This window comes from Streptosporangium sp. NPDC020072, from assembly GCF_040631445.1.
Classification (GTDB): Bacteria; Actinomycetota; Actinomycetes; order Streptosporangiales; family Streptosporangiaceae; genus Streptosporangium.
Genome location: NZ_JBEYAB010000008.1, coordinates 166,821 through 223,054 on the forward strand (window position 1 = coordinate 166,821; position 56,234 = coordinate 223,054).

At 70.6% G+C, this 56,234-nt stretch carries 49 protein-coding genes and 4 pseudogenes (2 of these 53 cut by a window edge); 27 read left to right on the forward strand and 26 right to left on the reverse strand.

From position 1 onward, the window contains the following. The 7 genes from ABZ470_RS20875 to ABZ470_RS20905 form a co-directional block, all read right to left on the reverse strand. Positions 1–74, reverse strand: the 5' end (the start) of a protein-coding gene (locus ABZ470_RS20875; protein ID WP_362913039.1) for a beta-ketoacyl synthase N-terminal-like domain-containing protein. Its footprint begins 1,582 nt before the window's first position; only the first 74 of its 1,656 coding nucleotides appear in the window; the start codon lies at positions 72–74; its stop codon lies beyond the left edge, outside the window. After that, positions 71–3,154 (reverse strand): amino acid adenylation domain-containing protein, encoded by a 3,084-nt coding sequence (locus ABZ470_RS20880; RefSeq protein ID WP_362913041.1) that lies wholly within the window; start codon positions 3,152–3,154, stop codon positions 71–73. The genes ABZ470_RS20875 and ABZ470_RS20880 overlap by 4 nt, the downstream gene beginning before the upstream one ends. Positions 3,155–3,283: 129 nt before the next feature. Next, the gene (locus tag ABZ470_RS20885) at positions 3,284–8,851 is read right to left on the reverse strand and encodes an amino acid adenylation domain-containing protein (protein ID WP_362913043.1); all 5,568 of its coding nucleotides are present in this window, start codon (positions 8,849–8,851) and stop codon (positions 3,284–3,286) included. Then, on the reverse strand, positions 8,848–9,858 hold the full coding sequence (locus tag ABZ470_RS20890; protein WP_362913045.1) for a MupA/Atu3671 family FMN-dependent luciferase-like monooxygenase: 1,011 nt from the start codon (positions 9,856–9,858) through the stop codon (positions 8,848–8,850). Before ABZ470_RS20890 ends, ABZ470_RS20885 begins: the two co-directional genes overlap by 4 nt. 98 nt (positions 9,859–9,956) lie before the next feature. After that, on the reverse strand, positions 9,957–10,157 hold the full coding sequence (locus ABZ470_RS20895; protein ID WP_362913047.1) for an MbtH family protein: 201 nt from the start codon (positions 10,155–10,157) through the stop codon (positions 9,957–9,959). A 980-nt stretch (positions 10,158–11,137) separates the two neighbouring features. Further along, positions 11,138–11,707, reverse strand: coding sequence for a TetR family transcriptional regulator (locus ABZ470_RS20900; RefSeq protein ID WP_362913049.1), 570 nt, complete (start codon positions 11,705–11,707; stop codon positions 11,138–11,140). A 40-nt stretch (positions 11,708–11,747) separates the two neighbouring features. Continuing rightward, positions 11,748–13,274 (reverse strand): MFS transporter, encoded by a 1,527-nt coding sequence (locus ABZ470_RS20905; RefSeq protein ID WP_362913051.1) that lies wholly within the window; start codon positions 13,272–13,274, stop codon positions 11,748–11,750. Positions 13,275–13,537: 263 nt separating this feature from the next. On the opposite strand from ABZ470_RS20905, the gene ABZ470_RS20910 reads away from it, so the two are divergent. From ABZ470_RS20910 to ABZ470_RS20925, 4 genes and pseudogenes are all read left to right on the forward strand, one after another. Next, positions 13,538–13,660, forward strand: a complete 123-nt coding sequence (locus ABZ470_RS20910) for a hypothetical protein (protein WP_362913053.1) — start codon at positions 13,538–13,540, stop codon at positions 13,658–13,660. Between the two features lie 257 nt (positions 13,661–13,917). Continuing rightward, positions 13,918–14,445 (forward strand): annotated as a pseudogene (locus ABZ470_RS20915) (MFS transporter); the annotation flags it as partial. A gap of 64 nt (positions 14,446–14,509) precedes the next feature. Continuing rightward, positions 14,510–15,163: an alpha/beta hydrolase gene (locus ABZ470_RS20920; RefSeq protein ID WP_362913055.1), complete on the forward strand. Its 654-nt coding sequence runs from the start codon at positions 14,510–14,512 to the stop codon at positions 15,161–15,163. Between the two features lie 491 nt (positions 15,164–15,654). Next, positions 15,655–15,843 (forward strand): annotated as a pseudogene (locus tag ABZ470_RS20925) (IS5/IS1182 family transposase); the annotation flags it as partial. A 69-nt stretch (positions 15,844–15,912) separates the two neighbouring features. On the opposite strand, the gene ABZ470_RS20930 reads toward ABZ470_RS20925, so the two are convergent. The 3 genes from ABZ470_RS20930 to ABZ470_RS20940 form a co-directional block, all read right to left on the reverse strand. Further along, positions 15,913–16,446 (reverse strand): hypothetical protein, encoded by a 534-nt coding sequence (locus tag ABZ470_RS20930; protein ID WP_362913057.1) that lies wholly within the window; start codon positions 16,444–16,446, stop codon positions 15,913–15,915. 95 nt (positions 16,447–16,541) lie between these two features. Further along, entirely contained in the window at positions 16,542–16,841 is a 300-nt protein-coding gene (locus ABZ470_RS20935; protein WP_352012278.1) for a hypothetical protein, read from the reverse strand. 141 nt (positions 16,842–16,982) lie between these two features. Beyond that, positions 16,983–17,894: an NmrA/HSCARG family protein gene (locus tag ABZ470_RS20940; protein WP_362913059.1), complete on the reverse strand. Its 912-nt coding sequence runs from the start codon at positions 17,892–17,894 to the stop codon at positions 16,983–16,985. 96 nt (positions 17,895–17,990) lie between these two features. On the opposite strand from ABZ470_RS20940, the gene ABZ470_RS20945 reads away from it, so the two are divergent. Continuing rightward, on the forward strand, positions 17,991–18,587 hold the full coding sequence (locus ABZ470_RS20945; protein WP_352012280.1) for a TetR/AcrR family transcriptional regulator: 597 nt from the start codon (positions 17,991–17,993) through the stop codon (positions 18,585–18,587). A 57-nt stretch (positions 18,588–18,644) separates the two neighbouring features. On the opposite strand, the gene ABZ470_RS20950 is transcribed toward ABZ470_RS20945, so the two are convergent. Then, positions 18,645–19,154 (reverse strand): signal peptidase II, encoded by a 510-nt coding sequence (locus ABZ470_RS20950; protein ID WP_362913061.1) that lies wholly within the window; start codon positions 19,152–19,154, stop codon positions 18,645–18,647. A 45-nt stretch (positions 19,155–19,199) separates the two neighbouring features. After that, positions 19,200–20,150, reverse strand: coding sequence for a helix-turn-helix domain-containing protein (locus ABZ470_RS20955; RefSeq protein ID WP_362913063.1), 951 nt, complete (start codon positions 20,148–20,150; stop codon positions 19,200–19,202). A gap of 208 nt (positions 20,151–20,358) precedes the next feature. Between ABZ470_RS20955 and ABZ470_RS20960 the strand changes: the two genes are divergently transcribed. Together ABZ470_RS20960 and ABZ470_RS20965 are read left to right on the forward strand one after the other, a co-directional pair. After that, positions 20,359–22,014, forward strand: coding sequence for a serine hydrolase (locus tag ABZ470_RS20960; RefSeq protein ID WP_362913065.1), 1,656 nt, complete (start codon positions 20,359–20,361; stop codon positions 22,012–22,014). Between the two features lie 40 nt (positions 22,015–22,054). Beyond that, entirely contained in the window at positions 22,055–22,936 is an 882-nt protein-coding gene (locus tag ABZ470_RS20965) for a helix-turn-helix transcriptional regulator (RefSeq protein WP_362913067.1), read from the forward strand. A 6-nt stretch (positions 22,937–22,942) separates the two neighbouring features. Here ABZ470_RS20965 and ABZ470_RS20970 read toward each other — a convergent pair whose 3' ends face one another. Together ABZ470_RS20970 and ABZ470_RS20975 are read right to left on the reverse strand one after the other, a co-directional pair. After that, the gene (locus tag ABZ470_RS20970) at positions 22,943–23,761 is read right to left on the reverse strand and encodes a MerR family transcriptional regulator (protein WP_362913069.1); all 819 of its coding nucleotides are present in this window, start codon (positions 23,759–23,761) and stop codon (positions 22,943–22,945) included. Then, the gene (locus ABZ470_RS20975; RefSeq protein ID WP_362913071.1) at positions 23,758–24,306 is read right to left on the reverse strand and encodes a VOC family protein; all 549 of its coding nucleotides are present in this window, start codon (positions 24,304–24,306) and stop codon (positions 23,758–23,760) included. Before ABZ470_RS20975 ends, ABZ470_RS20970 begins: the two co-directional genes overlap by 4 nt. A gap of 156 nt (positions 24,307–24,462) precedes the next feature. On the opposite strand from ABZ470_RS20975, the gene ABZ470_RS20980 reads away from it, so the two are divergent. The 4 genes from ABZ470_RS20980 to ABZ470_RS20995 are packed head-to-tail and all read left to right on the forward strand — an operon-like array spanning position 24,463 to position 28,878. Next, positions 24,463–25,230, forward strand: a complete 768-nt coding sequence (locus ABZ470_RS20980; RefSeq protein WP_362913073.1) for an ABC transporter ATP-binding protein — start codon at positions 24,463–24,465, stop codon at positions 25,228–25,230. After that, positions 25,215–27,056 (forward strand): hypothetical protein, encoded by a 1,842-nt coding sequence (locus tag ABZ470_RS20985; protein ID WP_362913075.1) that lies wholly within the window; start codon positions 25,215–25,217, stop codon positions 27,054–27,056. Before ABZ470_RS20980 ends, ABZ470_RS20985 begins: the two co-directional genes overlap by 16 nt. Next, positions 27,053–28,261, forward strand: coding sequence for a sensor histidine kinase (locus ABZ470_RS20990; protein WP_362913077.1), 1,209 nt, complete (start codon positions 27,053–27,055; stop codon positions 28,259–28,261). Before ABZ470_RS20985 ends, ABZ470_RS20990 begins: the two co-directional genes overlap by 4 nt. After that, the gene (locus tag ABZ470_RS20995) at positions 28,258–28,878 is read left to right on the forward strand and encodes a response regulator transcription factor (RefSeq protein ID WP_352012290.1); all 621 of its coding nucleotides are present in this window, start codon (positions 28,258–28,260) and stop codon (positions 28,876–28,878) included. Before ABZ470_RS20990 ends, ABZ470_RS20995 begins: the two co-directional genes overlap by 4 nt. 62 nt (positions 28,879–28,940) lie before the next feature. Here ABZ470_RS20995 and ABZ470_RS21000 read toward each other — a convergent pair whose 3' ends face one another. Further along, positions 28,941–30,056, reverse strand: coding sequence for an NAD(P)/FAD-dependent oxidoreductase (locus tag ABZ470_RS21000; protein WP_362913079.1), 1,116 nt, complete (start codon positions 30,054–30,056; stop codon positions 28,941–28,943). 53 nt (positions 30,057–30,109) lie between these two features. On the opposite strand from ABZ470_RS21000, the gene ABZ470_RS21005 reads away from it, so the two are divergent. Further along, a complete protein-coding gene (locus ABZ470_RS21005; protein ID WP_362913081.1) occupies positions 30,110–30,802 on the forward strand; it encodes a TetR/AcrR family transcriptional regulator C-terminal domain-containing protein in 693 nt (230 codons plus the stop codon). A 204-nt stretch (positions 30,803–31,006) separates the two neighbouring features. Here the strand turns inward: ABZ470_RS21005 and ABZ470_RS21010 are convergent, their stop codons facing one another. Then, a complete protein-coding gene (locus tag ABZ470_RS21010; RefSeq protein WP_362913083.1) occupies positions 31,007–33,349 on the reverse strand; it encodes an excinuclease ABC subunit UvrA in 2,343 nt (780 codons plus the stop codon). A 283-nt stretch (positions 33,350–33,632) separates the two neighbouring features. Between ABZ470_RS21010 and ABZ470_RS21015 the strand changes: the two genes are divergently transcribed. The 3 genes and pseudogenes from ABZ470_RS21015 to ABZ470_RS21025 all read left to right on the forward strand — a co-directional run bounded on the left by ABZ470_RS21015 (position 33,633) and on the right by ABZ470_RS21025 (position 36,210). Continuing rightward, positions 33,633–34,790 carry an MFS transporter gene (locus ABZ470_RS21015; RefSeq protein ID WP_362782732.1) on the forward strand — a complete coding sequence of 386 codons (1,158 nt, stop codon included), beginning with the start codon at positions 33,633–33,635 and terminating at the stop codon, positions 34,788–34,790. Between the two features lie 73 nt (positions 34,791–34,863). Continuing rightward, positions 34,864–35,043: pseudogene (locus ABZ470_RS21020) on the forward strand (hypothetical protein); the annotation flags it as partial. Between the two features lie 72 nt (positions 35,044–35,115). After that, positions 35,116–36,210, forward strand: coding sequence for a PQQ-dependent sugar dehydrogenase (locus tag ABZ470_RS21025; RefSeq protein ID WP_352012299.1), 1,095 nt, complete (start codon positions 35,116–35,118; stop codon positions 36,208–36,210). 196 nt (positions 36,211–36,406) lie between these two features. Here ABZ470_RS21025 and ABZ470_RS21030 read toward each other — a convergent pair whose 3' ends face one another. The 3 genes from ABZ470_RS21030 to ABZ470_RS21040 all read right to left on the reverse strand — a co-directional run bounded on the left by ABZ470_RS21030 (position 36,407) and on the right by ABZ470_RS21040 (position 38,825). Continuing rightward, on the reverse strand, positions 36,407–37,216 hold the full coding sequence (locus ABZ470_RS21030) for an STM4013/SEN3800 family hydrolase (RefSeq protein WP_362913085.1): 810 nt from the start codon (positions 37,214–37,216) through the stop codon (positions 36,407–36,409). A 124-nt stretch (positions 37,217–37,340) separates the two neighbouring features. Further along, positions 37,341–37,991, reverse strand: coding sequence for a hypothetical protein (locus ABZ470_RS21035; protein ID WP_362913087.1), 651 nt, complete (start codon positions 37,989–37,991; stop codon positions 37,341–37,343). A 297-nt stretch (positions 37,992–38,288) separates the two neighbouring features. Continuing rightward, positions 38,289–38,825, reverse strand: coding sequence for a hypothetical protein (locus tag ABZ470_RS21040; RefSeq protein ID WP_362913089.1), 537 nt, complete (start codon positions 38,823–38,825; stop codon positions 38,289–38,291). 307 nt (positions 38,826–39,132) lie between these two features. Here ABZ470_RS21040 and ABZ470_RS21045 point away from each other — a divergent pair, with 307 nt between their 5' ends. Together ABZ470_RS21045 and ABZ470_RS21050 are read left to right on the forward strand one after the other, a co-directional pair. Further along, positions 39,133–40,935 (forward strand): hypothetical protein, encoded by a 1,803-nt coding sequence (locus ABZ470_RS21045; protein ID WP_362913091.1) that lies wholly within the window; start codon positions 39,133–39,135, stop codon positions 40,933–40,935. 159 nt (positions 40,936–41,094) lie between these two features. Beyond that, complete coding sequence (locus ABZ470_RS21050; RefSeq protein ID WP_362913093.1) at positions 41,095–41,718, forward strand: hypothetical protein; 624 nt, start codon at positions 41,095–41,097, stop codon at positions 41,716–41,718. 263 nt (positions 41,719–41,981) lie between these two features. On the opposite strand, the gene ABZ470_RS21055 is transcribed toward ABZ470_RS21050, so the two are convergent. Together ABZ470_RS21055 and ABZ470_RS21060 are read right to left on the reverse strand one after the other, a co-directional pair. Then, the gene (locus ABZ470_RS21055; RefSeq protein WP_362913095.1) at positions 41,982–42,242 is read right to left on the reverse strand and encodes a hypothetical protein; all 261 of its coding nucleotides are present in this window, start codon (positions 42,240–42,242) and stop codon (positions 41,982–41,984) included. A 210-nt stretch (positions 42,243–42,452) separates the two neighbouring features. Continuing rightward, a complete protein-coding gene (locus tag ABZ470_RS21060) occupies positions 42,453–42,692 on the reverse strand; it encodes a hypothetical protein (RefSeq protein WP_362783659.1) in 240 nt (79 codons plus the stop codon). Between the two features lie 1,147 nt (positions 42,693–43,839). On the opposite strand from ABZ470_RS21060, the gene ABZ470_RS21065 reads away from it, so the two are divergent. The 5 genes and pseudogenes from ABZ470_RS21065 to ABZ470_RS21085 all read left to right on the forward strand — a co-directional run bounded on the left by ABZ470_RS21065 (position 43,840) and on the right by ABZ470_RS21085 (position 46,953). Then, positions 43,840–44,391: an EF-hand domain-containing protein gene (locus tag ABZ470_RS21065; protein ID WP_362913097.1), complete on the forward strand. Its 552-nt coding sequence runs from the start codon at positions 43,840–43,842 to the stop codon at positions 44,389–44,391. A 165-nt stretch (positions 44,392–44,556) separates the two neighbouring features. Continuing rightward, positions 44,557–45,042: a DUF2975 domain-containing protein gene (locus ABZ470_RS21070; protein WP_362913099.1), complete on the forward strand. Its 486-nt coding sequence runs from the start codon at positions 44,557–44,559 to the stop codon at positions 45,040–45,042. Beyond that, positions 45,042–45,263, forward strand: coding sequence for a helix-turn-helix transcriptional regulator (locus ABZ470_RS21075; RefSeq protein WP_352012309.1), 222 nt, complete (start codon positions 45,042–45,044; stop codon positions 45,261–45,263). The genes ABZ470_RS21070 and ABZ470_RS21075 overlap by 1 nt, the downstream gene beginning before the upstream one ends. Before the next feature lie 113 nt (positions 45,264–45,376). Next, positions 45,377–45,598, forward strand: a pseudogene (locus ABZ470_RS21080) (zinc ribbon domain-containing protein); the annotation flags it as partial. 179 nt (positions 45,599–45,777) lie between these two features. After that, a complete protein-coding gene (locus ABZ470_RS21085; protein WP_362913101.1) occupies positions 45,778–46,953 on the forward strand; it encodes a low temperature requirement protein A in 1,176 nt (391 codons plus the stop codon). A gap of 10 nt (positions 46,954–46,963) precedes the next feature. Here the strand turns inward: ABZ470_RS21085 and ABZ470_RS21090 are convergent, their stop codons facing one another. The 3 genes from ABZ470_RS21090 to ABZ470_RS21100 form a co-directional block, all read right to left on the reverse strand. Beyond that, positions 46,964–48,055, reverse strand: a complete 1,092-nt coding sequence (locus ABZ470_RS21090) for a hypothetical protein (RefSeq protein WP_362913103.1) — start codon at positions 48,053–48,055, stop codon at positions 46,964–46,966. 234 nt (positions 48,056–48,289) lie between these two features. Continuing rightward, positions 48,290–48,730 carry a nuclear transport factor 2 family protein gene (locus ABZ470_RS21095; RefSeq protein ID WP_352012312.1) on the reverse strand — a complete coding sequence of 147 codons (441 nt, stop codon included), beginning with the start codon at positions 48,728–48,730 and terminating at the stop codon, positions 48,290–48,292. 84 nt (positions 48,731–48,814) lie between these two features. Next, positions 48,815–49,753 (reverse strand): DJ-1/PfpI family protein, encoded by a 939-nt coding sequence (locus tag ABZ470_RS21100; protein ID WP_362913105.1) that lies wholly within the window; start codon positions 49,751–49,753, stop codon positions 48,815–48,817. Between the two features lie 101 nt (positions 49,754–49,854). Here ABZ470_RS21100 and ABZ470_RS21105 point away from each other — a divergent pair, with 101 nt between their 5' ends. Continuing rightward, positions 49,855–50,496 (forward strand): HD domain-containing protein, encoded by a 642-nt coding sequence (locus tag ABZ470_RS21105; RefSeq protein WP_362913107.1) that lies wholly within the window; start codon positions 49,855–49,857, stop codon positions 50,494–50,496. On the opposite strand, the gene ABZ470_RS21110 is transcribed toward ABZ470_RS21105, so the two are convergent. After that, complete coding sequence (locus tag ABZ470_RS21110; protein ID WP_362913109.1) at positions 50,497–51,237, reverse strand: TetR/AcrR family transcriptional regulator; 741 nt, start codon at positions 51,235–51,237, stop codon at positions 50,497–50,499. A gap of 30 nt (positions 51,238–51,267) precedes the next feature. On the opposite strand from ABZ470_RS21110, the gene ABZ470_RS21115 reads away from it, so the two are divergent. Beyond that, positions 51,268–52,479, forward strand: coding sequence for an FAD-dependent monooxygenase (locus ABZ470_RS21115; RefSeq protein WP_362913111.1), 1,212 nt, complete (start codon positions 51,268–51,270; stop codon positions 52,477–52,479). A 50-nt stretch (positions 52,480–52,529) separates the two neighbouring features. Here ABZ470_RS21115 and ABZ470_RS21120 read toward each other — a convergent pair whose 3' ends face one another. Continuing rightward, on the reverse strand, positions 52,530–53,378 hold the full coding sequence (locus ABZ470_RS21120; protein WP_362913113.1) for an NAD(P)H-binding protein: 849 nt from the start codon (positions 53,376–53,378) through the stop codon (positions 52,530–52,532). Between the two features lie 110 nt (positions 53,379–53,488). On the opposite strand from ABZ470_RS21120, the gene ABZ470_RS21125 reads away from it, so the two are divergent. The 3 genes from ABZ470_RS21125 to ABZ470_RS21135 form a co-directional block, all read left to right on the forward strand. Further along, positions 53,489–54,472, forward strand: a complete 984-nt coding sequence (locus ABZ470_RS21125; RefSeq protein ID WP_362913115.1) for an AsnC family transcriptional regulator — start codon at positions 53,489–53,491, stop codon at positions 54,470–54,472. Between the two features lie 107 nt (positions 54,473–54,579). Beyond that, positions 54,580–55,236, forward strand: a complete 657-nt coding sequence (locus ABZ470_RS21130) for a HEAT repeat domain-containing protein (RefSeq protein ID WP_352012319.1) — start codon at positions 54,580–54,582, stop codon at positions 55,234–55,236. Between the two features lie 6 nt (positions 55,237–55,242). After that, positions 55,243–56,234 carry the 5' portion of a HEAT repeat domain-containing protein gene (locus tag ABZ470_RS21135; protein ID WP_362913117.1) on the forward strand. Its footprint extends 22 nt past the window's final position, so 992 of the gene's 1,014 nt are visible here — the first part of the coding sequence; its start codon is at positions 55,243–55,245; the stop codon falls past the right edge of the window.

Here is a 56,234-nt window from a genome sequence, read left to right on the forward strand (position 1 = left end):
CAGAAGGCGGCGAGGTCGCAGGCACCTGGGAAACGGCCGCTCATTCCGATGACGGCCACGGCCGCATCAGTCACGATCTCCTCCTTGTTCTGGCCGCCAGGCGCGCCCGCCTGTCCGCGCCGTGTCGCCGGGCCTGGTCGTGGTGGGGTCGCGTGACGCCGTCGAGCCGGGCCGCGAGGGTGGCGACGGTGGGATGCCGGAACAGCTCGACCAGGGCCAGCTCGTCGTGGCCTTGGTCGTGCAGGGCCGCCAGGACGGTCAGCAGCCGGATCGAGGTGCCGCCCACGTCGAAGAAGTTGTCGTGTGTTCCGATGTGTTCCACGCCCAGTACCCGCCTCCAGATTCCGGCGATCAGTTCCTCGGTCGCGCCGGACGGGGTGTGATGGGGTTCGGTGGGACCGCGGTGTACGGCGAGCGGCTCCGGCAGCCTGGTCCGGTCCACCTTGCCGGAGCGGTTGACCGGCAGCTCGTCCAGGAGTGTGACGGTGTCGGGCATCATGTAGCCGGGCAGGTGTTCGGCCAGCCAGGACCGTAGGGCGGCGGGGTCGGCTCCCGGGGCGACGGCGTAGGCGGCCAGCCGTCGCCCGTCGTCCTCGCCGACGACGCGGGCGGCGGCGGCGGAGACCAGCGGGTGTGTCGCGAGCAGGCTCTCGATCTCGCCCAGTTCGATGCGGAATCCTCGGATCTTGACCTGGGTGTCGGTCCGGCCCAGATACGACAGCACCCCGTCGGCGTCGTAACGGCCCAGATCCCCGGTCCGGTACATGCGTGAGCCGGGCGGGCCGTACGGGGCCGCGACGAACCGCTCGGCTGTCAGTCCCGGCCGTTCGGCGTAGCCTCGGGCGAGCCCGGCTCCGGCCACGTAGATCTCCCCGGTCACTCCTACCGGGACCGGGCGTAGCCGTTCGTCCAGCACGTAGACGCGAACCCCGGTGACCGGACGGCCGAGCACCACCGGTTCGCCGGGTTCCAGATCGGCGAGGGTCGAATAGACGGTGGTCTCGCTCGGTCCGTAGGCGTTCACGATCCGCCGGTGCGGTGCCCACCAGCGTCTGACCAGTTCCGGCGGGACCGTCTCGCCACCGACGGCCAGGGTTCGCAGGTCCGGCAGTTCGTGCGGGGGCATGGACATCGCGGCCGCGGGGGGCAGGAACGCGTAGGTGATGCGCGAGTCCTGGAGACGTGCGAGCAGGTCTTCACCGAGACGTTCGTATTCGTGGGGGATGTGCAGTTCGGCGCCCGCCGTCCAGGTGAAGAGGAGGTCGGAGACCGCCACGTCGAAGCCGAAGTTGACGTACTGCAGGACCCTGTCGTCACGGGTGACGGGGAACTGCCCACGTACGGCCGTCACCAGGTTGAGCAGAGCGCCGTGCTCCACGGCCACTCCTTTGGGGGCGCCGGTGGAGCCGGAGGTGAACAGGACATATGCGAGGTTGCCCGGCTTCGGCGGGCCCGGGGGCGGCTCCAGCGGGCCGAGCTCGTCGAGTACCGGCACGTCCAGTTGACGGGCGAGCGCACGGGTGCCGTCGCCGGTGACGAGCAGGTGGACACGGGTACCGGAGACCATGGCGGCCAGGCGGGCGGGCGGGTGACCGGGGTCGAGCGGGACGTAGGCGCCGCCGGCTCTCAGTACGGCCAGCGCGGAGACGGCCATCTCCAGGGATCTCGGCAGGAGCAGGCCCACGGGGACCTCCGGTCCCACCCCCGCCCCGCGCAGCCGGGCGGCCAGGTCGTCCGCCCGTCGCAGGAGCTCGCGATAGGTCAGGGTGGCCTCGCCGTACGTCACCGCGACGGAATCGGGCCGCTCCGCGGCTGTCGCGGCGATGAGATCCGGCACGAGCGGGGACGAGGGGGCCGGGGGGCCGGCCGGAAAGCGGATCGCCAGGGCGAACTGCTCGGCGTTGAGCATGCCGATCCGGCTGATCGGCAGGTCGGGGCGCTCCAGCAGTCCTTCGAGCATCACCCGCAGGCTCCGGGCCCAGTGTCCGACGGTCGCCGCGTCGAACAGGTCGCTTCGGTAGACGACATGCCCGAGGAGTTCCCCGTCCCACCGTTCGACGTAGAGCAGCAGGTCGAACTTGGCTTCGTCCAGTATCAACTCGATGCGTTCCACTCGTGTGCCGGGCAGCCGCAGGGTCAGTGAGGTGTCGCCGTAGTAGGAGAACATCACCTGGACCAGCGGGTCGTGGCTGAGCTGTCGTTCGGGCACCACCGCTTCGACGACGGCTTCCAGGGGCGCGTCGTGGTGCAGGCGGCCGTCGAGCAGGCGGTCGTGCAGCCGATCGACCAGCTCCCCGAAGGTGGGGTCGCCGGTGAGGTCGGCCCGGACGGCCAGGGTGTTGGTCAGCAGGCCCACCACGCCCTGGACCGAGGGGTGGTCGCGACCGGAGACAGGTACGCCGATCACCAGGTCCCGCTGGCCGGTGACGCGGCCGAGGAAGGCGGCGAAGGCGGCGAAGAGCACGGTGAAGGAGGTGGTCGCGCGGTCGCGGGCCAGCTTGGCGAGGCGGTGCGGTGTGTCGGGAGGCAGGGGGAGTCGTTCGACGCCACCGGCGGTGCCCTGTACCGGCGGGCGGGGCCGGTCGGTCGGCAGGGCCAGGGTGTGCGGTGCGCCGGACAGGCTGTCGGCCCAGTAGGCGACCGCCTCCTCGGCGGGGTGTTCACGGCGCCAGGCGGCATAGCCGGGGTACTGCAGCTCCAGGGGTTCCAGTTCGGCTCCGCCGTAGGCCGTGGCCAGCTCGTCCAGGAGGATCTGCAGGGACCAGCCGTCGCAGATCAGGTGGTGGGCGACGAGCAGAACGCGGTGCAGGTCCGCCGAGACGGTGTGGACCGCGCACCGCAGCAGCGGTCCTCGCTCCACGTCGAAGGGCCGGGCGGCCTCCGCTCTCAGGTCGAGCCGCGCCACGCCGGTGAAGGCGAGTTCGGCGGAGTCGCAGACCACTTGGACATACTCGCCGTCGCGGACGCGGAAGATCGTCCGCAACGACTCGTGTCTGGCGACCAGCGTCTCCAGCGCCCGGCGGAAGGCTTCGACGTCGAAGGGGCCGTGGACGGCGAAGGCGACCGGCACGTTGTACTGGGCCGTGCCCGGGTGCATGCGATCCAGCACCAGCAGCCTGGCCTGGGTGGGGGAGACGGGGAATTCGTAACGCATCGCGACTCCCGTGGGTTGGGGGCGAGGGCTGTGGTGACCGTCGCCACAGCCCGCGGCGCCCGCATGCTCTGCTCGGCGAACCGTGGGGTGACGGTGTTGTTCCGCTCCGCCGGGAGGAGGCGGGTTCACCTACTCGGCCCCGTCCGCCAGCTGTTCGAAGGCATGCACGAGGCGTCCCATGATCAGCGCGGCCTCGGTGCGGGTGCGGCAGTCGGGCCGGTAGGCCAGTCGTATGTACAGCCGGTCAGCCGGATCGATCATGACAGCCAGCGGGTAGTGCGAGGAGTCCCAGACCTCGGCCAGCCGCAGGCGCCCGGGACGGTCCAGGCCGTCGCGGGGATAGTTCTCGAAGCCCAGCGCGGTGTCGAACAGGTCGCGATGCCCGGCCAGCCGTTGCAGGTCGGCCAGGCGCACGTACTGGTGGGCGGCCAGCCGGGCGTGCTCGTCCTGCAGGCGGGCCAGGAGGTTGTCGCCGAGCCTGACCCGTACCGGCAGCGCGTTGATGAACAGGCCGATCATCGACTCGATTCCGGGGATCTCAGGCGGGCGGCCGGAGACGATGGTGCCGAAGACGACGTCGTCCTGGCCGGTCATCTGGGCGAGGACCATGGCCCAGGCGGCCTGGGCGAGGATGTAGAGCGTGACGTCGACCGCGCGGGCCCGCTCGCGCAGCCTCCTGCTCAGCTCTTCGGTGAGTTCGAGGTCGAGCGTGTGCGGGATCACGCCGTCGAGGGCGTCCGGATGCAGGCGGGTGGGACCGGGCAGCCCCGCCAGGACCGGTTCCCAGGCGGCCGTGGCCTTGTCCGGCTCCTGGGCGCGGAGCCAGGCCAGGTAGTCGCGGAACTGGGGGGCGGGCGGCAGCGTCTCGCCCTCGTACAGCGCGATGAGCTCGCGGGCCAGAAGGGGCTTCGACCAGCCGTCGATCAGGAGGTGGTGGACCGTCAGCAGCAGTTCCGAGCCGACCAGCGCGGCGCGGAGCAGCGGTGGCCTGGTGACGTCGAAGGGCCTGATCCGGTCGGCCGCCATCACCTCCTCCATCGTCTGTCCGTCCACCTCGACGAAGGGGACGGACACGTGTTCCGGCACCAGTTGCACCGGCCTGCGCAGCCCCGCCTTGTACCGGAAACAGGCGCGCAGGCCGGCGTGCCGTTCCACCAGGGTGTCGACCGCCCGCCGCAGTGCCGCCACGTCCACCGGCCCGTCGATCCGGAACCGGCCCTGCATCATGTAGACGTCCGGCCCGGACTCGACCAGGAGCGCACGGTAGAGCATGCCCTCCTGGGTGGGGGAGAGAGGCAGGATGTCCGACAGCCTGGACCCCACCACCGCCTCCAGCGCGTCGACCTGTTCCTGCGAGAGCTCGACCAGCGGGAAGTCCGAGCTGGTCGAGCCGCCCCCCTGTTCCCGGGCGAGCACGCCGAGCGCTTCGAACCACAGGTCGGCCAGGGTCTCGGCCTCCTCTGCCGACATGCCGGCGTAGGACCAGACGGCCACCAGGTGGGGTCCGTCGGCGATCACGTCGAGTTCCACGGCGTAGGCCGTCGGCACGTCGGTCGTGCCGACCGGTTCCAGGTCGCCGCCGGAGAAGCGCCCGAGGTAGTTGAAGCGCAGGTCGGGCCCGGGCGAGGCGGCCAGCCGTGGTGCGGTGTCCGGGTTGAGATAACGCAACATGCCGTAGCCGATCCCGCCGCCGGGAACCGCCCGCAGCTGCTCCTTGACCTGTTTCAGCGTGACACCGGCCGCGCCGTCCCAGAACCCTTCCGCGGCCTCCAGCCGGACCGGGTACTGCGCGGTGAACCAGCCGACGGTCGCCGAGAGGTCCACGTCGCCGGTCGGCTCCTCGCGTCCGTGGCTCTCCAGTTCGACCAGCAGGGCGTTGCCGTGGCCGCGCCACCTGGCCGCCGCGGCGGTCAGCGCGGCCAGCAGCACGTGGTCCGGCCCGCAGCGGTAGGCGGTGGGCAGCCGGGTGAGCACCGCCTCGGTGATCTCGGGCGCGAGGGTCCTGGTCAGGGTGGTACGGCTGCCGCCGCTCGTCCTGCCGGGCACCAGCCCGGCCTCCTCGCCCGTGTCCATCCCGGTCCAGAAGGACAGCTCGGCCAGGCGCGCCGGGCTTACCGCCTGCTCGTGCAGCAGTGTGGACCAGCGTTGCACGGAGGTCCCGCGCGGAGGAGGCATATCGGCGCCCGACAGCAGCACCGCCATCTCGGCGGCCAGGATGCGCAAGGACACGCCGTCCGCGGCCAGGCGGTGCACGGTGAGGAGAAGCTTGCCCGCCTCCTTCTGCCAGACGGCCTGGAGCATCCTGCCCTTCTCGGGATCCAGGGCGGCCCCGCCGAGCCCCACCGGCTCGGCGGTCGCCGGGACCTCTAGTTCCCAGTGCTCGCCGGAGTGGCGGACGAGCCGCGTCCGCAGGCTCGCGTGCCGTTCGGTCAGGATCTGGAGCGCTCGACCGATGCGCTCGGCGTCGGCGTCGTCGGGCACCGGCAGCAGGGCTGACAGCGCGAAGGCGTGCAGCGGGCCGTGGTGCTCACGCCACCGGTGCATGATCGGGGTGAGGGGGAAGCGCCCGACCGGCGAGTCGGTCGCCACCTCGCTCGTGGCTCCGGCGAGCGCGGCGAGCCTGGCCGGGGTCCGGGCGACGAAGACGTCCTTCGGGGTGAGGACGATCGCCTCCTCCCTGGCCCGGGAGACGAGCTGGAGGGCCGCGATGCTGTCGCCGCCCAGGGCGAAGAAGCTGTCCTGCGCTCCGACGTCGTCGACCTTGAGGAACTCGGCGAACAGCTCGCAGAGCCGGGTCTCCACGGCGCCGGTGGGGGCACGGGTCCCGGCCCGGCGCGGCGGCGCGGGCAGGGCGGCCCGGTGGAGCTTGCCGCTGCGGGTCAGGGGCAGGCTCGCCAGCTCGACGAAGCCGCCGGGCACCATCTGGACCGGCAGCCGGGCCGCCGCGTGGGCGATGAGCGCGTCCTGGTCGAGCTCGCCGTGCGGCACCACGTAGGCGATCAGGCGTCCGTCCCGCAGGGCCACGGCGGCGCCGCTCACCGAGGGGTGGGCGGAAAGGACCGCCTCGATCTCGCCCGGCTCGACGCGTACGCCGGACACCTTCATCTGGTCGTCGGTGCGGCTGAGGAAGTCCAGCTGCCCGTCGGGCCGCCGACGTGCGAGGTCCCCGGTCCGGTACATGCGCGCGCCGGGCTCGAACGGGCAGGCCACGAAACGCTCGGCTGTCAGCCCGGGCCGGTTGAGATAGCCGCGCGCCAGGAGGTCCCCGGTCAGGTAGAGCTCGCCGGGCACGCCCACGGGTACCGGGCGCAGCCGGGCGTCCAGCACGTAGGCCCCGACGTTGTCCATGGGCAGGCCGATCGGCGGGAGCCCCTGGGGCTGCTCCGCGCTCAGGGTCGCCAGGACCGTGCCCTCGGTCGGCCCGTAGGTGTTGTGGAAGCGGCGCCTGCTGTTCGCCCAGGCCCGCACCAGCTCGGCGGAGCAGACCTCGCCGATGGTGGCGATCACACGCAGCGCCGGATACTCGCCCGGCGGCACACTGGCCAGGATCGTCGGTGAGATGAAGGTGCCGGTGATCTCGCGCTCCACGAGCACCTCCGCCAGCTCCCGGCCCGTCAGGGGACCGGGCCTGGTGACGACGAGTGTGCCGCCGGAGCCGAAGGCCATGCACAGCTCGCCGACCAGGACGTCGAAGGTCGGGGCGCTCAGCTGCAGTATCCGGCTGGAGGCGTCGATCCGGAGCTGCTCGACCAGGGAGGCGGCCAGCGTCGCGTGCCCGGTGTGCGAGGCCACGACGCCCTTGGGGGTGCCGGTGGACCCTGAGGTGTAGTAGACGTGCGCGGCCTGCAGCGGTTGGAAGGCCCGCGGGAGCGGGGCCCGGCCGGAGTCGCCGGGCGACAACCGCGAGACACCCGTCTCCGGTAAGGGCGTCGCCGGGTCGGCCACGACGGCCACCGGCGCGGCGTCCCGCAGGATGAACGCGATCCGGTCCTGGGGGTATTCGGGGTCGACGGGCAGGAAGGCGGCTCCGGCGCGCTGGACCGCGAGGATGCCCACCACCAGCTCCACCGACCGGCCGAGGACGAGTGCGACGATCCGCTCCGGACCGGCGCCGCACTCGCGCAGCGCCCCGGCCAGGCGGTCGGCCCGCGCGATCAGCTCGGCGTAGGTCACCGCCTCCTGCTCCGACTCGACCGCCACGGCGTCCGGTGAGAGGGCCGCCTGCCGTACCGCCAGATCCGCCGGCGAGGTGGCGGGCAACTCCCGGGGGACGGCGGAGCCGGGCGTCTCTCCGGACAGCAGCGCCGCGTGGGAGATCGGCGTGTCGGGGGAGCGCACCAGGTCGGCCAGCAGGACGGTGAAACCCTCGGCCCAGGCGCGGACCGCCTCGGGGTCGTAGAGGTCGGTGCGGACCTCCAGCGCCCCCGCGAGGCCGTCCTCGGTGTCGCGCACGATTCCCATCACGTCGTGCTCGCCGCCGGTCTGCACGCGCTCCGGCTCGGCGATCTCCTGCAACATCCGCACGCTCTCCTGGCGGGTCAGGTGCATGAAGACCCATTGGAACAGCGGCGAGCGCCCGACAACCCGCTCGGGGCGGATCGCGCTGACGATCCGCCCCACGGGTACGTCGGCGTTGTCGAGCAGGCGCGGGAAGTCGGCGGTGAAGCGGCTCAGCAGGTCGGCGAAGGTCGTCTCCTGCTCGAAGTGCCAGCGGGTGGGAACCTCGTTCATGACGTAGCCGATGACGCGTTCCAGGCCCTTGGCCGCCCGGTTGGCGACGGGCGTGCCGATCGTCATGTCGTCCTGGCCGCTCAGCCGGTGGGCGAGCACCGCGAAGGCAGTCATCAGGACGCCGTAGACGGTCGCGCCCCGCTCCCTGGCCAGCGCGCGGATCGCCGCCTCTCCCTCCAGGTCGATGTGGAAGGGAAGCCGCGTGATGCCGAACGGGCCGCGCGGCGCGCCGAGCGGCCCCACGGTCAGCGGGGGCGGAGGGGCGCCCAGATAGTCGCGCCAGAAGCCCAGCTGGGCCTGGAGTACCCCGGCCTCCTCCAGTTCGCGCTGCCACGAGGCGAAGTCGGGGTACTGGATCTCCGGGCGGCCGAGTACCGGCGGGGTGCCGTCGCGCACGGTCTTGTAGGCGGCGGTGAACTCCCTGTGCAGGATGTCGAAGGAGAACCAGTCGGTCACGATGTGATGCAGTGCCAGGACCAGGGTCGAGCGCTTTTCGTCAACCCTGATGAAGCGTCCCCGGATCAGCCGGTCCCTGCTGAGGTCGAAGCGCCGTCGGCTGTAGGCGGTCAGCTCGTCGTGGAGGGAGTCACGTAGTTCGGCCCGCTCCAGGACGAAGGGCCCCGCGGCGGGGAAGTCGGCGCGCAGTTCGTCGACCGATCCGGTGATGCGCATGCGCAGGATGTCGTGCTGCTCCTGGACGATCGTCAGGGCGGCTTCGAGGTCGCCGGGGTCCACGGGGCCGTCGAAGTGGTAGGCGCAGCAGAGGTTGAGGGCGGACAACTCCGAATAGAGCGCCTCGTAGACCCACAGGTCCTCCTGGCCTGGGCTGAGCCGTACCGGCCGGGAGGGGTCGCGTTGCGGGACGATGTCGGGGATCGCCCCGATCTGCCCTGCCTCGACGAGGCGGCGCAGGAGTGTGACGCGCTGCTCACGCGGGAGCGCGGCGAAACGGGTCGTGGTACTCATGGGGCCTCCGTCATCAGCGTGGACAGTCGCTCCAGCCCGGCGAGCACCTGCTCGGCCGGGAGCCCGAAGTCGACGAAGCAGGCCACTTCGTCGACGCCCAGGTCGCTCAGGTCGGTGAGGAACTCGCGGCAGCGCTCGGCCGGGCCGAGCAGTCCGCCCCAGTTCAGGTAGCGGCGGAGGGCGAACTCGGCCAGTGCGTCGCTCTCCCGTTCGGTGAGCCGGGCGGCCCGGCCGTCGTCCAGCCGGTTGGTGGCGGTCTGCGCCACGTAGGACTTCAGGTAGGCCTTGAGCGGCTCGCCTACCGTCCGGGCCGCGTCGTCGGCGACGTGGGTGTGGGCCATCAGGGTCACCGTGCCCTTTGGGTGCAGCTCCCGGTAGAGGGCGATCCTGCCGGCCAGTTCCTCGCGGGTCTGGCCGATCGTCGCGGCCAGTACGTTGGTGCGCAGCCGCCCGGCGGTCCTCCAGGTCTGCGGGCTGCCCGAGGTCGTCAGCCACAGGGGGAGCTCGGGCGAGTAGGGCGTGGGCTGGGGCCGTACCGCGACCGGCCTGCCGCTGCCGTCGGTGAACTCCACCTCCTCGCCCGACCACAGGCGGCGCAGCAGTTCGATGCCGTCCAGGGCGTGCTCGCGCCGCCCGGCGAACCGCTCGGGGGCGAGCACGAAGTCCTTGGAGTGCCAGCCGGTGGCCACCGACAGGCCGATCCGGCCGCGCGACAGGTTGTCGACGACGGCCCAGTCCTCCACGACCCGCAGCGGGTGGTGCAGTGGCAGCACCAGGCTGCCCGCCCGGATCGCGATGCGCTCGGTGGCCACCGCCAGGGCCGCGCTCAGCACCGACGGGTTGGGGAAGACCTGGCCCACCTGCTGGAAGTGCCGTTCGGGGGTCCAGACTGCGGTGAAGCCCAGTCGGTCGGCCGCTCTGGCGATGTCCAGGATCTCGGTGTACTTCGTGGCATGGCCGACGCCGCCGACGTTGTCGGCCCCGAAGAACATGACGCTGATATCCATCGGGACGTCAGTCCTTTCACGAGATCTGGGCGGCCGGGTGGCGGGGACACCGTGGAGGTGAACCTCGGTGCCGGCGCGGCGAGAGGCCGTGGACCGTGTCAGGCACGGGTGACGCTCGCGGGCCGGATGCCGCGCCCGTTGGCCTCGACGTGGTCAAGGCACTCGGCTCTCGGGGAGGTTCCCAGCACGACCCGCCGGCCTGCGGGGACCTTCGGGCCGAAGGGCCACAGCGAGTGCCGGTTCCCGTCGTTGACCAGGACCAGGTAGGTGCCTTCGGCTTCCTCGAACGGGTTGGTCATGTCGCGGTCTCCGTTCCGGTCGGGCGGGTGGACGTCGATCTCACGTACGGCGGTGCCGGCCAGGCCCGCGGCGAGGAGCCGGGAAGCGTCTTTTCCACGTTGGCTATTTCGGGATGGCGCGGTTTTGCTCCGGAGGTGAACGCGGGATATATCCCGGGCCCTCACGATCCAATGCGTGCGCGAAGAACCTCTGCCGCAGCTCCGCCTCCCGAAAGACTCGCGCCTGGTTCAGGCGGATGCGTGAATCCATGTTTCGGTCGTCCGTGAGGAGATGAGCCTTCGAATGTGCTCTCACGTTCACGGCGTGCTGCTAAAGAACTCTTGCGGAAAGTATGTTGCCCACCAGGTCCTGTCAAGGGGAGGTACCGGCGAGGCGGGGGTTTTCGGTTGATCGAGCTGAGTCCTGATGGCGGACCGGGGTAACGCCGTCCGGCATCCCGAAGCGCGCGGCGAGCCTTCCCGCCGCGTGTGCAGGGGATTTCACAAAGGTGATTGTTCATATCTTTTGAAGCCGTGTCGCAGAACAGCGTTCGGTTCCGCCGACGAGCGACGGGGGCCGGTCACGGACGGTGGCAGGGGAGGCGGGAAAGGCCCGTACCTCGACGCACCTGCGCCGGCCTCCGCTCGGATCTGTGTCACCGGCCGCAGAGCGGATCGGCTCGGTGCATTTTCGGAATCACCTCCCGGAATCCGTGCTCGCAGGAGAAGTTTCGCGAACAGTAATTGAGCGAACGGTCCGCGGAACGTCCGTGGCTTCGGCTTCGCGCAATCGGCCATTTCTGAGAGCGCAAAAAGCCGCGAACGCTGCGGAAATTCACATCGCGTCCGGCCGTGGCGAGCCCGCGTGAGGAGTCCTTACAGGCCGAATCCGATCGTTCCACCTGTCGGCCCGGCGGAAGCACGGAGCCCAAAACCTCGCGTCGCCGATAAATGCGTGGCCCCGCGGCCGCCGCTCACCGGGGACGCGCCGGCCGGCCGGTTCAGTCGCGGACGGCTCGTTGCAGGACGGCCTGGATGTGATCAGGGTCGGCGGGGGCGTTGTCGAGGAGGATCGCGGTGCACAGCCCGTCAGAGGCCGCGACGAGGGCGGCGATGGCCGCGGGGTCGTCGGTCAGCGTGGCGGCGAGTTCGGCGATGTTCTCCCGCCAGCGGCGTGCCACGGGCCGCAGTGGGGGGCGGCGGGCGGCCAGGGTCGCCAGCTCGCGTTCGGCCAGGGCGCGTTCACGTCCGGAACCGGCGGACTCGGCGATGAGGCGGGCCAGGCCGGCGAGCTTGTCGCCGGGGGTGTCGATGATGTCGCGAATGCGGGCGGTGTAGGCGTCGGCGACGCTCGTGAGAGCGGCGACGAGCAGGTCGTCGAGGGTCGCGAAGTAGTAGGTGCTCAGGGACGTCGTGGTGCCGGCCTGCTTGGCGACCGTGCGATGGGTGACGCCTGCCGCGCCGTCGCGAGTGACCACGGCAAGGGTGGCCTCGATGATCTCCGCGCGTCGTCTCTCACCACGCGCGCGGCGTCCGTCGATGTGCTCGCCGTCGTCGGTGGTGTCGTCCATGCTGCTCCTCGGCACGACCCCAGGGTAGTGGGACCGTCGTTCAACCGTCCGTGTCGCGGCTCCGCGCCTCCCCGAGCGCGGGCACGTGACGCAGCATCTTGAGGCACAGCACCGTGGCGGCGGCGATGACGACCCCCGCGACCAGGGAAGCGATGTTGAGTCCGCTGGTGAAGGCCTGCCGGGCCGCCTCGACGGTCCCGGGCGGAAGGTTCTCGGTGATCGCCACGGTCGCGTTCAGACTGTCGGTGAGGGGACCGGAGGTCTCCGACGCCAGACCTTCGGGCACCGTCACCTGAGTACGGTAGACGGCGGTGGTGAGGCTGCCGAGCAGTGCGACGCCGACGGCGATGCCGAGTTCCTGGACCGTCTCGGACATCGACGCCGCCGACCCGGATCGCGTCGCCGGCACCGCGCCCACCACGATGTCGGTGCCCAGGGCGGCGAGGGCGCCCAGCCCGAGATAGACGAACGCGAAGCCGGCCGTCACAGGGATCTCGTCGTCGAGCCCCGCGGTGGCGAGCAGCGCGTACCCGGCGAGGGACACCCCGAGGGCGGCGCCCATGACCGAGCCGGGACGCAAGCGCCGGGCGACCAGGGGAGCACCGATGGCGGCGGCGAACATCGCCAGCGCCGGTGGACCCATCCAGAGCCCCGCGTCGAAGGGCGTGAGCCCCACGACGAGCTGGAGGTACTGCGTGACCAGGTACATCGAGCCCCCGACTCCGGCCAGGCCGATGAGCAGCACGCTCAAGGCCGCGGTGAAGGCCCGGTTGCCGAACAGTGTCACGTCCAGCAGGGGGTCGGTGAGGCGGCGTTGGCGACGTACGAACACGACTCCGGCCAGAACGCCCGCCACGGCACAGACGAGGGCCGGGCCGCCGGGGCCGTCGGAGGCGATGCGCTTGACGGAGTAGACGACCGGAAGGATCGCCGCCAGGGACAGGCCCACGCTGATCAGGTCCGGCCGGCCGGTGGCCGGGGCCGCGTACTCGGGGAGCAGTGCGCGTGCTCCGGCCAGGACGACGAGGGCGACGGGCACCGCCGTCAGGAACGGCGCTCCCCACCAGAAGGAGTCCACCAGCGCTCCGCCCACGATCGGCCCGGCGGCCATCCCGAGCGCGAACATCGTGGCCCAGACCCCGATCGCGACCGCGCGCTGACGCGGGTCGGGGAACATGTTCGAGATCAGCGACAGCGTGGAGGGCATGAGCGTCGCCCCGGCCACCCCCAGCAGGGCGCGCGCGAGGATCAGCAGTTCGGCCGTGGGGGCGAACGCGGCGAACACCGAGGCCGCCGCGAAGGCGATCATCCCGATCTTCAGCAACCGGCGTCGCCCGATCCGGTCGCCCAGCGTGCCCATGGTGACGAGGAACCCTGCGACGAGGAACCCGTAGGCGTCCATGATCCATAGCAGCTGGGTGGCCGACGGGGACAGATCGGCCGCCATGCTCGACGCCACCAGGTACAGCACGGTCACGTCCAGCCCCAGCAGCACCGTCGGCATGGCCAGCAGGCCCAGGCCCGCCCACTGGCGCGCCCCTGCCCGCGTGAACCGTTGCCCCGCCATCACGCCCCCTTCGCTCTCATAAAATTGAACAGTAGTACAACTAGTACAAACGTTCAATTTAATGAGAGCGGGCGTCACCGGCCGGGGCCGGGACGTACGTCTCGTTCTTGATCGGGTAGACCATCAGCCGGTCGAGGCCACCCGGGCCGGACGGCGACACGCGCTCACGTTCCGGTGCCGGTCCGCGGTTCGTCGCTCACGGAGGCGGTGCGGCCTCGCCTCCCAGGAGGCGTCGTGCGAGGTGAAGGGCGTCGGTCACCGGAGTGGGGCCGGCCGCGGGCACGATCGAGGCGACGCCGGCCAAGTCGGATCTGGAGCTGGGCGTGGAGACCTCCGCCCACATCACTGCCGAGCACGACCCCGCGGCCCGGCGACGCAGACGCTGAGAACTGGTTCTGCGTCGTCCGGCGCGTTGCCGCCTGTACCGGATGTGCTCGTCGTGCGTAGCGCCAAAATCCGGTCGTCCGATCCTCCCGGAGGCCGGTGTGCGCCTACGACCTGCCGCACATGTTCGCCCGGTCGGGGGTGACGGTGTGGGTGTGGTCAGTCCGGCAGCAGGTGTGACACCAGGGTGCGTGCCCATTCGGGAGTAGGGGCCTGGTCGGTGAAGACGGCGCGGTAGTAGAGGGGGGCCTTCCCCTCCGTGGCCGCCGTCCTCGTCCTCTTTCTGGCCGCGTCCAGCGCCCCGTCCCCGATCTATGTCATTTACCAGCAGCAGTGGCAGTTCACGGCGTGGGTGCTGACGGTCGTCTTCGCCCTGTACGTGTTCGGCCTGCTCGGCTCGTTGCTCGTCGTCGGAGCGCTGTCGGACCATCTCGGCCGCCGGCCGGTGCTCGCCGCGGCGATCGCACTGGAGGTGATCGCACTCGTCCTGTTCCTGGTCGCAGGGAACGTACTCGTCCTGCCAGCCGCTCGGGTGTTGCAGGGCATCGCGACCGGGGCGGCGACGACAACGCTGAGCGCCACGCTGGTCGATCTAGAGCCGTCTCGGGGGCGGGCGGGCGTCGTCACCTCGGTGGCTCCCCTGACCGGGCTCGCCGCCGGTGCTCTCGGCAGTGGCGCGCTGGTGGAGTTCGGCCCCTCCCCGACCCGGCTGATCTATGTGCTGCTGCTCGGCGGGATGCTGCTGGCGGCGGTGGGCGTCGCCTTCGTCCCGGAGACGTCGCCGCGCCGGCCGGGAGCCGTCGCCTCCCTGCGACCCCGGGTCGCGATGCCCGCGCACCTGCACGCCGAAGGTGACCAACCATCTGCCCAAGAACCACCGTGTCCTCGCGATCGACCTTGCCGAGCACGGCGAGTCGCGCTCGATGCGGGCGCTGTGGACGATGGAGGAGTTCGCCCGCGACGTGGCGGCCGTACTGGAGGCCGAATCGGTGAACAAGGCGGTCGTGGCCGGGCACTCCCTCGGTGGGGCCGTCGCTGTCGAGGTTGGCAAGCTGCTTCCCGATACGGTCTCGCGAGTGGTGGCACTCGACGCGCTGCACTACCTGTCCCTGTTCCCGGCGATGAGCGACGAGCAGGTCGAAGCGATGCTGCGCCTGTTCCAGGAGGACTTCGCCGCCGGGGTGCGGGGCCTCGTCGAGGGAGGCTCGCCGGCGGGGACCGATCCGGCTCTCAAGGAAACGTATTTCGAGAAGATGGTCGCCGTACGGCAGCCCGCGGGGCTGCGTTCCATCGAAGGGCTCATGCGCTGGGACATGGACGCGGCACTGCGCGAGACGAAGCAGCCGATCACCGTGTTCGCGATTCGTGACCTGGTGACGCAGGAAGCGATCGACCGCTACGGGGACCGGCTCGACATCGTTCTCATCGAACTGGGCAGCCACCACTTCCCAGTGGAGGCGCCCGAGGGCACGGCGAAGCTTCTGGCCGAGGTGGGAACCGACTAGGAACTGCTTGGGAAGCCGGGGACTCTACTCGTCAGTATTAGCGCTAAGTGCCGAACCGGCAGGTCAGCGTACCGACATGTGGTCATAAGTCCTGTTCGTTGATCTCGATTCGGGAGTACTGAGCGGTAGTAGCCGCAAGCACTCGTTGGTTTTGTCGGTGAGAGGCTGCGACGTTTGTCGATGAGAATCGACAACGCCCGCCCCGGCGACATGTTCTTGTCGATGAGTTCTGACAACAGCCGGTGCGGGGGCAGCGGCCTGGACACACGTCAGCTCGCAGCGTCAGGCGTTCTCGGTTCTCATCGACATTCGGCCGTCGCGAAGATCGCAGAGCGTTGCTGAAACTCGTGAACATCCGTTGCCGCTTCTCACCGACACAGTCAACTCGTAACGTCACCGACTCCTCCGCCCGGCCGGCGGCCGCCCCCTCACCCGGCCGGACACGATGATCGGCGACAAGGGCTCACTCCACCCGCAAGATCCGGCTCGACCTACGCCGGCGCGGCATCAAAGCGGTCATCCCCGAACGCCGCGATCAGATCGCCAACCGCAAGCGCCGGGGCAACCTGGGAGGCCGCCCGCACGCCTTCGACGCCCTGGCCCACAAGCAGCGCAACCTGGTCGAACGCTGCATCGGCAAGCTCAAGCAATGGCGCGCGATCGCCACCCGCTTCGACAAGCCGGTCAGCCGCTATCCGGCAGGCGTGACCATCGCCTCGCTCATGCTCTGGCTCCGAAACGCCGAATTATCAGACACCCCCTGGTCCGGGCCGCCCGCCTCCGGAGCCGGTACCCCGAGTTGCGACGAAGTCCTCGATCGCGTCCATGTGGTCGGGCCGCAGACCCTCGCGGGGCGACGGTGCGATCAACAGGGCCCGGCCGTCTTTGGTCAACTCGTCATGCACCGGACCGCCGGTGGGCACCTCGACGTCGTCGGTCCAGACGAGCCGCCACCCTCGCGCCAGGACCTGGCGTGCCGCGGCGAGTTTGGCCTCCGCCGCGGCGGTGCTGGAAAGGTGCTCCGACCAGGCACGGGGCAACCGGGGCAGGGCGAACAACCGTTCCACCTCATCGGCGTCGGCGCACCAGGTGCTGCACCAGCGGATCTCGACCGTGCCCGTCCGGTGCAACGCGCGGACACGGTCGATCAGAGCGGGCGCCCAGCGCATGCGATAGGCGTAGCCACCGGAGTGGGCGACCCCTCTGCGCGGGATACCTCCCCAACCGGGCCGGGCGACGTTGATCACACCGTCGACGTCGAGCAACCACACCGGCCGGCTCATCAGCCGGCGCGTCCTTCGGGAGCGCCCGTGCTCATACCCAGCCTCCTGGGGGTTCCGGGGGAAAGGCATCCCGCTCCGCCGCGCCGGGAGGGCCTTCAGTCGTCGAGATAGGCGCGCAGTTCGCGGCGTGCCCGGCGGCGGTCACGCCGGCGCTCCTGGCGCAGGAAGTAGTGCCACTCCCGGTATCCGCCTCTGCCGGTGTGGCCGAACCAGAGACCGGCGGGGGCACCCCAGTAACAGCCGGTCGTGCGGACGCTCTGGGAGACGCCGTCGGCGGTGATCTCATCCGGCAGCGTGCACGGCCCGAACCGGTGGTCGTGCACGGGCAGGCAGGTCACCATCGGTGTCTCGGCCATCCGCACCCACCAGGGCCGGGTCTTGTCAGTCTTGCTCATACGGTCACCTTTCGGCTCCGCGACGCCCCGGGATGGGGCCGTCACAAGAACGGATGCACCGCGATCACCTCCAGACGTGTAACCCGATCACGACGATACAGCGGGCCCTCAGGTGCCGACGAGACCCTCATCACCCCCGGGTCAGGACGAATGTGCCCCACCGAAGGCGTCGCGGGCCCAGGCGGCGAAGCCGGTCATGGTCAGCCCGAACGCGTGCGCGTGCTCCGGGTGGGCCGCCTGGCCGAGGACGTTCATCTGTTGCTGCATGTTGACCATCATGGGCGGAAGCCCCCGCGCGACGGCCTGTTCGGCGGACAGGACGGGAGCCTCGACCGTACGGCCCAGCACCCCGGACAGGACCTCGGCGATCTCGGTCATCGTCAGGAGGTCGCCGGCGAGCTCGACGTCGGCGCCGGTGAACCTCGCCGGGTCGGCGAAGGCGGCGGCGGCCGCCGCGCCGATGTCCGGAACCGCCACCAGTGACAGTCTCGTGTCCTTCGCGAACGCCGTCACGAATCCCTGTTCCGCCCAGTCGCCGAACATGTAGGACCGGCCGAGCAGGTTCTCCATGAAGGTCGCGGGCTTCAGGATCGTCCAGCGGGGGAATCCCGCGGTGCGTACGAGGTCGTCCACGTGGGCCTTGCTCGCCCAGTAGTGGCGGCTCCACTCGTCGGGCGTCCAGCCGGGCACGGCCCGGACCTCGTCTCCGGCTCCGGAGACCGAGGTGTGCACGAACTGCGCCACACCGGCCGCTCTGGCGGCCTCGACCAGGTTGCGGCCGCGGACGGCCTCGCCGTCGGACATGAGGTTGGTGAGGTCCGGGAGCTGCACCGAGAACACTCCGCGGACACCGGTCACCGCGGCCGTCAGGGACGCGGGATCGTCGAGGTCTCCGAGCACCGGTTCGGCGCCGAGCGCCAGGACGGCCCTGGCCGGCTCGGACTCCGGATCTCTGAGAAGGACCCGCACGGGTGTTCCCGCGGCGAGGAGGGCTCGCGCGACCGCGCCGCCCTGCTTGCCGGTCGCACCGGTGACGAGCACTGGATCAGGCATGACAGGCCTCCACCAATAAGTGGGGTGACACCCCGTTTTCACTTCTCAGGGTAAGATATGGGGGACCACCCCACTTGGCAAGCGGCAGGAGACACGGTGCGGGAGACCAGGGAAGAACGGCCGAAGCGCGCGGACGCGCGGCGCAACCGCGACCGGATCCTGGCCGCGGCCCAGATCGCCATAGCCAGGGACGGCGTCGACGCCTCGCTGGAGGAGATCGCCAGGCAGGCCGGGGTCGGTTCAGCGACGCTGCACCGGCACTTCCCCTCCCGCCTGGCGCTGCTGGAGACGGTGTTCCTCGACCGCGTCGAGACGCTGTGCTCCCAGGCTCGCGAGCTGGCCGCGGAGCCGGACCCCGGGGCCGCGCTCGTCACCTGGCTCAGGGCCATCGGCACCTACGCCGCCAACGTGCGCGGGCTCGCCCCGTCACTGCTGCTGAGCGCCCACGAGCTCGAACACCGGGAACGGAACGTGACCTGCCACAGGAAGATCAGCGGCGCCGGTGAGGAGTTGCTGACCCGGGCCCGGCTGGCGGGGGCCGTACGCCCTGAGGTGTCCATCGACGACCTGCTCACCCTCGTCAACGCCATCTCGGCGGCGACCGAGCGGCACGCCGACGCGGCCGCCGCGACCGACCGCCTGCTCCTGCTCGCCCTCGACGGAATCCGCTCCACGACGCCGCCGGGGCCGTAGCCCGGTCCCGTGAACCGGCGCGCCGCCCACGGTGGGACGCGGCGGCACGGGTGCGGGTCAGGCGGGCTCTTCGCCCGTCTCCTTGGCGAAGGGAACGCCGCGAAGGCTGAGCAGTACCAGCGCGGCGCCTCCGCAGGTGAGCGCGATGTCGGCGACGTTGCCCACGAACGGGCCGTAGTCGATGAAGTCCACGACGTGCCCGCGGGCGAAGCCGGGCTCACGGAGGAGCCGGTCGCCCAGGTGGGACACCGCGCCACCGAGCAGCGCGCCCAGCACGAGCGCCCAGCCTGGGGAGGCCACGCGGCGGGCGGTGTAGAGGATGCCGCCCACCGCGGCCGCCGCGACCAGGGCGAACACCCACGTGGCGTTCTCTCCCAGGGAGAAGGCGGCGCCGGGGTTGTACAGCAGCCGGAAGTGGATCAGCGGGGGGAACACGGGGACACGCTCGGTCTCGGACAGTGTGGAGACCGCCCAGAACTTGGTGAGCTGGTCCAGGAGCGCGACCACCGCGGCCAGCGCGAGCATGATGCCGTACAGCCGCCTCGGACCCCGCTCCGATCGCATCATTCAAGGCCTCCGTACCACCGTGTCCGAACCAGGATTCCCCCGAGCCTACCGAGGCGTTTTCCGAGGTGCCGCCACGCCTTCGAGCAGGGCGTCGCGTTGCGCCGGGCTCAGGCGGTCCGGCCTGGGGGCGGCGGCGAACGCGCCGCTTCCGGCCCGTTCCACGACGAACGGGTCGGCGAGGACCGGACGGCGGCCGATCGCGTCCAGGGCGCCGGCCGCCCGCCGTACGGGCCAGCCCAGTGCTGCGGCGAGTTCGTCCACGGTGAGCGGCCGGGCGGCGTACACCAGCGCGGAGACCACCGTCAGCACGTCACGGACGACGGCGTCGGTGAGATCGCTGCCGTTCATCTGCTCGCTGATCCAGGTGAAGAACTGAGCCATCCGGCCCAGCCGGGCGCCGGTGGGCGTGTCGGCGCCGAAGATCTCGATCCCGCGCCGAGCCTCCGTCGCGACCTCGGCGTGCGCCCCGGTGTCGGCCCTGAACGCCCGGAGCCAGACGTCGTCGTCGACGACGTACCGTTCACGGCGCCCCGAGTCCCGGGTGCGCCCGACCAGCTCGATCGCCTCAAGGTAACCGACGGCCTTGGACACCGAGGCGGGGCTGACCCGCAGCCCGCGCACGAGTTCGGCGGACGTCAGGTCTCCTGAGCCGGAGGTGAGCAGGCAGGCGAACACGCGGGCGGCCATCCGGGGAAGGCCGACCCCGACCAGAGGGGCCGCGAGCCGCTCCACGAAACCGTGCACGGACTCGGCCGACCGCTCGCCGGCCGGTGGACACGCGGCCTGGACCGGTCTGCGACGGCGGGCCCGCTGTCCGGTGGCCTGCTGCGCACGGTCGGCCAGATAGCCACCGGGCGCGCTGTTGCGTGCCACCTCGCGGCTGATCGTGGAGGTGGGCCTGCCCAGCCGTCTGGCGATCTCGGCGTATCCCAGCCCCTCGGCCAGCCAGGTCGCGATCCGCCGGCGGTCCTCGTGGGTCAGCCTGTCTCCGGGCATCGGCTCGCCCCTGTCGGTTCGGGTTCACGGGTGCGTTCACCAACAATACATTGCAACGAACGATCGGCATGGATTGCATTTATCAACAATGTCATTGCAACGATTTTCACGAAATCCCAGCGAAGGCGCGCATCGTTAGGGTTTATTCGTTGACGAGTTTTGAAACGCAACGTAGCCTTTCCGCATCTGGAAAAGATTGGAGCCCCTTGTGACGAGAGCGTTGGACGTGCCCCGGATACGGGCTCACGTCGCCGGACTGCTCGCGGAGTACCGGATCCCGAGCGCCGTGATCGGCGTCCTCAGCGACGGGGAGATCACCGACTTCGCGGTCGGCGTCAGGGACGTCTCCACGGGAGAGCCCGCGACGACCGACACCGTCTACCGGTGCGGCTCGGTGTCCAAGACATGGACCGCCCTCGCCTTCATGCGGTTCGTCGACGAGGGAAGGGTCTCCCTGGACGAGCCGGTGCGGACCTACCTCCCGGATTTCCGGGTCGCCGACCCCGAGGTCGGTGCCAGGGTCACCCCCCGTCACCTCCTCAACCACACCAACGGCATCGAGGAGAGCTACGGAGATCCGGGGGAGGGGGACGACGTGTACGAGCGCATGGTGGAGAACATCGCCGGCGCGTCACAGGTCCACCCCCTGGGTCACACCCACGGCTACAGCGCGGCCCTCGGCTACGCGATCCTCGCCCGCATCATGGAGGTGGTCGACGGCAGGCGGTGGGACGACATCATGAGGGACCGCCTGTTCGGTCCCCTGGGGCTGACCTCGACGAGCAGCAGGCATGAGCACGTCGACCGGAACCGGGCCGCGACCGGATATCTGATCCGGTCCCTCGACGAGGGCCCCGTCCTCTCACCGCTGGGCCACCTGCCGCGCTCCTTCGGCCCCGGAGGCAACATCAGCACGACGGCCAGGGAAACGCTCATGATGGCCTCCGTCTTCCTCAACGAGGGAAAGGCACCGGACGGGACCAGGATCGTCTCGCCCGAGATCATCCGCGAGATGACGGAATCCCGGGTCGCCGTACCCGACCCGTACATGTTCGGGCCGGAATGGGCGCTCGGTCTCATCGTGTGCGACTGGCACGGCCAGACCGTCTACGCCCACGACGGCAGCGCGGTCAGCCAGAGCGCCCGCCTGCGGATCCTGCCGGAGTCGAACATCGCCATCACGATGCTGACGAACGCCGGGCCGCGCGACAGCTTCTACCGGAGGGTGTTCAACGAGATCCTCGCCGACCTCGGCACGGTCACGATCCCCGACCTGCCGAAGCCCGCCCCGGTCCCGGCCCTCGACCTGTCCAGGTACGAAGGCTCCTACGGGCGGCCCGGCACCCGCTACGAGGTGGTGGCCGAAGACGGGAGACTCCACCTCGGGCTCACCCTGAACCCCATGGAGGCGAAACTCCTCAACAGGCCGGAACGGCTGGAATACGAGCTTCTCCCGATCAGCGAGACACATTTCCTGATGCCTTCCGGCGATCCGCTGGAGGACCCGCAGACCGTCGCGATCTACGACTTCGAAGACGGGGCCGCGCGGTACCTCCACATCAACTGCCGGGTGCATCCGAGAACGAACAAGGAGAGTGCCACAGTGCACGTCATGACCGTTTCCACGATCTCCGACAGCGAGGGCTTCTGGAACTCCCTGAAGAAGGCGTACGGCCTGCTGCCCAGGGGGGCGGGATGGACGCTGGCGGTGGCGAGCGCCGACGGCGACAGGGCGGTGAACGTCATCGTCCACGACTCGGTCGACGGTGTCAGGAGCTTCCTCGAAGAGCACGTCGGCCCCTTCGCCACCACCGAGTACTTCGAGGCCGACGCCTCAAACGCGGTCGGGCTCCCGGCGGTGTGACCGCCCTCGGCGGAACGGTGGTATCACTACCGGCATGGGGATGCATCGCGACGATCTCGCCGATTTCCTGCGCCGGTCCCGGGGACGGCTGACCCCGGGGGAGGTCGGGCTGGTCGAGGGGCCGAGGCGGCGCACGCCGGGGTTGCGCCGTGAGGAGGTCGCGGCGCTCGCCGGGATGTCGGCCGACTACTACATGCGGCTTGAGCAGGCCAGGAGCACGCAGCCCTCGGTCCAGATGCTGGCCGCGCTGACGCGCGCGCTGCGGCTGACCATCGACGAGCGGGACCATCTGTACCTGCTCGCCGGGCACCGGCCGCCGGAGGGGGCACGGGCGGGGGAGTACCTGCGGCCAAGCCTGCTGTACCTGCTCGACCGGCTGGACAGCGTTCCGGTCCAGGTCCTGAGCGACCTGGGTGACCTGCTGGCGCAGAACGACATGGCGCAGGCGTTGTTCGGATGCGTGTGCACGGTGGCCCCGGAGAACCGCAACATCGTGCTGCGCTGGTTCACCGAGCCGGACGTGCGCGGTTACTTCGCACCCGAGGAGCACGAGGAGCAGGCCAGGCAACTGGTCGCCGACCTGCGCGCCACGGTGACCCGCCGCGGGGACGACGTGGCGTCCCGCGAACTCGTCACACGGCTCCGTACGGCCAGCACCGAGTTCACGGCCCTCTGGGACCGGCACGAGGTCGCGGTGCGCAGGTCGCACCCGTACCGGATCATGCATCCCGAACTCGGCGTGATCGAGCTCGACTGCGAGGTGCTGGCGACGCCCGCGGCGGACCAGCGGCTGCGGGTGTTCACCCCGACGCCCGGCGGCTCCGAGGCGCTGGACATGCTGCGTCTTCTCGGCCCGCGGCACCGGCACGGCGCCGCCGCGACGGCGCCCGCCGAACGCCCGGCGGGCACGCCGCAGGCATGACGTCCGTCAGGTCCAGGTCGCCGAATCCGGGTCGATGCCTCGATCGCGGGCGTTGGCGTCGATGATGTCACGGAGCCAGAAGGTCAGGCCCGGCTCGATCGCGTCGTAGTAGGCCCTGAAGCCAGGGTCGGCGGCGTGGCTCCTGCCCAGGCAGACGTGCATCGGAAGGGTGCAGTCGAAGTACGCGCCGATGGACGCCCTGTGCCGTTCGGCCAGGGCGTTGGCTTCGGCGCTGCCGGGTCTGACTCCGGTGCGCTTGGCCGCCGCCAGGTCGTTTTCGAGCGTCGCGACGCTGTCGGCGATCCGCCGCCAGTCCTCGGGGGTCATGCCCGCGGCGCGCTCGGCGTACTGCGCCCATTGAGGTGTTTCGCCCCACCGGTCACGCGCGCCCTCGGCCCACGCCGGATCCCAGCGCTGCCCGAAGATCGCGACCTGTTCCTCCGCGGAGAGCAGGATGCCGGCGTTCGCGGCTTCGATCATGCGATCGACCGCGTCGACCATCGACTGCAGACGGGAGATGCGATCGAGGAGCTGGGCGCGCTGTTGTCTCAGCGGCACGGTCATGTCGACCGCCGGAGCGTCGAGAAGCTCACCGATGTCGTCGAGGGGCAGGCCGAGCTCACGGTAGATGAGCACCCGGTGCACACGTGCGACGTCGGCCGCCGAGTAGAGCCGGTAACCGCCTGTGGTCCGTCCGGACGGGCGGACCAGCCCGATCGCGTCCCAGTGATGGAGGGTGCGGACGGTGACTCCCGCGTGCGATGCCGCGGCCCCGACGGTCAGCCCGCCGGACTCCGCGGCATCGCCCATCGCTCTGTCGGTCACACCGACGAGTCTGTCATGCGCGTCTGACTTGCGCGATTTCCCTCCTTCGGGAGGGGGATGCCCATCGCCTCAAGGTTGCGCGCCTCGTCGCTGTCGAGTTCGAGGAGACGGGCCGCGGTCAGGATCACCCGGGTGTTCTCCGGCGTGACGACCTCCAGATCCACGGTGTTCCACGGTGTCTGTCGTGGTCCGGTCGTGCATCCGGGCACCAGCGTGGTGCACGCCTGCGCGATCCCGTCGAGCTGGCTCAGCACACAGGAGAAGCTGACGCTCACCGTCGAAGGGGTCTGCGGGGCGCCGGTCGGGACAAGCAGGACATCCTGGAACGCCCACCGCCGAAGGTGCGTGACCTGGCCGGGAATCGTGAACAGGTCGATGAAGCCGAGCCCGCGGGTCCAGAAGTCCACGGACGCGGCCAGATCCGACGTCGGCACGGTGACGAACATCGGCATGCCGTAGATGCCCCGGTAGATCTCAGGTGGCGTCGCGTCGGGCCCGGGCGGAGGGACAGGGCTGATCTCGAATGCGTCGTAGTAGTCGGCCATGCGTTCATCGTGGAGCCTGACGCAGCGTCAGGGTCAAATCCGAATCGTTCGACGGCCCCGGCCGCCCGTATCAACCGATCGGTTGATGCCGTGATCCACCACCCCGCTCCCCGTACGGACGATCCGCCGCTCCCGCCCCCGCGCGATTCTCAAGGCATGCCAACGAACCGGGACGCCGCCCTCCGCACCACCGGACTCCGCAAAGCCTTCGGTGGCCACCTGGCCGTCGACGACATCCACCTCACCGTCCCCGCCGGATCCTTCTACGGCCTGGTCGGCCCCAACGGAGCGGGCAAGACCACCACCCTGGCCATGGCCGTCGGCCTGCTCCGCCCCGACTCCGGCAGCGCCGAGATCTTCGGCGTCGACGTCTGGCGTGACACCGTCCGGGCCAAGGGACTGATCGGCGTGCTGCCCGACGGCAACGCCATGCCGGAACGGCTCACCGGCCGCGAAGTCCTCACCTACCTCGGCCTGCTGCGCGGCCTGCCGCCCGCCGTCGTCACCGAGCGCACCGACGAACTCCTCCAGGTCCTCGAACTCGACTCCGCCGAGCGGACCCTGGTCATCGAGTACTCCACCGGCATGCGCAAGAAGATCGGCCTGGCCGTCGCCCTCCTGCACGCGCCCCGCCTGCTCGTCCTGGACGAGCCCTTCGAGGCCGTCGACCCCGTCTCCGCGGCCACGATCAGGGCCATCCTGCGCAGGTTCGCGGACAGCGGCGGCTCGGTGATCATCTCCAGCCACGTCATGGCCCTCGTCGAGCAGCTCTGCGACCACGTGGGAGTCATCTCCGGCGGCCGCGTCGTGGCCGCCGGGCCGCTGGCCGACGTCCGCGGCGCCGGAACCCTGGAGGACGCCTTCGTCGACCTCGTAGGCGCCCGCACCGGAGGGACGGAGGGGCTGACGTGGCTCACCTCCTGACCCCCGGCCCGGCCGCGTCGGCACGGCACATGATCCGCATGCGGCTGGCGATCATGCGCAACTCCCTCCGCGGCGACAACGCCTCCAACCTCTACACCGGCGTCTCGCTCGGGCTGATCCTGGCCTTCGGGACGATCGCCGTCGCCGTCCTGTGGCCCGTCCATCTGCCGGTCGTGCTGGCGGTCTGGCTGTCCGGCTGGATCTTCGGCCCCATCTTCATCGGGGGTGGCAGTGAGGCCCTGCGCCCCGAGTACTTCTCCATGCTCCCGGCCCCGCCGGACCGGATCGCGACGGCGCTGCTCGCCGGAGCCTTCGCCGGCCCCGCACCGGCGGTCAACCTCGTCGCCCTGATGTCGCTGCCGGTGTACGGCTGGCGCTTCGGCCCGGCAGGTGTGCTCATCGGCCTCGCGGCGGCGGTCGTCACGCTCGTCACGATGGTGATGATCTCCCGTGTGATCGTGGCCCTGATCGGCCTGTTCGTCAGATCCCGCGTCACCGCGGCAGCCGTCGGTGTGGTGACCGGAACCGCCGTCGCCCTGTGCAGCAACGGCTGGGCCCTGGTGGCGGCGCTGGGCGGCGCCGACACCGCCGCGTGGTCGCGGCTCTTCGTCCGCGCCCTGCCGTCGGGATGGGGCGTGGCCGCCGTCGAGGCCCCCTGGCCTCTCGCCCTGGCCATCCTCGCGACCGACGCCGCCGTGATCGCCCTCCTCCTGACCGCCTGGTCCGGCCTGCTCGCGCGCCGCGTCGTCTCGGCCGCGCGGGGCGGAGTGCCACCCCGCCGGGGCACCCCGCGTCCGCTTCCCATGGCAACCGGCGCCCGGATCGCGGCCGCGAAGGAGCTGCGCGCCTGGTGGCGTGACCTGGTCCGCATCCAGCTCCTGGCCACCGCCCTGTCCTACTCCGTCGTCACGCCCCTGCTGCTCGTGACCATCGGCGCCTGGGTCATGGTCCCGTTCACGGGTCTCGTCGCGATCGTGATGGGGGCCGCCACCTCGGCCAACCTGTACGGCTCCGACGGCACCGCCCTGTGGCTCACCCTCATGACCCCCGGAGCCGAACGCGCCGACGTCCGCGGCCGCCAGCTGGCCTGGTTGGTCATCGTCGGCCCGGCCGCGCTCGTTCTCTCCCTGGCAGGCACCCTCGTCAGCGGCCTGACCTGGGCCTGGCCGTGGATCCTGGGACTGCTGCCCGCCCTGCTCGGCGGCGGCGCCGGGGTCATCGTCCTGCTCGCCGTCACCTCGCTCGTCCCCGGCACCGACCCGCACAAGCGCGGCGGCAACCCGCTCAGCACCGGCGCCGACGAGACCGCCGAGACCAGCCTCGCCTGGCTCGTGCTCCTCGCGGTCCCCGCCACCGCCCTGCCCACGGCCGGTGTCATCCTCCTCAACCCCTGGGCCGGCGTCGCCACCGGCGTGCTGACAGGAGTCCTCAGCGCCTGGGGTCTGGGCAGGATCGCCTACCGCAGACTGGAGAGCCACGGGATCGAACTGCTCAACCTCATGAAGTACGGCCCGCCCCCCGAACCCGCCAAGCCCACCACCGCCGACCTTCCCATCCACCACCGCATCGGCGTCACGATCAGCTACCTCATCGCCTGGCTTCCCCTGTTCCCCCAGGGCCTGGCCCCCCTGGTCATGAAGATCCTGGGTGTCGAGGAGCGCGTCTGGTTCCTGGCCCTGTACCTCCCGCCGATCTGGCAGTGGCCGACCATCATCTTCATGATCGCGATTGGGCTGCTGATGTACGGTTACGCCATCCTCATCCCGATGCGTCTAAGCTCGTCCACGTCGACTACCAGGCGGAAGGGGAGGGTAGGCCCCGGATGAACGATCCCTTCCCTCCTTCCGTCTGGGAACGGCGCTTCGAGCGCATCGTCGAGATCGTCCCTTACCTCACCCTCGCCACCTCCCTGGTCATCAGCCTGGCCTCCCCCGCGCAGCCCCCGGGCGGCGTCCTGCGCACCCTCGCGCTCACCGCCCTGGCCCTGGCCTGGATCCTCGGCTCCCGCACCCTCCTGCCCGCCGCCGTGCGCGGGCGACGGGTGGCGGTCACCGCGCACTTCCTCGGTGTCCTGGCCACCGCGGCACTGCTGGCCTTCCACGACCCCATCTTCATCATCTACTGCACATCCGGCTTCTTCCTGGCCGCCCACCTCGCCCCCTCCAAGTGGACCTTCGCCGCCGTCGCGGCCACCTCCTTCGTCCTGTACGGCTCGACGCTCGACTGGTCGCAGGCCACCATCCAGCTCGTCGCCTTCTACCTGGCGATCATCGTCGTGCAGACCGTCGCCATCGGCGGCGGCTCCATCGCCGGAATCAAGATCGAGGACCGCCAGCGCGCATACCGGAAGGCGGTCAGCGACCTGCAGACCGCCCTGGAGGAGAACGCCGACCTGCACGCCCAACTCCTCGCCCAGGCCCATGAGGCGGGCATCCTCGACGAACGCCAGCGCATGGCCCGCGAGATCCACGACACCCTCGCCCAGGGCCTGACCGGCATCATCACCCAGCTGCGCGCCGCCCAGCGCGTCGAGGACGCGGAAACCCACGTGGCGCTCGCCCTCGACCTGGCCCGCGAAAGCCTCACCGAGGCCCGCCGTTCCGTCGCCGCCCTCCAGCCCCACCAACTCGACGACGCCCACCTGCCCGAGGCGATGGCCACCCTGGCGCGTAACTGGGCGCGGTCCACCGGCGTCGACCTGCACGTCGAGGTCACAGGCGACCGTATCCCGCTCAGCCCCGCCATCGAGGTCACCCTCTTCCGCGTCGCCCAGGAGGCCCTCGCCAACGTCGCCAAGCACGCGGGCGCCACCCGCGCCGGCCTGACCCTCTCCTACGCCGGCGCCGTCGTCCTGCTCGACATCCGCGATGACGGCACCGGCATCCGCGACTCCGGCGGCAGAGGATTCGGCCTCAGCAGCATGCGGCAACGTCTGCGCGGCGTCGGCGGCTCCCTCGAAATCGAGAGCACGCCCGGCGAGGGCACCGCCGTCAGCGCCACCGTCCCCGCACTCCAAGGAACCCCCCGGTGATCCGCCTCCTCATCGTCGACGACCACCCCATCGTCCGTGACGGCCTGCGGGCCGCCTTCGAAGCCGAGCCCGACATCCACGTCGCCGGTGAAGCCGCAAATGGCCGCGAAGGTGTGGAGCGTGCCGCCGCACTTGAGGTCGACATCGTCCTCATGGACCTGCGCATGCCCGAAATGGACGGCGTCACCGCCATCGCCGCCCTGCGCCGCTCCCATCCCCACATCAAGACCCTCGTCCTGACCACCTTCGACGCCGACTCCGACGTCCTGCCCGCCATCGCAGCCGGCGCCACCGGCTACCTCCTCAAGGACGCCCCCACCGACGAACTCCTGCGCGCCGTCCGCGCCGCGGCCGCCGGTGAGCCGGTCCTGTCTCCCTCCGTCACCGGACGCCTGATGGGCCAGGTGCGCAAACCGGTCAAGGCCGCTCTCACCGACCGCGAACTCCAGGTCCTCGCCCTTGTCGCCGACGGCGCCTCCAACCGCCAGGCGGCCGCCAGGCTTTTCATCAGCGAAGCCAGCATCAAGACGCATCTGCTGCACATCTACGACAAACTCGGCGTCCGCGACCGCGCCGCCGCCGTCGGTGAGGGCTACCGGCGGGGTCTGCTCAGCTAGCCGGCCGGCGGCTGGCGGAGCAGACCTTGCCAACGGGCCTGTTCCGGCCCGCGGCGGAGGCTTCAAGACGGCTGGACCTCGTCGAAGAGGGCAAGTGCCTGGGTGGGGTCCTGGCTCACGAGACGTTCCAGGCCGGCCGTCGTGATCTTCGCCCACCTGCCGGCCCGCTCCCACATCTGCTCCTCGAAGGCACGGACGACCTCGTCCAGATCTCCGGAGGCGGCCACGGACTCGGCGAGCTCGGCGCCTTCCAGCATCGCGAGGTTCGCACCCGCCCCCAAGGGGGGCATCAGGTGGGCGGCATCGCCCAGAAGCGTCACCCCGGGGACGTGGTCCCAGGTGTGGGACACGGGCAGGACGTGGAGGGGGCGGGGGATGAAGGCGGTGCCGTGGCGGAGGAGGTCGAGAACGGGGGCGGTCCAGCCGTCGAACAGGGCCAGCAGGGTTGATCGCACCGCTTCGACGTCGGCCGGATCCAGGTTCGTGTGCCAGTCCAGCGGTGCGCGGGTCTGGACGTAGACCTTGACGTGGCCGCCGCTGTTGCGCTGGGCGACGAGGGAGCGGTTCACGCCGTACACGGCCACGGAACCGTCTCCGACCAGCCGGGCGAGGTCGGGGTGGCGGGTGTCGACGTCGTCCAGGGAGGTCTCGATCGCGGTGACGCCGGTGTAGTGCGGCGTGGCGGGGGAGACCGCGGGGCGGACCCGGGACCAGGCGCCGTCCGCGCCGACCACGAGGTCGAACGTCTCCTTCCGCCCGTCCGCGAAACGGACCAGCGTCCCGCCCGGGGTCCCCGGCACCACCTCTGTCACGCCTCGCCCCCACCGAACGTCGAGGGGGCCGAGCAGCAGGTCACGGAGCTGCCCGCGGTCGATCTCGGGATTGGCCCGGTCGTCCGGGCCGGGCCGCCAGTCGCGCAGGACGGTCCCGTCCGTGTCCAGGATGCGCATGGCCTGCCCCTCGGGACGGGACAGCGCCTGGAACTCCGCCAGCAGCCCCGCCTTGCTCAGGGCGAGCTGGCCCAGCCCCTTGTGCAGGTCCAGTGTGCCGCCCGGAGGACGGGCGCCGGGGGAGGGATCGCGTTCGAGGACGGTGACGGGGTGACCGTGGCGGTACAGGACGCGGGCGAAGGTGAGCCCGGCGGGCCCGGCCCCGACAACGGCGATACGACGTCTCATGTCGATACACTGTATTTCATTCTTACGTCGTATCGCGACAGTACGATGTAGCCATGACTGTGTGGGATCGTCCGGAGCCGTCGGCTCGTCCTGTGCCGCTCGACCGGGCGCGGATCGTCGCCGCCGCCATCGCGCTGGCCGACGAGGGCGGGCTGGAGGCGATGTCGCTGCGCAAGGTCGCCGCCCGGCTGGACGTCGGCCCGATGCGGCTGTACGGCTACATCTCCACCAAGGAGGAGTTGTTCGACCTCATGGTGGACGAGGTCTACGCCGAGATCCTCCCCGACGGGCGGCCCGGTGACTGGCGGGAGGCGCTGCGCGGCCACGCCCACCGCACCAGGCGGGCCGCCCTCCGTCACGAGTGGCTGGCCGACCTGCTCGGCGGCCGTCCGACCCTGGGCCCGAACGGCTTCGCCGTGGGTGAGGCCGCCCTGTCCGCTCTCGACGGCCTCGCCGACCTCGGCACCGTCATGCGCGCCGCGGAGACCGTCAACGCCTACGTCACCGGTGCGATCAGACGCGAGATCGCGAACCTGCGGGCCGAACGCGCCACGGGCCTGTCCGACCAGGACTGGCAGCGCGCCTACGGCCCGCATGTGCGCAGGATGCTGGACACGGGCCGCTTCCCGATGCTGACCAAGATCGTGTACGACGGCACGGAGGTGGACGCCGAGACGTCCTTCTCCACCGGCCTTGACTGGGTTCTCGACGCCGTGGCCGCCAAACTCGCCCAGCCGCCGATGTGACCCCCGGGGCCTCTCCCGGGCAGGAGCCGGCGGTCCTGGGGAAAGCGGTCCGCTCCTCGTTCCCGCCGGTCACCGGCAGGGCCTGCGGCATGACGATCCGTCGACCAGAGGGAGGCGGCCCCGGTCCCGTCCACGGAACCGGGGCCGCCTCCCTCTGTCTCCTGGAACCGTACGGCGAAGCGCTTCACCGGTACGTCCGGCGGATCACCGCGTGGCGGCCACCCGCCGCCCGAGGGAAGCCGGAGGGCGGAACGCCTGCGCGAGGGCCTGGCCGGTGAACGAGTCGGGATCGGCCGCCAGATCGGCCGGAGTCCCCTGGAAGACCACACGACCACCCGCGTCACCGGCACCAGGACCGATGTCGATGACGTGGTCCGCGTGGGCGACGACCCGCAGGTCGTGCTCGACGACGACGAGTGTGGCGCCGTCGTCGACCAGTTCGTCGAAGAGGACGAGCAGCCGGTCCACATCGGTGCCGTGCAGCCCGGTCGTCGGCTCGTCCAGGACGATGCGCTGGCCGCGTCCCCGGCCGACGTCTCCAAGGTGCTTGGCGAGCAGCAGCCGCTGTTTCTCCCCGCCGGACATGGTGTCCATGGGCTGCCCGACGGTGAGGTAGCCCAGGCCGACACGGTCCATCCACCCGAGCCTGGCGACGATGTCGGCGTGTCCGGCGAACAGCTCGATGAGCGTGGCGGGAGGCGAGGCGAGGACGTCGGCGATGGTCGCCCCGTTGACACGTGTGGCCAGGGCACGGGGATTGAACCGCGACCCCTCACAGACGTCGCAGGGGGTGAAGACGTCGTCGAGGAAGGCCAGCTCGGTGGTGATGAACCCACGGCCCCGGCACACCGGGCAGGCGCCCTTGGAGTTGAAGCTGTACCACGCGGGAGCGAGCCCGGACTCGGCGGCGAAGATCCTGCGGACCCGTTCGGCCAGGCCGAGCTGGCTCAGCGGCGTTGACCGCCCGCCACCCTGCAGAGGCTCCTGCCCGACCACGACGAAGTCCTGGTGCTGTCTGGGCAGTTCACCCGTGACCAGGGAACTCTTTCCCGATCCGGCCACGCCGGTGACGGTGGTGAGCAGCCGTAGCGGAATACCGACGTCGAAGCCCTGGAGGTTGTGGGCGCGCGCGTCCCGGATCATGACGTGACCGTGGGCGGGACGGGTCGTGGCGCGCGGCGTCAGCGGTTCGCGCAGGGCCCGCGCGGTCGGCGTGTCGGCGCGCAGCAGATCGGTGGCCGTCCCCTCGAACAGGATCCGGCCGCCCTGGCGCCCTGCTCCCGGCCCGAGGTCGACGACGTGGTCGGCGAGCGCGATGACCTGCGGATGGTGTTCGACCACCAGTACCGTGTTCGCGGCGTCACGAAGCCGGAGAAGAAGCTCGGTCAGCCGCCGGACGTCGTGCGGGTGCAGACCACTGCTCGGCTCGTCGAAGACGTAGGTCACCGAGCTCAGCGGACTGCCGAGATAACGGATGATCTTGACCCGCTGCGCCTCCCCGCCCGACAGCGTCGAGGAGACCCTGTCCAGGGTGAGGTAACCGAGCCCGACCGACCGCAGCGCCTCCAACCGCCTGCGGGCCTCCGACAGGGCGGGGGCGACCCGATGGTCGCTCAGGTCGGCGAGGAGGTCGTGGAGCCGGTCCACCGGCAGTGCCGTCCAGTCCGCGATGGAACGCCCGTCGACCAGGCTCGCCAGGGCGGCCTGGTTCAGGCGCGCGCCCCCGCACAGGGGACACGTCCGGGTGGTGATCACCTGGTGCATCGCCTCCTCGGTCTCCTTCGACTTCGACCGGGGCGGGTTGCGGATGTAGACGTCGCGCATCCGCGTCACGACGCCGTCGAACCTCGCCGTCTTGGGGAAACGCGGATCAGGGGCGGGCAGCTTCATCTGGTCGGCGAACAGGAAGTCCCGCATCTCCTGTTCCGTGTAGTCCCGCAGCGGCTTGGACCTGTCGAAGAGGCCGCTGTAGGCGAAACGCTTCCACCGGTAGGTGCCCGGCCGGAAGGCGGGGAACCGTACCGGCCCCTGGTCGATGGAGCTGTCCAGGTCGAGCAGCGCGTCGAGGTCGACGTCCTGGACCACGCCGAGCCCCTCGCAGTCCGGGCACATCCCGCTCGGGTCGTTGAAGGAGTAGGCGGGCGAGTATCCCGCAGACGGCTCGCCGACCCGCGAGAAGATCAACCGCAGCAGCGGGGCGATGTCGGTCGCAGTCGCCACCGTGGAACGCGCGTTCCCGGTGAAGCGGCGCTGGTCGATCAGGACGGTGAAGGTCAGGCCATCGATCCGCTGCACGTCCGGCTGGGCGGTGTGCGGCAGCCGGTTGCGCACGAAAGACGGGTAGGAGTCGTTGACCAGCCGCTGCGCCTCGGCCGCGACCGTGTCCAGGGCCAGCGACGACTTTCCGGAGCCCGACACGCCCGTGAAGACCGTCAGCGCCTCCTTGGGGATCTCCACGCACACCTCACGCAGGTTGTGCGTCGCGGCCTTCTCGACGACGATCCACCGGCCGCGACCGCCGTTTCCCCTGCCAGAGCCGTTTCGCATGTGTCCTTCCGTCCTCCCGGTACCGAACCCTTCGAATGGGCATGCCCAGCAGGAGGCCCGTCATCCTCCTTCCCGAAGATCCCGGCCGGTTACTCGCCGGGCACGCGCTGGTGTTGCGTCCGACGGCGCGGCAGCGCTTTCCGCGGATGAATCCCGGTTGCGGCGGGACCGATGGGCTTGGTGGGGTAGCCGCATGGACGGTGTCACTGAGCAGGCACGATGGGCGAGAGCGGGAAAAGGCGGGACCGCCACGCGACAACCGGCTTCATGGCACAGGCTTGCGGTGCTCGGGGCTCTGATGCTGGCCGCCCTCACTTTCAACACCGCGGAGAACCTGCCGGTCGGTCTCCTGGAGCTCATCTCCGACGATCTACGGGTGTCCCTGTCCGCGGTCGGCCTCCTGGTCACCGGTTACGGCGCGATGGTGGCCATCGCGTCGGTGCCGATCGCCCACGTCGTGCGGGCAGTGCCCCGACGCCACGTGCTCACGGGGTTGCTGGCCGCGCTCGTGGTGTCCAGCCTCGTCGCGGCGCTGGCCACCTCCTATTGGCAGCTCCTCGTGGCACGGCTGCTGACCGCGCTCGCCCAGGCGCTGTTCTGGGCCGTGATGGGGCCGGTCGCGGTTGGCCTGTTCGCGCCCGAGGTCCGGGGGCGTGTGATCGGGGCACTGTCCGTCGCCGGTTCGCTCGCCCTCGTGCTCGGTGTTCCCGCTGGGACCCGTCTGGGCCAGCAGAGCGGTTGGCAGGTGCCCATCGCCCTGCTGGCGGCCCTGGGGCTTGTCTCCCTGGTCACGATCGCCGTGCTGCTACCGACCTCGCGCCCGGAAGAGGAACCCGCCGCCTACGGCACCGGTCCCGACGCACGGCGGTTCGGGACGGTGCTGACGGCCGGGGCCCTGTCCGCCACCGGCGCGTTCACGGGATACACCTACATCGTGACCTTCCTGGGAGACGTGAGCGGGTTCTCCCCGAGCACGGTCAGCGTCCTGTTCGTGGGTTTCGGTGTCGCGTGTCTGGCCGGGGTGAGCATCACCGGGACGTTTCTGGACCGTTTTCCGCAGTCCGCGCTGGCCGCCGCCGTGGCCACGCAGGCGGTGGGCATGCTCGGCCTGTACGTCTTCGGTGCCCATCAGGTGGCGGCGGTGGTGTTCCTGGTGCTGATGGGCGGTGCGCTCGGGCCGGTTTTCATGACCACGCAGAACGCGATGCTGTACTGCGCGCCGGGCCGTACGGACATCGCTCTCGCGGCGAACTCCGGTGCCTACAACGCCGGCATCGCGGCGGGAGCCGCGATAGGGGCACTGGTCCTGCCGCTCGCCGAGGTACGGGGCACCTTCCTCGCCGGCGGGCTGCTGACCGTCGGGTCCTGCGCGGTCCTGCTCGGTGACCGACTGCTACGCGGGCGTCGCCGTACAGGAAGTCCTTCATCGGGTCACCGCTGAGGCCCGGACGTACTCGTGGCCCGTCGGGACCGGCCCGTCGAGCTTCTCGACCCCGCGGTAGGGCCAAGAGAAGACCGGCTACCTGCGGCGTAAGCTCGAAACCACCGGCTCTCTCGGATCGGATCCCGAATATGGTGACCTCATCTACTTCGTGCCCCGGGGCGGCGTCGGCCGCTCCGGCACCTACCGGGCCACACTCGGCCGACTGACCAAGCCCGAAGGCGGCGACGTCACCGTGGCCCTGGCCGGCTGACCATCCGGCCACGTGAGTCCCGCCTCCCCGTCGTCCCACCCGGCTCCCGACGCAGATTCGACGGACATGCTCATGACCACGAGAACGTTGCTCCTACGGCTGGCCGCTCCCGCACTCGCTTTGATCGCGTCGGCCACGCTGACCGCGTGCGCGCCGGACCAGGGTGCCGCACGCGCCGCCCTCTCCTCCGCGCGGGCCGCGTCCGCCACCCCGCTCGCCCCGGTCACCACGATCGCCGACGGCCTGGACGCCCCCTGGTCCATCGCCTTCCACGGCCGGACGGCCCTGGTCAGCGAGCGGGACACCGCCCGCGTCGTCGAGATCGGCGAGCGGGGAGCCGTCCGTCAGGTCGGCGTCATCGAGGCGGTCACCCCGATGGGCGAAGGCGGTCTCCTCGGCATCGCTGTCCGCAACGGTTTCCTGTACGCCTACTACACCGCGAACGACGGGAACCGGATCGAGCGGTTCGAGCTCACCGGCACCCCCGGCAGGCTCGGCCTCGGACGCTCCTCCACCGTGCTCGACGGGTTGCCGTCGGCGAGCTATCACAACGGCGGCCGGATCGCGTTCGGACCCGACGGGATGCTGTACGCCACCGTCGGGGACGCCGGCGACCGCCCCGCAGCCCAGGACAAGAACACGCTCGCGGGCAAGATCCTGCGGATGACGCCGGAGGGGAAGGTTCCCCCGGACAACCCGTTCGCGGGCTCCCTGGTCTACAGCTTCGGCCACCGCAACCCCCAGGGCATCGCCTGGGACAGCGGCGGCACCCTGTACGCCAGCGAGTTCGGACAGGACACCTGGGACGAGCTCAACGTCATCCGGCCAGGCGGCAACTACGGCTGGCCCGAAGTCGAAGGCATCGCCGGCCGGGACGGCTTCACCGACCCGGTCCAGCAGTGGCCACCGGCCGAGGCGAGCCCCAGCGGCATGGCCATCACGAACGGGACGATCTACCTGGCCAACCTGCGCGGCAGGCTCCTCCGGCAGATCCCGCTCGACCGGCTCTCCACCTCCACCCAGCACCTCGCCGGCCGGTACGGACGCCTCCGTGACGCCGTCGTCGCCCCCGACGGGTCGCTGTGGGTGCTGACCAACAACACCGACGGCCGCGGCACCCCCGGCCCGGGAGACGACCGCATCCTCCGCGTCGCGATCGGCGGCTGACACACCCGCCGCTGGTTCGCCACCCGCCCTCCGCCCGCCGTCCAGCGGATGGGGCAGGAGCCGGGCGCCCACCCATGTGGCGTGCCGTCCGTTTCGCCCGTCGTGGTGCTCATCGGCGGGCGACCCCACGACGGCTCACGTCCGGCCGGACGGTTCGGCAAGGATCTCCCGGCCGCGGCGTCGTGCGACGGCTCCGTCAGCGTGTCGTGGCGGGGATGACGGTCTCGGCGTACGGCACGGCCCACACGGTCGGGTGGGAGATCGAGTGGCCGGTCCAGCCGTCCTCGCCGTAGGCCTCCCCATGATCGGCGCAGATGAGACCGAGCCAGGGGCCGAGGGACGGCAGCGCGTCGAACAGGCGCCCGAGTTCGGTGTCGGCGTAGGCCAGCGCGGCGCACTGGCTTTCCCACGAGTCCTGTGACTGCCCCGGCAGGTAGAAGTGCGTGGGCATGTGCGTGGCGGAGACGTTGAGGAACAGCAACAGGCGCCGGTCCTTGGGGTGGCCGTCCAGGATCCGCAGGGCGACATCCACCTGGTGGCGGGTGGAGTCCGGCTCATCGGCGCTCATCCGGCGATGCCAGTGACTCTCCTGGAAGAGCGCGGGAAGCACACTTCCCAGTGGTGTGAGATGGGAGAAGAACTCCACGCCTCCGATGCACACGGTGCGATAACCGAGGCCGGCCAGGCCGGAGACGATGTCGGGTGCGTCGAAGACGTAGGTGCGTTCACCGATGGTGGCGCCGTTCGGGGAGCGGCAGGCCAGAAGCCGCGGAGGCCGGCCGGGGCGTGCGGGAGTGGGGAGCCAGCCCGCGAAGAACGACATGTGCGCCGGGAAGGTGTAGGTCCCGAGGGTCCGGCGCTCTTCCCAGTTACCGCCCGGCAGGATCCGCGCCAGGTTCGGGCTCCGACCGGCATGAAGAACGGAACGCGCCGTGTCGAAGCGAAGCGAATCGAGCGTGATGAACAAGATGTTGTGGCTGGGGATCACGTCATGGCCACTGATCACGATGTCTCCTTACCCGTCCACCTCCCGGTCCTCCAGCGTGGACGCGCGACCCCAATCGGGTGATTCCGTCTCGAACGTCGGTGCCACCACGTTCACCGCGTGTCATACCCCGGCGGTTCGCGACTCATCGAGTGCTTCGGAAGCTCTGGGCCCAGCGGTGCAGCTCGGCGGTGGCCTCGTCGCGGGTGAGGGAACCACGTTCCAGGTGGACCTCCTGGAGATGCCGGATCGCGGCCCCCACCATCGGGGAAGGCGGGATGCCGAGCGCCCGCATCACCGTTCTGCCGTCGAGGACGACGGGGGCGTCGTCACGCCTGGTGTACCTGTCCCGTTCGGCGGCGGTGTGGGCGTCGGCCTCTTCCTTGGCACGGCACGCGGCCTCCCACACGTCGTAGTCGGCGGCCTCCAGGGCGTCCAGGCCCGCCCGGCACCACCCTTCCATGTCGCGTTCCCACCCAAAGCCGACCGTGTCGAACAGGTCCAGCGCACCTGCTCCGATCGCTCCGAGGCGGGCGAGCACGGCGTTGATCGGCCAGTCCTCATGTGGCGGTCCGACCCGGACCGACGCGTACCCGGGGCCCCAGCTCTGCCGGCCGTTCTCCCACAGGGCAGCGGCCTGGCTGCCGTTACCGCCCCAGAAATCCGCTTCCACATAAGCGATACGGCCGCCGTGTGACCAGCCCCTGAGCCTTTCGGTGAACCCCGGGGACATGAGCATGAACGGCCCGCTCTCCCGTCGCGCGTCGGTCAGCTCGTTGAAAATCTCGTCAGTCACCGGTAGCAGCCCCAGGCGTTGCCGGAGAGGCGCCACCACCGCCCGCGGCACATCGCCCGACAAAGAGCGGAGATGGTCGAAATCACCGACAACACCGTGGAGCACATAGGACATGCCCGCACCCTAGGCCGGGCAGCGGCACACAACCACCGCATTTCATGGCCGGGCGTCGCGGTGTCGACCACCGGGTGGGCAACCCGCGCTGAGACACCGCGTTTCAAGCTGCGAGGGTGTGCTTCCCCTGGTGAAGGCGGTGTTGGCCGCGGTCGAGGTGACAGGTCACCGTTCGCCGTAGCCTCAGGAGCCCTGAGCCGTGTCAGCTCGGCTCTCGAACTTCGGCGATTTCCACGACAGCAGATTCCTCAATCCAGGGTCTTCGGTCCGCCACGCGCGATACGCCCTGTGCACGAGGTCCAGTCCGGCGAAGCCGTACAGGCCGGTAATCCTGGCACGGTAATGCTCATCCGGACCGCCCTCCCGGAATTCGACGTCATAGTCGACGTCAACCTCCTCGTCGGCATCCGGGTTCTGGCCACCCGCGTAATCAAGGTGAACCTGGAAGTAGAACTGGCCCGCCGGCTCGCGATCCAGCCTTTCCACGATCGCGAACATCCAGCGTGCGTTCAGGTCCGCGAAAAGGTCGTGCACCTCGGTGTCGGTTGGATCGTCCAGCACACGCCCGCTCACATCGGATGCTCGAAGTCTCGGTGCGGCCATGCGGGGATCATAGACCGCGATCACCGGCTCGGTGCCTTGCGCTCGGTCACCGCCGACCGGGCCATGGAACCGTCCCTGCGGCTCCGTCGCATCCTCCTTGTCGGGGTGCCGGTCCATGGCTTCGGCCGTGAGACCAACGAGGCCGGGTCTGACCCGCGCTGTCCCGGCGGCGCGTCTCCAACCGGGACGCCACCACGGTGCAGGAGTCGCGGGACGCCGCGGTGGCCGGTGGTTGTCCGACCGCATTTGTGCCGCTCAAAGGCGTGCGTGGCCCTCAGGGTGGGGTTTCATCCGTGCTGTAACGGTGGCGTGGGGGTAACCGCAATCTAACTTAACGTTCGGTAATGGGTCGATTACAAATGGCAACCGTAGGGTGCGGTCGGCCCTTCGGCCGTACCGCGACAACCGGCAGGAAAGGATCCCTATGGCCTTGCCACAGAACCCCCCTCCCGGCGGATGCCCCAAACGCGTCGTGCTGACCAACGGCGGTTTCGAGCAGCCTCAGGTACCGAACCGGGACAACGTCACCTTCCTCGACGCCGGCCAGGTACCCGGCTGGCAGACCAACGACAGCAGGAACCAGATCGAGTTCTGGCCCTCCAACTCCTCCACCTACGGTGTCCCGTCGGCGGAGGGAACCCAGTTCGTCGAGCTGAACGCCAACTCGGCGTCCATGCTGTACCAGGACCTGCCCACCACACCCGGCCAGAAGCTGTACTGGAGGCTGCGCCACCGCGGCCGCAGCGGCAACGACGTCATGCAGGTCCACATCGGCCCGGTCCCGGCGCAGGGCGCCCGGCTCGTCCCCAACAACAACCCCCAGAACCTGGAGGACGGCACCGGCGCGTGGGGCACGCACAGCGGCGTCTACACCGTCCCCGCGGGTCAGGACCACACCCGGTTCGGGTTCGTCGCCATCCGCTCCGCCGGAGGCAGCCCCAGCGTCGGCAACTTCCTGGACGACATCGTCTTCGGCACCGCACCGTGTGTGGTGCTGACCAAGAAGGCCGCACCCGACGGCGAGCTGAAGATCGGCGACACCGTCACCTACGAGGTCACCGCCGTCAACGAGGGCGGCTCGCCCGCCGACAACCTCGTCCTGACCGACGCCGTCCCGCCGGGCACCAGCCTGGTGCCCGGCTCACCGCGCATCGTGAACGGCCCCGGGGCCGGCAGCGACGAGCGCGCCTCCTACGATCCGGTCTCGCGCACGGTGACCTTCCGCCTCGGCGAGGGCGCCACCGCCGACGCGGGCGGCCGGCTGGACCCCTCCACCGACGGCAGGCCGGTCTCCACCACGGTCCGGTTCCAGGTGAGGATCGAGCGGACGGCCGGCGGCCACCTGATCGAGAACCAGGCCAAGGCGACCTACGACAACACCCTGGAGAACCCCGTCGAGCACAGGGACGCCGTCTCCAACGCGGTCACCACCCCCGTGCGGCGGCCTGTCGACCTCGGCCTGACCAAGGCGGCCGACCGCACCCAGGTCGGTGTGGGGGAGGTCGTGACCTTCCACCTGCTCGTCACCAACCACGGCCCCGGCCAGGCCACCGGCGTGAAGGTCACCGACAGACTGCCCAGACACCTGACCTACCTGTCCGCGCACGCCACCGGAGGCACCGGCACCGGCGGCTACGACCCGGCGAGCGGTGTCTGGAACGTCGGCACGCTGGATGAGAACGCCAGCGCGCGCCTGGAGCTCAAGGCCGTGGTGACCAGGCCCGGCGCGATCCGCAACACCGCCGCGGCCACCGCCAACGAGACCCCGCCCGACCACCCGGTCACCACCAGCACGCTCGTCGTCTGCGCGCTGCCGCCGCAGCCCTGCCCGCCCCGTCACAGCGGTGGTCACGGCGGCGGTTGCGGAGGAGGCTGCGCCCCGTTCCCGCCTTCCTGCCCCGAGACGTGCGGTCACACCGTCTCCGGCCGCACCGAGCCCGGCCAGGGCTGGCAGGTCTACACCGACACGACCATCACCCTGCAGGTGGACACCGGCGACGCCGAGTTCGCCGCCACCCCGGTCTACGTGGCCTCGATCAGCAGCACCGGCGGATCGCAGTGGCTGCTCAGCGGCGCAACCGGCATCTACGACGCCACTCCCACCGGCTTTCGCGTCTACGTGCGCTGGACCGACGGCGGGCCGCTGAGCCCGGCCGACGCCGAACGCTACGGCTGGTACGTCACCTGGATCGGCAACGAGGGCCCCACCTCCCCGCAGGCGTCCTGACTCCCCGCCTCCCGAAGGGCGCTCCCGCTCCGGACGGATGAGGACACGACCGCCACCTGGTTCGGCGCTGCCCGCGACCCACCCGGCCCACAGCGGTCCTCGCGGCGCCGCCCCCTGTTCCTTTTCTCCTTTGCCGGCCCAACCGTGAAAGGACACCCCATGAAGTCGCCGTACTCGACCGCCAAGCTGGTTCTGCCGGCGGTGTTGTCGATGCTCGCGCTCGCCGGCGCGTTGCTCGTCACCACGCCGGCCGACGCCGCATTCACCGCCCGGCCCGCCCAGGCACCCGTCGCCGAGGCCACACCCTCGCCTGTCGTCTCCCCGCCGTTCGTCGACGACGAGCGCCGTCACGTCGTCCAGAACGTCAGGACCAACGGCTATCTCATCCACGAGGGATACTCCGCCCCGGGCTGCGTCAACTGCTACGTGCTCGCCTGGACCGCGGGCGTGACCCCGCCGGCCAACGAGTGGTTCTTCGAGGAGGGCCAGGTGCGGGGCGGCCATCTCTGGTTCCGCATGCGCAACGCCAAGTCCAACCTGTGCGCCGCGCCCGGCCGCATCGTCGACGGCCTGCCCAGCGTGGTCAGCAAGGACTGCAGCAGCACGAACGAGTTCCTGTGGCGGGCCGAGCCCGACCGCGAGGGCGATTGGCGCACCGTCAAGTTCGTCTCCTCCATCACCAGAAACGCCATCAGACCCGTCTACGGCACCGGGCCGAACGAGTTCGTCGTCCTGGCCGACGACGGCTACAGCCCCAACTACTACTGGTCGGTCTCCCGCTAAACCGGCATGACGGGCGGCCTTCCCCGCCCCCATAGGTCGCAGACGGGCGTGGAACGGCGAGAAGCCCGCGCGATGATCTCGTCGTCAGCATGGGGCAGACGGTCCGGGTGATGGCAGTGGACGTCGGCATCGGCGATGACGCGCGGCTCTCACTCCCGGAAAGGTACGGTGCCGCCCACAGTGGGTCGTGGGCGGCACCGTACGGGTTCGTGGTGAAACATTCCTTCGCGGTCGGGAGATGGCGGATGGCGTGTTCTCGATGGTTACCCGCCGGGCGGGGTGATGCGGACGACCTCGGAACCCGGCGCGTGAGGTCGAAGGTGACGACCGCCCGCCCCGGGAATGCGCTTCTCCACACCTTTGAAGGAGCCCAGGGCGTAGATCAGCGCGGTGGACACCTTCGGGTCGGTGAGCTCGGGTGTGTCCCTGGGTTGCGCGGCGCCGTCCGAGCCGGTGATGACCGTGATGAGCTTGTCCGGGCAGGCACGGTTCTGCAGTTCGTGGAGGAACTTCGGCAGGAACATCTCCTGTGCGCACGTCCTGGAGAACCGGGTTGCCCCGCGTGTAGAGGGCGCTGGTTCTTGTCGCCGAGAAGGTCGGCGAACTGCTTGAGGAAGGCCGCAGACCGTCGACCTCCTTGAGCCTTTTCAGCTGCTACCCGAACTGCTCGGGTGTGGTGACGCCCTTCACCTCCTCCACCAGCGACCGCACCGGGGCCTTGTCCTGTCCGGGCATCACAGCCACCTGCTTCCGGCCGTTCCGCCGGCCAGCCACGAGCTGATCTGGGCGGCCGCGCCGCCCGTCGCGAGCACCAGCAGGAGGCTCTCGGGCAGCGGCTGGCCGCTCACCCGCAGTACCGCCGTGACGAGGACGACCACGATCAGGACGACGATCCGGTGGCCGGAGGGCATGGTCACCGGGGTGGGGCGCGTAGCGGGCGCCGGCGACTTGCGGCGCGGGGTACGGACGGACATGTGGGCCTCTTTCCTGGGCGCGGCGTGGAATCCGCTGCGGTGTTCGTCGGGCGGTTACCGGCCGCCCTCGATCTGTGGTCGTAAGAGTTACGCATTTCCCGGTCACCGGTCTAGATTTCCTGACCTTTCCGTCCTTCGGAATTCTCCGGAAGCGTTCGGTCGTATGCGACTTATAGCCGCGGCCCATTCCGTACGACCGTTCCGAAACCGCGATTCGCGGCCGAAACCTTCCCGCATCGGAGAACCGGACAAAAGATGGGAAATAAATAAAGGGGCCCCTGCCGGTACAGGGGCCCCACATGTCCCTCGAACGGTCCACGCCGCGCTCGGGAAGGCAAGGCGGGCGTCCGAGGCGGCGGGTGCCTGAACGCCACGCCGACCCCGGTCTCACTTCCCGCACCCCACCGGACAAGATCCAGCAGCTTTCCGAAATATTCGGAAAGCCCCCTGAACTGCCAGAACACCACCCGAGCACCCACCAGAACCCGCGCCATCCCCACCCCGCCACCCTCGGCGACCGGACCCCGGCCACCCCTTCCCGAACCCGCCCATGTCGGCCGTCAAGCACGTCCAACGCCGCCAGAGCCGGTCCCGGCGACCTCGGCCAAGACCCACACCCGGCAGCGAGAGGCATCGCGGGAGAGGCCGTTTTTCGAACCCTTCGGCCCCTTCGTCAAGCAGAACTTCCACCATCCCGTCTTATCCGCCGAGTTCCGGCTCGCTTTCCCCTGGCGGACAAAGGCGTTATCCGGCGAGAACACCACAACACCCAACGAAGAATGCGAGTTGTCCGCCGGGATGAGACGGGTGCCGACGTTGAGATCGTGCCACCCCCACCGTCGTCCGAGGCAGGCGGACCCCGCCGCCGCCCCGGCGGTGGATCGCCGACTCGACCGTCGCCACTTTCGAAGGGTCGGTCCGGGGGAGTGGGGCGAAAGGTCAATGTCACCGTGCTTGGTAGTGCACCCCTGATCACAAACAACTACTCTTCGCATCTGATATGTCGCTTTATGTAGCTCTCGATCCTGGTTGGAGTTCCATGCCTTCACGGCACACGTCGCCGCCCATCGCCACAGCGTCGGCCTTCGCCCCGGCCGGTGTCCCCGCCCCAGCCCTTACCCGACCGCTCCCGCCCAAGGAGGCCACCATGGTCCACGACAGCACCGAGCAGAAGTTCACCTTCCTGTTCACCTGGTTCGACCGCACCGGCGACGGCCATCTCACCCGCGATGACTTCCAGCGGATCGGCGAGGTGTTCGCCGCGGTGACCCCGGACGAGGGCGCCAAGAGCGCGCTACGCGCGGCGTTCATGATCTGGTGGGACGTCCTGGGCGAGGCCGGCGTCCCGGACGCTCAGGGCCGCATCGGTCCCCAGCGGTTCGTCTCCGCCATGCGCTCCCACGTCGCCTCCGACGCCGCGACCCTCGAACGCCTGGTGATGCCCATCGTCGACGCCCTCATGCGCGCCCTGGACACCGACGGAAGCGGCGCGCTCACCGCCGATGAGTACGTCCGCCTGTACGACGCCCTCGGTATCACCCCGGCCGTCTCCGGCGCGGCCTTCCAGCGCCTCGACCGCAACGGCAGCGGCACCCTCACCCATGAGGAGTTCCGCGCCGCCATCGAGGAGTTCTACCTCGGCACCGACACCGAGGCGCCCGGCAACTGGATGCTCGGCTCACCTCTCCCGTTCGGCTGACCGGCCACAGGAGGGCATGCTCAAGCCGTCCCGCCTTCGCGGCCTGGAAATCCTGCGCCGTCGCCAACGGGACTCCCGCGACGGCGCGAAGTCACCACCTCCAGCCCTTGCCCAAGGTATCGAAAATCGATAGATTTCCATCGCAATTCGATGGAAGGACGGGGCATGGGAAAACTGACAGTGCGTGCGCTTCGCGTCGTGCTTGCGACGGTGTTCGTCGGCACCGTGTTCGTACAGGTATCGATGGTGTGGACATTGGCCACCGATCCGGAGGACGGGTCGCTCCCGCTGACCCCGCTGCGCTTGATCACGATCCTGGGCATGGTGTCGGGCCAGGTCACCCTGGTCAGCGTATGGCGGCTGGTGACGATGGTGCGACGCGGAACCGTGTTCTCCCACGCCGCCTTCCGGTACGTGGACGCCGTGATCGGCGCGATCGTTGTGGCCGCCCTCCTGTGGTTCGCGGTCACGGCCCTCAACGCGCCGGGGCAGCGGGACGACCCGGGCGTCACCGTCATCATGGGCGGGATCGGCCTGGGCATCCTGGGGGTCGCGCTCATCGTGCTCGTACTGCGGATGCTGCTCGCCCAGGCCGTCGCGCGCGACGTCGAAGCGACGCGGATGCGGGCCGAGCTGGACGAGGTGATCTGATGCCGATCATCGTCGACATCGACGTGATGCTGGCCAGGCGGAAGATGTCCGTGGGCGATCTCGCGGACCGCGTCGGGATCACGCCCGCCAACCTGGCGGTGCTCAAGAACGGCCGCGCCAAGGCGGTGCGCTTCTCGACGCTCGCCGCTCTCTGCGAGGTCCTCAAGTGCCAGCCGGGTGACCTGCTGCGCTGGGAGGCCGAGGACGCCGCGGGCGGATGACGTCCACGCTCACGGCCGTCCTCGCGTCCAGTTCCCAGCCCTTCGCGTACACCGCGGCGAACCCCTCCCCGCCGAGCGCGGCCTGGCCGCCAAGGCCCGAACGCGCATCGACCCGCCTCACCCAGGCCGAGTTCGCGTGTACGGCGTGCGGGCACACCGCGCACGCCGACGTGAACGCGGCGGTCAACATTCTCAGGGCAGGGCTTGCCCTTCGCCGGGCCACGCAAGCGGTTTGGCGAGAAGCCGCTCCCTTCAGGGAGCGGAGGAGTCACAGATCTGTCGCTGTTCGGCTGAGCGGGGGGCCGACCGCCGTGCCCCGCCGTTTGGGCCGTTGACCGGCTCGGACGCGCTCCTTCGCGGCCGGTGACGCCGACCCGGGCGCCGGGCCTGGAAAGCCGTCGTTCGTGAGAGAGCCACGTCGACGCCCGCCCGGTGTCGTGACCCGTTGTGACGATCATCTGGCTTATTGTGAAGGCATGCCGAGTCGGGCCGTGACCCTGTCAGGCGTCCCGGCGTGAGCGCGACGTCGGACGCCGGGCTGCGCCGTGCCGTGTCCCCGCTGGAGCTGTTCTTCGACCTGGCCTTCGTCTTCGCCCTCAGGCAACTCGCGGAGCACCTGCACGCCGAGCTGTCCTGGCGTGGCGCCGCCGAGACGGCGGTGATGCTGGTCGCGGTCCTCAGCACCTGGGTCCTCACCAGCTTCGACGCCACCTTCCTGGACATCACGCGGCCCCGGACCCAGGGGCTGGTGCTGGCGGTGATGGGCCTGGGCCTGTTCATGAACGCCCAGATCCCGCACGCGTTCGCGGCCCGCCCGTGGGCGTTCACGGTGCCTCTGGTGGCGATCCTGCTCCTGACCGGCGCGACGGCCGCCCTGACCACCTCGGTGGCCGTCCTGCGCAGCCACTACCACCGGGTGCTGGTGTGGGCCGCGGTCTCGATTCCGCTGTGGCTGGCCGGGGCCGCGGCCGATCCCGGATCCCGGCTGGTCTGGTGGGCCGGTGCCGCCGCGGTCGACCTGGCCGGGACGTGGCTGAGGCACCCGCTGCCCGGCAGGGTCTTCCCGTCCCGGCACTTCGTGTTCGACGCCGAGCACATGGTGGAACGGATCCGGCTGTTCCTCATCCTGCAGCTCGGTGAGACGGTGCTGACCATCGGGTCGGCGATCTCCGACGCCCCGGTCGACGTGCCGACGACGGCCGCCGCCTTCGGGGTGTTCGTCGCGCTGGTGTGCCTGTGGGCCACGTACTTCCTCGGCGGCGAGAAGATCGTGACACGGCAGATCGCGATCACAGCCGACCCGATGCGGTCGATCCACCGCGCGGTGAACGGCCTGTACGGCACGCTGACAGGCCTGGTGATCGGCGCGGTCGGCTCCGAGCTGGTGATCGGCCACGCCACCGGCCCCGGCAACGCCCAGGTGGGCCTGCTCCTGTGTGGTGGCCCGATCCTGTACCTGGTCGCGCAGGCGTGGTGGTACTACGTCACCACGGGACGGGCGTGGGTCGCACGGCTTCTCGCGTGTGGCGCCTGCGCCGCGGTCGGGGTCGCGGCGCGGTGGCTGCCGCCGCTGGTCTCGGTGCTGATCCTGGACGTCGTCCTCGTGGTGCTGGTCGTCGTGCTGACCCGGGTGCACCGCCAGGTGGTCGAGGCGCTGGACGCCGGAGGCGGAGACCGGCGGCGCGGTTGACGTGCGCTCGTCAGGCCTTTCCCGTGATGGTTTCGAGCCCGTCGTCCCAGCGCCAGCGTACGTGGCGGCCGCTCAGGTGGACGCCGCCGATCCAACGGTCGAGGCCGTTGAGCGCGACGTGGTCGGCCTCGCCCGCGAGTACCCGTGCTCCGGTTTCGGTCAGGCGCAGGCGGGTGGCGTGGCCGACCCGGCGGTCCCCTCGCTCGGCGTCGAGCAGCGGAACCGGAGCACGGATCATCCGGTCGATCATCGCGAAGTACCAGATGTCTCCGAGGTACGGGCGTGTTTCCCGCGCCGCCGCGCGGATGAACACGGTTCCTGCGTCGGGCGCGCCGTCGGCGACCGCGGCGAGTACCCGTCGTTCGGCCAGTGACAGCCCGTCGCGGGTGGCCGGGTACTCCCTGCTGAGCCGGTCGAACGCCTCGCCGAGGAAGCGCAGCTCAGCCGAGTGGCTCGCGGCGACGGCGCCGAGGCCGTCGGGGGTGGGCGCCCGGAAGGCGCCCCAGGCGTGGGTGGCGAGCCGCAGCGCGTCCGGGGTCAGCCGGGCGCACGCCCTCGTCGCGGGCAGTTCGCGCAGCTGTTCCACGGTCAGCTGGCCGAGGCCGCCGAAGCGGGCGATGCCGGGATGCTCGCCGATGCAGATCAAGGTGATGCGCCGTGCGGGAACACCCAGGTCGGCGAGGCGGGCGAGGATCTGGATGATCTGCAGCTGGTCGTACAGGTCCGCCTCGAACCACAGCACGTACTCGCCGTCCCGGTTGTCCTCCAGGACGCGGTCGCGTTCGGCGAACATCGCCGCGGCCTCACCCCGTTCGTCCGCGCCCGCCTCGGCGAGGAAACCAGCCCTGACACGGCGGAGCTCCCCGGCCCCCACCGCGGGCACCGGGCCGTCGTGCAGGACGTCACGCCAGAACAGCACACGCCGGGCGAGCCCGGTTTCCGGCAGGGCCGTGCCGTCGCCGTTGCTGACATGCAACGCCGTGGCCATCCGGTCGTCGGCCGGCCGTTCGGCGAGGAGCCTGCCACGGGCGGCGGCGTACGACTCGCCGGTCTTGGTCATCCGGGCGCGCACGCGTCGTTTGAAGTCGGGCTGCTTCGTCATGGTCGTCTCCCACGCGGCCAACCGTGGATCCCCCAGCGACCGGTACGGCGGGCACGCGATCGGCAACGAAGCTCCGGCCGAGAGGTGGGCCTCCCTTTGCCTCCGTGGGTGACCCGGCTGGGGCGGGTCGCCGGAGGTTCGGCGCGGACGGTCGCCGTCCCGCCAAGGTATCCCATCTCCCCGTGAGAGTCGCGAACCGGCCGGGCCACCTCAGACCGAGTCTCCCGTCTGCCGTCAGGGTTCCAGGTCGATCACCCCTCTACCGGTCGCGATGTCGAACGGCACGGAGGCCTGGTCGTGCACGATCAGCCAGTCGCCGTCGATCTTCTGGAAGCAGAAGGTGCCCCTGACCCATATGCCGCTCGTCGCGGTCCCGTTCCTCGACGTGCCGCTGAGCCGGCCGAAGCCGTACCCGAACGCCACGTCGTCACCCACGACGAGTCTCAGGTCGCGCACCTCGTAGGTCACGTCCGCGAAGAACGCGAACACGTTCGCCCAGTTCCTGAGTTTCGCCTCCGCTCCGACGTGCCGCAGCGGAGGTTCCACGTCGAAGGACACGACGTCCGCCGCGTAGAGACGTTCCAGGCCCTCAAGGTCCTTGGCCTGGATCGCCTCGACCAGCCTGCCGAGGTGCCTCCGGAGAACGGTCTCGTCTGTTTCGTGTCGCGTGGTCATCGCCACCCGCCCCTTTTCTTCCGGTGTGGATTTCCTGTCCCTCACCGTTACGACGGCGCGGCCGCTTCGAATGTCAGGTCGATGTCAGGTCGTGGTGCCGAAACGTCTGCGGTATTCGGTGGGCGTGGTGCCCAGGTGGCGGGCGAAGGTGCGGCGCAGGGTCTCGTCGCTGCCGAGACCGCTGTGCCGTGCCGCCGAGGTGATGCTGTGCCCGTCGAGGAGGAGCTGCTGGGCGCGGTCGAGACGGACACGTTCGACCCAGCGGGCCGGAGTCGTGTCCAGCTCCGCCTGGAACAGCCGGGTCAGGTGCCGGGTGCTGACCGACGCGGAGGCGGCCATGGCGGGCAGGCTGTGGTCTGCCGCCGGGTCGGCGAGTACGGAGGCGGTCAGTGAGCGCAGCAGGTCGCCGCGTGCCGGTGGGGTCGCCAGCGCCGTGGAGAACTGTGACTGGCCGCCCGGGCGCTGCATGAACACGACCAGTTCACGGGCGATGTCCCGGGCCGCGCCCGCTCCGTGGTCGTGTTCCACCAGCGCGAGGGCCAGGTCGATGCCCGCGCTGATCCCCGCGGAGGTGACGTAACGGCCGTCCCGGATGTGCAGGGCGTCCGGTTCGACGCGCACGAGGGGGTGGCGGCGGGCGAGAGCCCGCGCGTGCCGCCAGTGGGTGGTCGCCCTCCGGCCGTCGAGCAGGCCGAGCGCCGCCAGGACGAAGGCGCCGCTGCAGACCGAGGCGACCCGTGCCGCCCGGTCGGCGAGGTCGGTGACCGTTGTCAGCAGTTCGTCCTCGGGGCCCCGCTCCGCGAGGTGGTCGGCTCCGGCGACCACGACCGTGTCGACAGGCCCGGCGTCGGCCGCCGTCGTCGTCGCGGCCAGCGTCGGTCCGGAGGCCGTCCGGACGTCGCCGCCGTGGGGGGAGACCAGGACCGAGGTGTACCGGCCCGCCTGGTGCAGCACCTCCAGGGGGCCGCTGACGTCGAGCAGGGTCACGCCGTCGAACACCACGAAGGCCACTCGATGCGTCATGTCGGAATCTGTGGTTCACATGGCCGTATGGACATGGTGTCAGGGTATGGCACCGGGTGAATCTGGAGGAGTCAACCGATCGAGGGTGAGGAGAGGCAGTCATGACGGGTGAATCGATCGCGGGTGTACGGATCCCGGACAGCGCCCTGGCGCGTGAGGCGACCGAACTGGTGCGTGAGGCCGCCTCCCCGCTGCTGTTCGACCACTCCCGGCGGGTGTTCCTGTTCGGGGCGCTACGCGGCCGGGAGCAGGGGCTGGACTTCGATCCGGAGCTGCTGTACGTGGGGGCCATGTTCCACGACCTGGGGCTGACCGAGCGCTTCCGCCGTACCGACCAGCGTTTCGAGATCGACGGCGCCGACGAGGCCCGCCGCTTCCTGAACGCCCACGGTGTCACCGGAGAGCCTGCCGACCGGGTCTGGACGGGGATCGCCCTGCACACCACCCCGGAGATCCCGCTGCACATGGCGCCCGAGGTGGCCCTGATCACCCGTGGCGTGGAGCTGGACGTTCTGGGCATCGGCTATCACGCGGTCTCCGGCGAGCAGCGCGAGGCCGTGGTCGCGGCCCACCCCCGGCCCGACTTCAAGAACCGGATTCTCGCCGCCTTCACCGAGGGCGTCAAGGACCGCCCGGAGACGACCTTCGGCAACGTCAAGGCCGACGTACTGGCCCACTACGTTCCCGGCTTCCGGCGCGGTGACTTCGTCGAGGTCGTCAAGGACTCCGACTGGCCCGAGTAGTCATCCGCCCGTGGCGCGGATCAGCGCGGCCACGCCGTCCAGGATCCGGGCGAGCCCGAACCGGTAGTCCAGCCGCCGTTCGTCCGCCGGGGTCTCCGCGGGGTAGTCGTAGGCGCCCGCGTCGACGGCGGCGCGCAGCGCGGGGAAGCGCCGCCCGTCGACCAGGCCGCCGAGCAGGTCGCTGTAGGCGGCGATCGGCTCGCCCGAGGCGGCCTGCCCCAGGTCGGCGCTCAGCCGCGCCACGGTGTGCATGTGGCTGGCGACCAGCAGGGCGACCCCCACCTTGTCGGCCTCGCTCAGTCCGGTGTCCTTCAACGCCCCCAGGGCACGGTCGGCCCACGCAAGCTGGTTGGGGGTGATCGGTGGCCCGGTGATCGGCAGGCGCACGATCCAGGGGTGGGTGTGCAGCATCTCCCACTGCGCGCGGCACCAGCGCTCCAGGCCGGGGCGCCAGCCGCCACAGGGCTCGTCCAGTTCGGCGGGCAGCGCCGCGACCTGGTCGAGCATCAGCAGCAGCAGCTCGTTCTTGCTCCTGACGTACCGGTAGATCGACATCGTGGTGAAGCCGAGCCGTTCGGCGACCCGCGCCATCGACACGGCGTCGAGGCCGTCGGCGTCGGCCAGCTCCACCGCCGCCTGGACGACGCGGGACAGGGTCAGCCGGCTTCTCCGCTCCGGTTCGGGCTCGTCGAACCGGGCCCACAGCGCGCTGAGACCCGCGGGCAGCTCTTCTTCCGTCACCCACGAAGTGTATGACATAGATTTATGTGTATGACATACACTTCACTGATCGTGGGCGGCGGCATCGCGGGCACACTGAGCGCGATCGCTCTCCGCAAGGCGGGCATCGAGCCGGTCGTCTACGAGGCCTACGAGCACGGCGCCGACAACGTGGGCGCATTCCTGACACTCGCGGTGAACGCGCTCGCCGCGTTACGCACCCTCGGCGTGGACGTCGGCGAGATCGGCTTCGAGACGCCGAGGATGACCCTCACCAGCGGCTCCGGCAGGAAACTCGGTGAGCTCCGGTACGGCGAGCCCCTGCCGGACGGCACCGTCAGCAGGACCGTCAAGCGAGCCGACCTCTACCGCCTGCTCCGCGAGCACGCCGTACGGCAGGGCGTGCGGATCGAGTACGGCAGGCGGCTCGTGGACGCCCACGGCGGGGGAGGCGGGGTGCTGGCGAGGTTCGCCGACGGCGGCACGGCCGAAGGAGACCTGCTGATCGGCGCGGACGGCCTGTGGTCGCGTACCCGCAAGATCATCGACCCGGCCGCCCCCGGCGTCCGCTACTCCGGGCTGCTCAACACCGGTGGCTACGCGCGCGGTGTCCGGACCGGCGCCGAGCCGGGGGTGATGAGCGCGATCTTCGGCAGGCACTGCTTCTTCGTGCACCTCACCCATCCGAGCGGGGAGGTCTGGTGGGCGGCGAACCCGGCCAGGAAGGCCGAGCCGACCCGCGCCGAGCTGGACGCGATCGACCCACAGGAGTGGCGGGCCCACCTGGTCGAGTTGTTCCGGCGCGACGCCGGTCCCGCCGCCGACCTCGTCGCGGCCTCCGACGAGATCTTCCCCGCCTGGAAGACCTACGACGTCCCCTCCGTGCCCCGGTGGCACCGCGACCGGATGATCGTCATCGGGGACGCCGCCCACGCCACCGCCCCCTCGATCGGGCAGGGGGCTGCCATGGCCATCGAGGACACCGTCGTCCTGGCCAAGTGCCTGCGCGACAGCCCCGGCGTCACCACCGCCTTCACCGCCTACGAACGGCTCCGGCGCGAGCGCGTGGAACGGGTCGTCGACCAGGGCAACCGCACCGGAGGCTGGAAGGGGCTCGGGCCCCTGGCGCGCATACCGCGTGACCTCGTCATGGCCGCGGGGATGAGATTCATGGCCCGCAGGGGCGCGGATCCGAGTCGCTGGATCTACGACTACCGCATCGACTGGGACGAACCGGTGACCGGCCTGTTTCGTAGTGCGTGACGGCACCGGGGGCGGTCACCGGTTCGGCGTGTTCGATCCGAGGTGGTCGTTCATCGGAAGGACTCACGGTGGTCGTGTGCCCACTGCCGGAAGTCGTACGGCGGGCGCCCGGTGATGTCCTCGACGGTCGAGGTGACCAGAGACGAGGCCGAGCGCTTCTCGGCCGCCGCCAGCAGCGCGTCCACCAGGGCGGGCGGACGGCCGTCGGCGAGCATCCGCGCCCGCGCGTCCGGTACGGGGACCTCCTCGAAGCGGAGTGCACGGCCGATCGCCGTGCCGATCGCCCGGACCTGCTCGGGACGGCTGATCACCCGGGGCCCGGTCAGCAGGTGGGTCGCGCCCCGGTGGGCGTCGTCGGTGAGCGCGCGGGCGGCGACGGCCGCGATGTCACGCGGGTCGACGACCGCCGTGGCCGCGGTGAGCGGGCCGCGCACCACCCCGGTGGCGCGGATCTGGTCGGCCCAGCCCAGGGTGTTGCTGGCGATCGTGTCCGCCCGCAGGACGGTCCGGGGCAGGCCGGACCTCTCGATCAGGCCCTCCATGTCGGTGTGCAGCCTGAAGATGGGGTCGTCCTGCTCCTCGGGCCGGCCGTCCACGCCGATCGACGACAGGTAGACCACCCGCCGGGCGTGCCCGCCGATCGCCTCCAGCACCGCGGGCGCGCCCTGGGTCGTGAGGAAGGGCCAGATCAGGAAGACCGTCCCGACCCCGGTCAGCGCCTCGTCCAGCCCGCCGGGCGCGTCGAGGCTCCCGGGCACGACGCCGACGCCGTCGGGCACCCGGACCGACGCGGCCTCCTGCGGGAGCACCAGGGCGCGGACGCCGGGGGCGCCCGTCGCGCTCAACCGGGTGAGCACGTGCCGTCCGACGTTTCCCGTGGCCCCTGTCACCAGAATCATCGCCTCGTCCCTTCGTCTCGGTACCCGACGAACTCTGCGGCGCGAACGAACCCCCGGACCACTCAGAAGCCGATTGACGGCCCGAATCCGACATCAACTAGCTTTCAGTGGTGGAAATCGACGTTGCGGACGAGCTGGACCGGCGGCTGATCCACGCGCTCCAGCTCGACCCGCGAGCCCCGTTCAGCCGGATCGCCGAGGTGCTGGGGGTCTCCGACCAGACGGTGGCGCGTCGTTACCGGCGGTTGCGGTCGGCCGATCTGCTCAGGGTCGTGGCGGTTCCGCCCGCCAACTTCCACGCGCACGGACGTTTGCTGCTGCGGTTGCGCTGTGTCCCGGGAGCGGCGGACGGGGTCGCCTCCGCGCTGGCCCGGCGCCCGGACACGGCCTGGGTGCAGGTCGTCTCCGGCGGCACCGAGGTGCAGTGCATCACCCGTGCGCGGATGCCCGGTGACGGCGAGCGACTCCTGGAACGCCTGCCCCGCGGCGGACGGGTGGTGGACCTCACCGCCTACTCGCTGCTGCACACCTTCTACGGCTCGCCCGGAGGCGTCCGGCTGCTGAACGCCCTCACCCCGCAGGAGGCCGGCCGGCTCGGTCGCGGGCCCGACGCGGTGACCGGCTCCGGCCTTCCCCACTGCGACGCCGACGACCTTCGCCTGCTGAACGTCCTGGCCTACGACGGCCGTACCGGACTGGCCGAGCTCGCGGCGGCCACCGGCTGGTCACCGTCGACCGTCCGGCGGCGGATGGACGACCTCCAGGCCCAGGGGGCGCTCCACTTCTACACCGAGTTCGACGTCGCCTACCTCGGCTATCGCGCGGGGACGCGACTGTGGGCCTCGGTCCCGCCCGCCGAGCTGACCGCCGCCGGAGAGGCTCTGGCCTCCCATCCCGAGGTGGTCTTCGCCGCCGCCACCACCGGGCCGACCAATCTGGCCGCCACGGTGATCTGCACCGACGCCCACGACACCTTCCGGTACCTCACCCAGCGCCTGGCGGCCCTGCCCGCCATCACCCATGTGGAGACGACCCCGATCATCCAGACCCGCAAACGCCTCGGCCGTCTCCTGCGGCCCACCCTCGACGGCTGAGGCCTGCGTCGGCGACCGGTTCCTACGGCCGGGCGAACGGGATTCCGGATCCCGCTTGACCTTCACACGGTGACAAGGTCTTCACTGCTGCCGAGGAGGTGGTCCCGATGACCATTCAGGAACAGGACGCGGTTCTTCGAGGACTGGAGGACGGCCGCGAGTCCGTACGGCTGCGGGCCGCGATGGCGATCGGCACGACCCCCGACCCGTTGTTCGTCGGCAGGCTCGTCGAGCGATGCGCGATCGAGCCCGAATTCTACGTGCGCGATATGCTGACCTGGGCACTTACCCGCCACCCGGCATCGGTGACGATCCCGGCGCTGCTGAAGGAACTCCGCTCCGAGCGCGCGCAGGCACGGAGCCAGGCGCTGCACACGCTGTCCAAGATCGGCGATCGACGGACATGGCCGGCGATCACCCAGGCGCTGCTGACCGACTCCGACGACGAGGTGGCGCGAAGCGCCTGGCGGGCGGCGGTCATACTCGTGCCCGAAGGGGAGGAGGCCGGGTTGGCCGCGGTGCTGGCGACACAGCTCGGGCGCGGCGGACGCCAGACGCAGCTGAGCCTCAGCCGGGCGCTGGTCGCGCTCGGTGAGGCGATCGTGCCGGCCCTGCGCGCCGCGGCGACGGACCCCAGGCCGCGCGTGCGCGCGCACGCGATCGCCACGGAACGGCTGTTGAACGACCCGGAAACCGGATTCGAGTTCGCGATCGAGGAGGCCAAGCGCGTCGTAGCCCTCGGCCCGACCGGCAGGGAGGAGTGACAGGCGGTGTTGATCGGTGATGTGGCACGACGGTCGGGGGTCAGCGCCCGCATGCTCAGGCACTACGACTCGCTCGGCCTGGTACGGCCGACGGGCCGTAGCGGCGCCGGCTACCGGGAGTACTCAAGCGAGGACGTCCGCCGGATCTTCCACATCGAGAGCCTTCGCTCTCTGGGCTTGTCGTTGCGTGACGTCGGGCGCGCGCTCGACGATCCCGACTTCACGCCCTCGGACCTTGTCGACGACCTCATCCGCCAGACGCGGGAACGCATCGCGGCCGAGACCGAGCTGCTCACGCGACTGCGTCAGATCGACGCCGTGGAGCCCGCGGACTGGGAGGAGGTCCTCCAGGTCGTCGCGCTCCTGCAGGCGCTGGGCTCGAAGAGCGCGGGCAGGCGACAGCGCGCGGCCCTGTCCTCGGTGTCCTCGGTCGAGGAGGTCACGGTGCCGGTCGAGGCGCTGGTCGAGGCGGCGCTGAGCGAAAGGGACCCCCACGTCGCCGGAGCCCTCCGCTGGGCTCTGGCGCAGTCGGGCGACGACGGTCTGGCGCTGCTGGCGGAGGGCCTCGGCTCGCCGGTGGCGGAGGTGCGCGAACGTGCCGTCCAGTCCGTCGCCGAGATCCAGAACGACAAGGCGACCACGCTGTTGAGAGAGGCTCTCACCAGCCCCGACGGCGTGGTCCGCAGGCACGCGGCGCTGGCGCTCGGGGCGCGTGGGGTGGCCGCCGCGATCCCCGCGCTCATCGACGTCGTCGTCGAGGGGACGAACGACGTCGACGCGGCCGACGCCCTGGGGGCGCTGGCGAGCCGTCCCGCGTTGGCGGACCGGATCGCCACCGGGCTCGTCGATCGCCTCACCCACGGCGCCGCCGGACCGTCCGTACGCCTGCGGCTGGCCCAGGCGCTCGCGGACGTCCCGGGAACCACGGCGTCAAGAGCCCTCACGGATCTGTCGCACGACGAGGACCGCGCCGTCGCGCTCACCGCGACATACATCCT

Excerpts from the sequence above, each read along its gene's own strand:
- ABZ470_RS20975 (WP_362913071.1), bottom strand. The coding sequence starts at position 24,306 with ATGGCCGACTACTACGACGCATTCGAGATCAGCCCTGTCCCTCCGCCC.
- ABZ470_RS21070 (WP_362913099.1), top strand. The coding sequence starts at position 44,557 with ATGGGAAAACTGACAGTGCGTGCGCTTCGCGTCGTGCTTGCGACGGTG.
- ABZ470_RS21120 (WP_362913113.1), bottom strand. The coding sequence starts at position 53,378 with ATGATTCTGGTGACAGGGGCCACGGGAAACGTCGGACGGCACGTGCTC.
- ABZ470_RS20940 (WP_362913059.1), bottom strand. The coding sequence starts at position 17,894 with ATGCCTGATCCAGTGCTCGTCACCGGTGCGACCGGCAAGCAGGGCGGC.
- ABZ470_RS20890 (WP_362913045.1), bottom strand. The coding sequence starts at position 9,858 with ATGGATATCAGCGTCATGTTCTTCGGGGCCGACAACGTCGGCGGCGTC.
- ABZ470_RS20950 (WP_362913061.1), bottom strand. The coding sequence starts at position 19,154 with ATGATGCGATCGGAGCGGGGTCCGAGGCGGCTGTACGGCATCATGCTC.
- ABZ470_RS20880 (WP_362913041.1), bottom strand. The coding sequence starts at position 3,154 with ATGCGTTACGAATTCCCCGTCTCCCCCACCCAGGCCAGGCTGCTGGTG.
- ABZ470_RS21060 (WP_362783659.1), bottom strand. The coding sequence starts at position 42,692 with ATGTCCGTCCGTACCCCGCGCCGCAAGTCGCCGGCGCCCGCTACGCGC.
- ABZ470_RS21045 (WP_362913091.1), top strand. The coding sequence starts at position 39,133 with ATGGCCTTGCCACAGAACCCCCCTCCCGGCGGATGCCCCAAACGCGTC.
- ABZ470_RS21090 (WP_362913103.1), bottom strand. The coding sequence starts at position 48,055 with ATGACGAAGCAGCCCGACTTCAAACGACGCGTGCGCGCCCGGATGACC.
- ABZ470_RS21095 (WP_352012312.1), bottom strand. The coding sequence starts at position 48,730 with ATGACCACGCGACACGAAACAGACGAGACCGTTCTCCGGAGGCACCTC.
- ABZ470_RS20930 (WP_362913057.1), bottom strand. The coding sequence starts at position 16,446 with ATGAGCCGGCCGGTGTGGTTGCTCGACGTCGACGGTGTGATCAACGTC.
- ABZ470_RS21025 (WP_352012299.1), top strand. The coding sequence starts at position 35,116 with ATGACCACGAGAACGTTGCTCCTACGGCTGGCCGCTCCCGCACTCGCT.
- ABZ470_RS21105 (WP_362913107.1), top strand. The coding sequence starts at position 49,855 with ATGACGGGTGAATCGATCGCGGGTGTACGGATCCCGGACAGCGCCCTG.
- ABZ470_RS21000 (WP_362913079.1), bottom strand. The coding sequence starts at position 30,056 with ATGAGACGTCGTATCGCCGTTGTCGGGGCCGGGCCCGCCGGGCTCACC.
- ABZ470_RS20990 (WP_362913077.1), top strand. The coding sequence starts at position 27,053 with ATGAACGATCCCTTCCCTCCTTCCGTCTGGGAACGGCGCTTCGAGCGC.
- ABZ470_RS21055 (WP_362913095.1), bottom strand. The coding sequence starts at position 42,242 with ATGTTCCTGCCGAAGTTCCTCCACGAACTGCAGAACCGTGCCTGCCCG.
- ABZ470_RS21050 (WP_362913093.1), top strand. The coding sequence starts at position 41,095 with ATGAAGTCGCCGTACTCGACCGCCAAGCTGGTTCTGCCGGCGGTGTTG.
- ABZ470_RS20900 (WP_362913049.1), bottom strand. The coding sequence starts at position 11,707 with ATGGACGACACCACCGACGACGGCGAGCACATCGACGGACGCCGCGCG.
- ABZ470_RS21100 (WP_362913105.1), bottom strand. The coding sequence starts at position 49,753 with ATGACGCATCGAGTGGCCTTCGTGGTGTTCGACGGCGTGACCCTGCTC.
- ABZ470_RS20905 (WP_362913051.1), bottom strand. The coding sequence starts at position 13,274 with ATGGCGGGGCAACGGTTCACGCGGGCAGGGGCGCGCCAGTGGGCGGGC.
- ABZ470_RS20965 (WP_362913067.1), top strand. The coding sequence starts at position 22,055 with ATGCATCGCGACGATCTCGCCGATTTCCTGCGCCGGTCCCGGGGACGG.
- ABZ470_RS20980 (WP_362913073.1), top strand. The coding sequence starts at position 24,463 with ATGCCAACGAACCGGGACGCCGCCCTCCGCACCACCGGACTCCGCAAA.
- ABZ470_RS20885 (WP_362913043.1), bottom strand. The coding sequence starts at position 8,851 with ATGAGTACCACGACCCGTTTCGCCGCGCTCCCGCGTGAGCAGCGCGTC.
- ABZ470_RS21010 (WP_362913083.1), bottom strand. The coding sequence starts at position 33,349 with ATGCGAAACGGCTCTGGCAGGGGAAACGGCGGTCGCGGCCGGTGGATC.
- ABZ470_RS21075 (WP_352012309.1), top strand. The coding sequence starts at position 45,042 with ATGCCGATCATCGTCGACATCGACGTGATGCTGGCCAGGCGGAAGATG.
- ABZ470_RS21005 (WP_362913081.1), top strand. The coding sequence starts at position 30,110 with ATGACTGTGTGGGATCGTCCGGAGCCGTCGGCTCGTCCTGTGCCGCTC.
- ABZ470_RS20895 (WP_362913047.1), bottom strand. The coding sequence starts at position 10,157 with ATGACCAACCCGTTCGAGGAAGCCGAAGGCACCTACCTGGTCCTGGTC.
- ABZ470_RS21065 (WP_362913097.1), top strand. The coding sequence starts at position 43,840 with ATGGTCCACGACAGCACCGAGCAGAAGTTCACCTTCCTGTTCACCTGG.
- ABZ470_RS21115 (WP_362913111.1), top strand. The coding sequence starts at position 51,268 with ATGACATACACTTCACTGATCGTGGGCGGCGGCATCGCGGGCACACTG.
- ABZ470_RS20935 (WP_352012278.1), bottom strand. The coding sequence starts at position 16,841 with ATGAGCAAGACTGACAAGACCCGGCCCTGGTGGGTGCGGATGGCCGAG.
- ABZ470_RS21040 (WP_362913089.1), bottom strand. The coding sequence starts at position 38,825 with ATGGACCGGCACCCCGACAAGGAGGATGCGACGGAGCCGCAGGGACGG.
- ABZ470_RS21130 (WP_352012319.1), top strand. The coding sequence starts at position 54,580 with ATGACCATTCAGGAACAGGACGCGGTTCTTCGAGGACTGGAGGACGGC.
- ABZ470_RS20955 (WP_362913063.1), bottom strand. The coding sequence starts at position 20,150 with ATGCCCGGAGACAGGCTGACCCACGAGGACCGCCGGCGGATCGCGACC.